The sequence below is a fragment of the Saccharopolyspora soli genome, from assembly GCF_022678645.1.
GTDB lineage: Bacteria > Actinomycetota > Actinomycetes > Mycobacteriales > Pseudonocardiaceae > Saccharopolyspora > Saccharopolyspora soli.
The window spans coordinates 1-57,671 of sequence record NZ_JALBWV010000033.1 but is presented as its reverse complement, the minus strand read 5'-3'; the positions used below and the strand labels follow the sequence as shown (position 1 = coordinate 57,671).

Genomic DNA, 57,671 nt, shown 5'->3' with positions numbered 1-57,671 from the left:
CTGCCTGCGGGGCGGGCTGGGCGAGCACGCTCGGTGCGGCGAGCGGAGTGAGCAGCAGGGCCGTGGCAACACCGCAGGCACCGGCTAATCGAGCGAGATGATGCTTGTTCACGAAGTCCTCCCGGAACGCAAAAATCTCCAACGGCCGGGAGAACGCTATCGATCACCGCCGCCGAACACCACGAAGATGACCTGAACAGCCGATGGCGGAAGGAGGCGGTGTCAACGGGTGAGGCAGGCGTGCAGCCTGCGCAGCCCTTCGGCGATGTCCGGCACTGCGATTCCGCCGTAGCCGAGGACGAGTCCGGGACTGCCTTTCGCCCGCCGGTACGGGCTCAGCGGGAGAATCCCGACACCATTCGCACCGGCGCGTTCGCAGATCGACTCGTCGTCGGCGTCCGGAGGCAGCATCGCCGCCAGGTGCAGGCCCGCCGTGACCGCCACCGGTTCCAGCAGGTCGGCGAAATCCTGTTGGAGCATCGAGGAGATCCGCGCGTACCGGGCGGCGTAGTCGTTGCGGGCCCGGCGGATGTGCCTGGCCAGCAGTCCTTCCTCGATGAACGCGGCGAGAGCGGCTTGCAGCGGCAGTGAAGTGTGCAGATCCACGACGTACTTGGCGGCCCGCAGCGCCGTGTGCAGACTGCGCGGCGCGATCAGGAAACCGACGCGCAGCGTGGGGAGCAGGACCTTGGACATCGAGCCGACGTAGATCACCCGGCCCGCTCGGTCGAGGCTCTGCAGTGGTTCGATCGGCCTGCCGGAGAACCGGAACTCGCTGTCGTAGTCGTCCTCCACCACGACAGCGCCGACGCGTTCGGCCCATTCGAGTAGCGCGGTGCGGCGCGGCAACGACATCGGCATGCCGAGCGGGAACTGGTGCGACGGCGTCACGTACACGATTCGGGCGTTGCCCGGTATCCGGTCCACCAAGATGCCTTCCGCGTCCACCGGCACGCCGACCACCTTGGCGCCCAACGCGCGGAACAGCTGACGTGGCGGCGGATAACCGGGATCCTCCACCGCGACGCAGGTTCCCGGCTCGATCAGCACCCGGCCGATCAGGTCGAACGCCTGTTGCGCCCCACTGGTGACCAGCACGTCGTCGGCGCTCGCCCGAACCGCGCGGGAAACCCCGACGTGCCGGGCCAGCGCGCGGCGCAGCCCGGCATGGCCAGCGGGGTCGGCGTACATCGGCGAGCCGACGCTGGACGTGCGGAACCAGTGCGCCAGCAGCCGCCGCCAGGCCGCGTAGGGGAACAGCCGGACATCGGGAATTCCCGGTCGGAAGTCGAAATCCGGGATGCTCGGGTCCATCTGGGGCACCCGGATCCGCTCCCAGGTCTTCGCTGGCCGGATCCGCTGGGCATCAGCCGCCTGCGCTGGTCGGTCGAAACCGCCCGGCAGAACGTAGGTGCCCGACCCGGTGCGACCGGCGACGAAACCCTCGGCGGTCAGCCGGTCGTAGGCGGCGCTGACGGTGTTGCGGGACACCGACAACCGTCGAGCCAGCTCGCGGGTGGGAGGCAGCGCTTCGCCGGTGCGGAGCCTGCCATCCAGCACGGCGGCCTTGATCTGCCGATAGATCTGCCCGGTCAGGTCGACCCGACCAACCAAGCTCACGTGGAACTCCACAAGCACCGAGCCTAACCCGAAATCGGCCCAGTGGATTTCGTCATTTTTGGATCTGCCGCTGGGCCGATGCCGATCCATACCCTCGGTATGTGGACATCGTGAACTTGCACCGACGCGCTGTGCAGAGCACCGACGACGTCGTCGCCGAGATCAAATCGGACCAGTTGAGCCTGCCCACACCGTGCGCGGACTGGACGCTGCACGGCCTGTTGCGGCACATGGTGAGCGAGAACCTGGGCTTCGCCCACTCCACCAAGGCTGATCCGGAAGTGTCCGATGTGGACTGGAATGCCGGGTGGCTGAGGGCCGAACCGGCGGAGGACTACCGGCGTTCCGCCGCCGAGCTCAGCGCCGCCTTCGCCGCCGAAGGCGTGCTGGAGAAGCAGGTCCGGATTCGGGAGTTCGGCGTGTTCCCCGGCGAGGTGGCGCTGATGTTCCACTTCGTGGACGTGGTGGTGCACAGCTGGGACGTGGCCAAGACGATCGGAGCCCACTACGAACCGGACGAAGACCTACCGGCGACGGCGTTGGAACTGGTGCGAGCGAACCCACCAGCCCGCGACGGCGGAGCCTTCGCCCCGGCGGTGGCAGTGCCGAAAAAGGCATCACCCCTGGAAGAACTGATCGCCTACCTCGGCCGAAACCCCACCTGGCCAGCAGCTTGAGCCGGACCGAGCCGTTACGTTCTCACGGCATAGTGGGGTAGTCGATGACCGTGATCGGCTCTTCGATTCCATCCGATGGCGCGTTTTGAAGTTCGGCGAGGATCGCGTCGGCCGATCCTGCGCTGAGATCAGCCAGTGCTATGTGCAGGGAACGACCTGCGGCACGCACCTGTGCGAGTGTTCGGGGAAGTGAGTGCAGCAGTTCGACGGCCACCGGGCGATTTTTCGTCCAAAGCTGTTCGAAATGTCCGAACACGACGCGCGATGCGTTGACCTCGGCGATCTGGCGAAGCAGGAAAGGAGCTGGCAATCCCAAGTTTCGCACCAACATCGTCGACTTGTTGATGTCGCGAACGGAAATGGCTAGTAGTGGCTTTCCGTGCTCATTCTGCCATTGTTGCAGTAGGGATGGCGGGAGATCGACGTGAAGTGCGACTTGTGCGGAGATGGTGCCGTCGCGGTAGTGTTCGACGTTAATTGCTGGTCGGCGCAGGGTCTGCAACGTGCGGTCGTCGATGTTTGATTTGCTCAGTCCATCCCAGTTGAGCAGATACTGTTCGAATGGAATTCCGCCATCGGCGGTATCGCCTCCGATCTCCGTGTAGTTCTCCTCGACCTCCGCCATGCCGTCTTCGTAGTCGAACTTGATGACAAGCGGATGTCCGGTGTGATCTGCGAGGAATTTCCACAGCGACTCGTTCAGCAGCGTCTGCGCCGGATTGCGCGGACTGTTCCTGGGGCCGAGGTGGTAGTAGTTGACGGTCTCGTCGTCTCGGAGAACGGGTTTTCCGAGCGTGAGATAAGTCTTGCATGGTGCGCAAACAAGATACCCGAGGTCGCTCATGGATTCCTCATTCGATCCTTCCGCTGGCCAGGTTTCCCTTTCCGATTATCCTACCGGAAGAGTCGCAAAATATCAGATTGACGCCTTGGTAATCAGTCGTGTCTCGGCGGCCACGCCACCGGTCCACCCATGAGTTCAGCTCCGCTGTGCTTGTTCCTTCGGGGACTTGGTAGAAGATTTCTCCGCCATCCTCGCCGAGTTGTTTGCACGCTTTTTTCGTGTTCGTGTTGAAGGAGTTCTCGGTTCCGTTCAGGGCTTTGTTCTCCCGATTTAGGACATCATTGCCGTTGTTGTCCTGGAAGCGGATGTCAGGTCCGGGTGCGTTCTTCTCGTCTACGAATGGCTTGGTGCCAGGGGGTCCGTCTCGGAGTGAGGCGATCGCAGCCTCGCGGGTCATGCCGCCACGTGAGTCTTCGATGACCTTCCTGATTAGGTCTTCCTGCTCGTGGGGTGGCAGGTTGTCGAAGGGATCGTCCGGGTCGGGGTGGCCGGTACCGGGGGTGTCCGGGGGGTCGTTGGGTGGGTCGTTTGGGTTTCTTGGGGTGTTCGGGTTGTTGGGGTTTCGGGGTTTGTTCGGGGGTTGGGGGAGGGGGTTGCCGTGGGTTATTTCGTTTAGGATCTTGCCTATTCGGCCTACCAGTTCGCCTAGTTTGTCCAGTAGGGGTAGGAGTTTCGTCAGGGCTCGGATCAGCTTGACGATCATCTCCGCCACTCGGACACCCCAGCGGGCTATGCGCAGTGACGCTTGTTCGATGATCAGCGGTAGGGCCGATCCCCTGGACGCGAGGGCTTCGATCGCCCAGGCCGCCAGGCGGCCCGCGCATTCGGCGATGAAGTCGCGGATCGTCGCGCGCACCATCGCGACCACGGTGCCCGCCGTTTCCGCCGCCGAGCTCAGACCGCTGGCCGCTTCGGATTGGGCTCGGATGAGCTGGGCCGTGGTGGCGAGCCTGGCGCGGTAGGCGTCCGCTGCCGCGCCGGTCCAGCCCGCGGTGCCGCGCTGCACGTCGGCTTCCAGCGTGTCCGCTGTCGTGCGCAGCGAATCCGCGATGTTGCGCCAGGTTTGCGCGTGCGCGCGCACCGCGTCGGCGTCGCCGCCCAGCCAGTTCAGCGCATCGGTGAGTGGTTGGAAGTGTTCGATCAGGAAGGACAGCGCCGCCGAGAACATGCTGCCCAGCGGATCCGTGATGGTCGACAGGGTTTCCAGACCGGCGCCCACCACGGCGAATCCGACGTCCGTCCAGTCGCCGGTTTCGATCGCCGCGACGACATCCGCTACCGCTTCCAGCAGGCCGACTCCGGTGTACCACTCGGACGAATCTTGGGGTTTGCTGACCAGTGGGTTGTCCACCGGGGGCCGAGGCGGATCCGCGTCGTTCACCGGGCTCACCAGCCGAGCTCGTCGATCAGGCGCTTCAGCGCATCGGCGATCTCGGCGTCCTGGACCTCCTGGTCCTCGACCGCATCGCGCAGTGCGGTCGCCAGCGCCGCGATCGCCTGCTCCGCCGATCCCACGGTCGCCGCCGTCAGCGCTCCGGTGATGGACAGCTTCAACGGCAGGAACGCGCAGGTCACCCCGTAATCGGTGCCACCGAGGTGGGCCCCGCGCGCTGCGTCGACCGCTTGTCCGAGCGCCTCGGCATGGCCGTCCAGCTGGTCCGCGTGGGCCCGTAGTTGGTCGGGTGGCAGCGTGAAGCCCTCGGACATGTCTCCCCCTCGCAAGGTGTCAGCGCAGGAACGTCTCGTCGCTGAAGTCGCCGTCGTCGTGGCCGGTGTGGGGCTGCGCGGGACCCGGCTGTGCGGAATCCGGCTGGGGGCGCGACGCGGCCGCTGGCGGAGAGGGCGGCGGTGGATCCGGCACGAGCCGCAGGCGGTTGGCGGCCGGGCCAGGCGGTTGGGGGAAGCGCTTGCGGTAGGCGTCGATCACGGCACCGGTCGAGGACTGCTCGCCGACGGTGCTCCGGGTGGCCTCGGCCACCTGGTCGGCGATCTTCGACTGCGCGCGGTGCAGCACGGCCATGAATTCGCGGCTGAGCTCGGCACCGGTCATCGACCGCGACTGTTCGCCGAACCGGACGTCGATCGGCACGCCCTCGGAGTTCACCGTCACCGCGACCGATCGACTGCTCTCCGTGACGCGGATCGCGTCGATCTGTTGCCGCATCGCGGTGAACTGCGCCGCTTTCTCCCGCAGACCCTCGGACCACTTCTGGACCGCGCGCTCGGCCTGCTCGGGATCCCCGCCGAAGTCCGGCGACATGCGTCCTCCCCCCGTCCGCGGAAAAGCGAGACAGGGGAGTTCTACTGCACCGGCGAGCCGTGTTCGGGCGGCTGAGCAGCGGTTGGGCCGAACGATCCAAGCTCCACTGCGTTGAACGGGTGACCGACCATGAGGATGCTCATCCGAGTGCTACCGGTAGCCTGTCGCGACGTGCCTTCCGCGGTCGCGACAGCCCCGCCTCGCCCATCCCACGTCGAGCCGGTGGACATCGATCAGCTCGCCGACGAAATCGGCGCGCGCATGCTTCGCGCGCCTGGTCACAGCGCCGCCGCGGCGCCGGTGACCGGGGCGACCCTGCGTGCCCAGCACGTCCGCCCCGGCGATCTCTTCGCCGCCCTGCCAGGCACCCGCGTGCACGGTGCCGATTTCGCCCAGCACGCGCTGGAGTCCGGCGCTGTCGCGGTGCTCACCGACCAGGCCGGGGTCGAACGCGTCGCGCTCCTCGACCATCCCGCGGTGCGCGACGGCAGCGTGTCGTTGCTGGTGCACGACGATCCGCGCGGGGTGCTCGGGGCCGCGTCGGCGTTGATCTACGGCGATCCGTCGCGGCAGTTGAAGGTGCTCGGGGTGACCGGCACCTCCGGCAAGACCACCACCACCTACCTGCTGGAGTCCGCGCTGCAGGCCGCCGGGTTCGGCACCGGGCTGGTCGGCACCGTGGAGACCCGCATCGCCGGTGACCGGCTGGACAGCGCCTTCACCACGCCGGAGGCCCCGGACCTGCAGGCACTGCTGGCCGTGATGGTCGAGCACCGGGTGACCTACGTGCCGATGGAGGTCTCCAGCCACGCGCTGGCCATGGGGCGGGTGTCCGGCACCCGGTTCGCCGTCGGCGCGTTCACCAACCTGTCCCAGGACCACCTGGACTTCCACCGCGATCTTGAGGACTACTTCCAGGCCAAGGCGCTGCTGTTCGACGGCCGGGCCGAGCACGAGGTCGTCTGCGTGGACGGAGAGTGGGGGCGGCGGTTGGTCAAACCGAACACCATCACGGTGTCCACCGAAGGCGACGCGACTTGGTCCGCCAGCGACGTCCAGGCGTTCCCCACCGGGGAGCAGACCTTCACCGCGCACGGCCCGGACGGCCTTGAACTGCGCGTCCGGCTGCGGCTGCCCGGCCCCTTCAACGTGGCCAACGCCCTGCTCGCGATCGGTGTCCTGCACGCGGCGGGCGTGCCCACCTGGGCGATCGAGCGCGGCCTCGCGGAAGTCGACGTGCCAGGTCGCATGGAGCGTGTCGCGCTCGGGCAGGACTTCACCGCTGTGGTGGACTACTCGCACAAGCCCGGCGCGGTGGCCGCGGTGCTCGACGCGGCTCGCGCGCAAGTCGACGGCAACGTAATCGTCGTGCTCGGCTGCGGAGGCGACCGGGACGTGGCGAAGCGACCGCTGATGGGCGAAGCGGCGGCCCGCCGCGCCGAGCTGCTGATCGTCACCGACGACAATCCGCGCCGCGAAGACCCGGCCGACATCCGGGCGGCCATGCTGGCCGGTGCGCGCGACGTACCCGCCGACCAGCGCGGGGAAGTGATCGAGATCGGCGACCGGCGCGCGGCCATCGCCGCGGCCGTGGAGCGCGCCAAGCCCGGCGACATCGTCGTCGTCGCGGGCAAGGGCCACGAGACAGGACAGGAGGTGGCGGGCGTGGTGCACCCCTTCTCGGACCGGGAAGAACTCGCCGCCGCGCTGCGTCTGATCCTGGGCCAGCGGCCCGAGGATCCACAGAAAACCGGTGTTCGTCGGGGGCAGGGCGACGAGGAGGCAAGTTGATCCGGCTCAGCCTCGCTGACATCGCGGATGCGGTGGACGGCAGGCTTCATCGTGCGGAAGGCTCGGAGATCGTCAGCGCGGGCGTCGAGTTCGACTCCCGCAAGATCGAACCCGGCGGGCTGTTCGTGGCCGTGCCGGGAGAACGGGTCGACGGGCACGAGTTCGCCGCGCAGGCCGTGGCGGATGGTGCGGCGGGTGTGCTCGCCGCGCGGGAGGTCGACGCCCCGGCGGTGATCGTGCCGCCGGTGCCGGTCGCGGATCGGTCCGGTGTGATGGCGCTGGCAGGTGACACCGACGGTTCCGGTGCCGCCGTGCTGGCCGGGCTGGCGAAGCTGGCCCGCCACGTGGTCGACCGGCTGCCGCGGCTCACCGTGGTCGGCGTCACCGGCTCGTCCGGGAAGACGTCCACGAAGGATCTGATCGCACAAGTGCTGGAGCCGATGGGCCCGACGGTCGCGCCGCCCGGTTCGTTCAACAACGAGCTGGGCCACCCCTGGACCGTGCTGCGCGCCGACGAGGACACCCGGCACCTGGTGCTGGAACTGTCCGCGCGCGGCGTCGGGCACATCGCGAACCTCTGCGAGGTGGCGCCACCGCACATCGGCGCGGTGCTCAACGTCGGCCACGCGCACGTCGGCGAGTTCGGCTCGCAGGAGGCGGTGGCGCGGGCCAAGGGCGAACTGGTCGAGGCGTTGCCCGCGGACGGGGTGGCGGTGCTCAACGCCGACGACCCGTTGGTCGCGGCGATGGCGGACCGCACCGAGGCCCGCGTGGTGCTCGTCGGGGAAAACCCGGACGCGCACGTGCGAGCGGAGGACATCGAGGTCGACGACCAGGCCCGGCCGACCTTCACGCTGGTCACCGAGCTGGGCAAGGCGCAGGTGAGGTTGCCGCTGTTCGGCGAGCACCACGTGGGCAACGCGCTCACCGCGGCCGCGGTGGCGCTGGAGCTCGGTGCCACGGTCGAGCAGGTCGCCGAGCGGCTCGGCGCGGCGCGCCGGGTGTCGGCGCGGCGCATGGAGGTCACCGAGGCCCCGAACGGCGTCACGGTCGTCAACGACGCCTACAACGCCAACCCGGAGTCGGTGCGTGCGGCGTTGAAGACGCTGGCCGCGATGACGCGCGGACGCCCAGGTCGGGCGTGGGCGGTACTTGGACCGATGGGCGAGCTCGGCGAAGCGGACGCCGAGGCGCATGACGAGATCGGGCGGCTCGCCGTCCGGCTGAACATCGACCGGCTGGTGGTGGTCGGCGAACAGGCCCGGGTGATGCACCAGGCGGCATCGCTGGAAGGGTCGTGGGGAGAGGAGTCGGTTCTGGTGCCGGACGTCGATGCGGCCGTCGCGCTGCTGCGCGCCGAGCTGCGTCCCGGTGACGTGGTGCTGGCCAAGGCATCCAATTTCGCCGGGTTGTGGCGGGTCGCCGATGCCCTGCTGGCCGAGGGAGATGCGGGGTGGCGGACGACGTGAAACCGATCTTGGTTGCCGCCGCGGTCGCGCTGGTGGTTTCGATCCTGTTCACCCCGTACCTGATCCGGGTGTTCTCCAGGCAGGGCTTCGGCCAGGAGATTCGGGAGGAGGTGCAGAGCCAGCACGCCGCCAAGCGCGGCACCCCGACGATGGGTGGCGTGGCGATCCTGGTAGCGATGTGGGTCGGCTACCTGGTCGCCCACCTCACGGTCGGCGATCAGATGACCGCGTCCGGGCTGCTGGTGCTGGGCCTGACGACGGCGCTGGGCATCGTCGGGTTCCTCGACGACTTCATCAAGATCCGCAAGCAGCGCAACCTCGGGTTGAACAAGACCGCGAAGCTGGTCGGCCAGTTGGTCGCCTCGGTGCTGTTCGCGATCCTGGCGATCCAGTTCCCCAACGCCAACGGTGTCACCCCGGCGTCGGTGGAGCTGTCGTTCCTGCGGGACATCGCGGTGATCTCCTTCGGCGCGGTCGGCTTCGTGATCTTCGCCTACGTGGCGATCAGCGGCTGGTCCAACGCGGTCAACTTCACCGACGGCATGGACGGCCTGGCGGGCGGCACCGCGGCGATGGTGCTGGCGACCTACGTGCTGATCTCGTTCTGGCAACTGCGCAACGACTGCTTCGCGATCAACGGTCCGACACCGGGCTGCTACACGGTGCGCGACCCGCTGGACATCGCGGTGGTCGCGGCGGCGGCGATGGCGGCCTGCGTCGGGTTCCTGTGGTGGAACGCCGCGCCCGCGAAGATCTTCATGGGCGACACGGGTTCGCTGGCGCTGGGCGGCCTGTTGGCCGGGCTTTCCATGGTCACCCGCACCGAACTGCTGATGATCGTCATCGGCGGGGTGTTCGTGGTCGAGGCGCTGTCGGTGGTGCTGCAGATCGCGGTGTTCCGGACCACCCGACGACGGCTGTTCCGGATGGCCCCGTTCCACCACCACTTCGAGCTGGCCGGGTGGGCGGAAACCACGGTGATCATCCGGTTCTGGGTGCTGGCCGGGATCAGCTGCATGTTCGGCGTGGGCCTGTTCTACGCGGACTGGCTAGCCCTAGCCGGAATCCTCCGCTGACAGAAGAAGGGGGCCTCGTGGTCGTTTTGCGGAACCCGCGGCGGTGCGAGTGTCGTAGGTGGGCTAAGCGGCTGCGGCGCTTCGAAGAACAAGAGTGAAGACGGGAACTGGGAAGGTGCGCGGGTTTCGCACATCGGGCCGGGAGCGGCTGCATGACCTGGCAGCGCTGTTCGGCACGCTGCGAATTCGCGCGAGCTGCTAAGGAGACGAGTCGGTGGCAGGGCGGTTCGAGGGGCTGAACGTGCTGGTGGCCGGGGCCGGGGTGTCCGGCCGCTCGGCCGCCGAGGCGCTGCTGGCGGTGGGCGCGGCGGTGACCGTCACGGACGCTTCCGCCGACCGGCTCGCCGCCCTGGCGTCGCTGCAGGCGCAGGGCGCGGCGCTGGTCGAGGGGCTGACCGAGCCGCCGACCGGCGCGGATCTGGTGGTCACCAGCCCCGGCTGGCGCCCGGACGCGCCGCTGCTGGCGGCGGCGGTCGCGGCGGGTGTTGAGGTGATCGGCGAGGTCGAGCTCGCCTGGCGGCTGGACCAGGACAGCGGTGACCCGGCGACCTGGCTGGCGGTCACCGGGACCAACGGCAAGACCACGACCGTGAGCATGCTGGAGTCGATCCTGCGCGCTGCCGGGGTCGACGTGGTGGCCTGCGGCAACGTCGGGCTGCCGGTGGTCGACGCGGTCCGCGCCGGACACCGGGTGCTCGCGGTGGAGCTGTCCAGCTTCCAGCTGCACTGGTCGGACTCCGTCGCGGCGTTCGCCGCCGTCGTCCTCAACGTCGCCGACGACCACCTGGACTGGCACGGCTCCCTCGCCGCCTACGGGGCCGCCAAGGCGAAGGTCTACTCCGGCAGCTCCGTTGCCGTCGCCAACGCCGACGACGCGTGGTCGACCCGGCTCGCCGCCGCTGCCGCGGCGGACGCCAGGCGGGTCTCCGTCACGCTCGACGCTCCGCGGGACGGCCAGCTCGGCGTCGAGGACGCCTCGCTTCTCGATCGCGCCTTCGGCGACCGGGTGGTGCTCGCGGCGCTCGCCGACGTGCACCCGGCGGGGCCGCACAACGTGGCGAACGCGCTGGCTGCGGCGGCGCTGGCGCGCGCCTACGGCGTCCAGCCGGGCGCGGTGGCCGAAGGGCTGCGGGCGTTCCAGCCCGGAGCGCACCGGTCGGTACTGGTGGCCGAGGCCGCCGGTGTGTCCTATGTGGACGATTCGAAGGCGACCAACCCGCACGCCGCGGACGCGGCGCTGCGCGCGCATCCGCGGGTGGTGTGGATCGCGGGCGGACTGCTCAAGGGCGCCGAGATCGAGGAGTTGGTGGCGGCCAACGCCGCTCGGCTGCAGGCCGTGGTGCTGATCGGTCGGGATCGGGATCAGTTCGCCACCGCACTGGCCCGACACGCCCCGGATGTGCCGGTCCGCGAGGTGGCGGCGGGGGACGATGCGGGCATGCTGCAAGCTGTTCGTTCGGCCAACGAGTTCGCCCGACCGGGTTCGGTGGTCCTGCTCGCCCCGGCCGCCGCGTCGATGGACATGTTCACCGACTACGCCCACCGGGGCCGGGCCTTCGCCGACGCGGTGCGAGCCGTGTTGGCCGATGCTCCGGCAGCGTCCACGCACGGCGGGTGATCCGCGGTGACCACTGCGACGAAGCCCGCTGCCGCTCGAAGCGCGAAGAAACGCGCCGGGCTGACCGTGCTTTCGCCGCTGACCGCGTGGCTGACCCGTCCGCTGGCGTCGTTCCACCTGCTGCTGGCGGTGTTCGGCCTGCTGACGGTTTTCGGCCTGGTGATGGTGCTTTCGGCCTCCAGCGTCGATTCGTTCAACAGGGACGGCTCGTCCTACAGCGTCTTCGGCAAGCAGGTGATGTACTGCCTGGTCGGGCTGGTGGTGTTCTACCTCGCGCTGCGGGTGCCGGTGCGGTTGTTGCGCCGGTACAGCCTGATCCTGCTGACGATCTGCCTGGTGTTGTTGGTGCTGGTGCTGACCCCGTTGGGCACCGAACTCAACAACGCGCGGAGCTGGTTCGTGGTGGCCGGGGTGTCGTTCCAGCCGGTGGAGTTCGCCAAGGTCGCGTTCGCGGTGTGGGGCGCGCACGTGCTGGTCACCAAGCGCGGTCTGATGGCGCAGTACCGGCATCTGCTGGTGCCGGTGGTCCCGGCGGCGTTGCTGATGTTCACGCTGGTGATGTTGCAGCCCGACCTGGGCTCGACGATCACGCTGTTCGTGGTGCTGCTGGCGCTGCTGTGGTTCGCCGGGGCGCCGCTGCGGCTGTTCCTGGTCATGTTGCTCGGCGCATTGACCGCTGGCGTGGCGCTGTCGGTGGTCGCCGAGTACCGGTTGGCGCGGCTGACCAACTTCCTGGACCCGCAGGCCGACCCGACCGGGCAGGGCTACCAGATGATGCAGGCGCAGTACGCGCTGGCCGACGGCGGGTTGTTCGGCCGCGGACTGGGGCGCGGCTGGTCGAAGTGGCAGTACCTGCCCAACGTGCACAACGACTTCATCTTCGCGGTGATCGGTGAGGAACTCGGGTTCGTCGGCTGCGCGGTCGTGCTGGTGCTCTTCGGCACCACCGCCTACGTGGGGCTGCGCATCGCGTTCCGCAACACCGACCCGTACATCCGGCTGGTGTCGGCGACGCTGACCACCTGGCTGGTGGGGCAGGCGGTCATCAACGTCGGCTACGTGGTGGGCCTGCTGCCCACCACCGGGCTGCCGTTGCCGCTGATCTCCTCCGGCGGATCGTCGGTGGTCACCAGCATGCTGGTGTTCGGGCTGCTGGCGAACTTCGCCCGGCACGAACCCGAGGCGATCGCCGCGCTACGGTCTTTGGGTCCGGGTCGGGTCGGCAAGCTGTTGCGGTTGCCCACCCCGGCGCCGTACCGGCCACCGGCCAAGCGGCGTCCGACACGACCCACGACCCCACGAAGCCGACCCGGCGCGAAGAGCTCCGGGGCGGCGGCAACTCGCCGGGGAAGCGGGGACCTCCGCGCGCGCGGCGCGCGCAGCGGCCCCGGATCCCGGGCGCAGACACGAGGAGGACACCGTTGAGCGGGGAGCAAACGGTCCGCATCGACCAGGGTGCCGTGGGCGACCCGCAGAGCGCCGCCGTGGGACGGCGGGCGCTGTCGGTGGTGGTCGCCGGTGGCGGCACCGCCGGGCACATCGAGCCCGCGCTGGCGCTGGCCGACGCGGTGCGTCGGCTGCGGCCGGACGCCCAGGTGACCGCGCTGGGCACCGAACGCGGCCTGGAGAACCGGCTGGTGCCAGCCCGCGGCTATCCGCTGGAGCTCATCCCGCCGGTGCCGATGCCGCGCAAGGCCAGCCCGGAACTGCTGAAGCTGCCGCTGAAGGTGCGCGAGTCGGTGAAGCAGACCCGCGACGTGCTGGACCGCGTCGGCGCGCACGTGGTGGTCGGCTTCGGCGGCTACGTCTCGCTGCCCGCGTACCTGGCCGCGCGCGGTCGGGTGCCGATCGTGGTGCACGAGGCCAACGCGCGGGCCGGGCTGGCGAACAAGGTGGGCGCGAAGTTCGCGGACCGGGTGCTCGCGGCGACCCCGGACAGCGGTCTGACCGGGGCGCAGACCATCGGGATCCCGCTGCGCGAGTCCATCACCAGGCTGGACAGGTGGGCGCTGCGGGCGCAGGCCCGCGCGCACTTCGGACTGCACCCGCACGCGCCGGTGATCCTGGTGTTCGGCGGCTCGCAGGGCGCGCGCACGCTGAACGTCGCGTTCTCCGGTGCGGCGGAAGCGTTGGGGCGCGCCGGAATCGGTGTGCTGCACGCGCACGGACCGAAGAACACCATTGCGGTGCAACAGGTTCCCGGCGCACCGGCCTACACCGCGGTGCCCTACCTGGAGCGGATGGACCTGGCGTACGCGGCGGCGGACCTGGTGGTGTGCCGCTCCGGCGCGATGACCGTCGCGGAGGTCTCGGCCGTCGGACTGCCCGCGGTGTTCGTGCCGCTACCGCACGGCAACGGCGAGCAGGCGCTCAACGCGCAGCCGGTGGTGAGCGCCGGTGGTGCGCGGCTGGTGGCGGACGAGCAGCTGACCACGCAGCGGGTGATCGACGAGGTGCTGCCGCTGGCGCGCGACGCCCAGCGGCTGCAGGAGATGAGCCGGGCCACGCTGGGTACCGGGCACCGCGAGGCCGACCACGTGCTGGCGCAGATCGTGCTGGAGGTGGCCGGACAGTGACCGAACCGTCCACTTCGGACCTCGCTCGGGTGCACCTGATCGGCATCGGTGGCGCCGGGATGAGCGGTATCGCCCGGATCCTGCTGGCCCGCGGGCAGCAGGTGTCCGGTTCGGACGCCCGCGACTCGCGCACCGTGCTCGCGCTGCGGGCGCAGGGCGCGCACATCGGCATCGGCCACCAGGCGGAGCACCTCGACCAGTTCGACGCCGACCCGACGGCGGTCGTGGTGTCCACGGCGATCAAGCCGGACAACGCGGAGCTGGTGGAGGCGCAGCGGCGCGGCATCGCCGTGCTGCGCCGGGCCGAAGCGCTGGCCGCGCTGATGGCGGGGCACCGGGTGGCCTGCGTGGCGGGCACCCATGGCAAGACCTCCACCACGTCGATGCTGACCGTGGCGCTGCAGCATTGCCGGTTCGACCCGTCCTTCGCCATCGGCGGCGACCTCAACGAGTCCGGTGCGAACGCGCACCACGGCGACGGCAGCATCTTCGTCGCGGAGGCGGACGAGAGCGACGGCTCGTTCCTGGTGTTCGCGCCGTCGGTGGCGGTGGTGACCAACGTCGAACCCGACCACCTGGACCACCACGGCACCGCCGAGGCGTACACCAAGGTCTTCGAGGAGTTCGTGCAGCGGATCGAGCCGGGCGGGGTGCTGATCGCCTGCGCCGACGATCCGGGGGCCGCCGAGCTGGCCGACCGGGCGGCCGCGGCCGGGATCCGGGTGCGGCGCTACGGGACTTCGGTGACCGGCGACGGTGACGCGCGGCTGGTCGGTTACCGGCCCCAGCACGGCACCGGAGTGGCGGCCGTGGAACTCGACGGTGACCGCGTCGACGTGCAGGTTTCGGTGCCGGGCGAGCACATGGCGGGCAACGCGGTCGCCGCGTTGCTGGCCGGGCTGGAACTCGGCGCGCCGCTTGCGGATCTGCTCGACGGGCTCGCGGCCTTCGGCGGGGTCCGGCGGCGGTTCGAGTTCAAGGGCCGCGCCGACGGCGTCCGGGTCTACGACGACTACGCGCACCACCCGACCGAAGTGGACGCGCAGCTGCGCGCGGCTCGGCCGGTGGTCGGCGACGGCCGCTTGGTAGTGGTGTTCCAGCCGCACCTGTTCTCCCGCACAGCGGCGTTCTCCGACGAGTTCGCGACCGCGCTGGGACTGGCCGACGAGGTCGTGGTGCTCGACGTCTACGGCGCGCGCGAGGATCCGCAGCCGGGTGTCACCGGCAAGCTGATCGCCGACCAGGTGCCGCTGTCGGCCGAAAAGGTGCACTACGAGCAGTCTTTCGCGGCGGCCGCGCCGCTGGTCGCGAGCCGGGCCCGGCCCGGTGACCTGGTGCTGACCATGGGGGCCGGGGACGTGACGATGCTCGGCCCGGAGATCCTCGCCGAGCTCGACCGGCACGCCGGGCAGGACCGCGCCGCCGGGGAGGAATTGGGGTGACCCCAACGCGTCGTCGCGCGACGGAGCGCCCCGGGCCGCGCAGCACTCGGGGCCGCCCGGTGCGGGGCGGCCGGACGATCCTCCCGAAGTGGCGGCGCTGGGCGCTACCGGCGGTGCTGGCGGCGATGACGCTCGGCGTGGTCGTGCTGTACTTCACGCCGCTGCTGGGCGTCCGGTCGGTCGAGGTCGTCGGCAACGCGACGCTCGCCCAGGACCAGGTGGTGCGGGCGGCTGGCATCGAGCCGGGCACTCCGATGCTGCAGGTGGACGTCGACGACGTCCAGACCCGGCTGCGGGCGATGCCGAAGATCGCGGCGGCCCAGGTGTCGCTGGCCTGGCCGTCCGCGGTGCGGGTGCGGATCATCGAACGCATGCCGGTGGCGTTCCTGGTGGCGCGCAACGGGATCCAGCTCGTGGACGCGGACGGGGTGCCGTTCGAGGCGGTCGCGCAACGCCCGGCCAGCCTGCCGGAACTGCGGGTGCGGGAGGCTTCGCAGAACGACCCGGCGACCCGAGCGGCGTTGACGGTCCTGATGGCCCTGCCCCAGGCGCTGCGAGCCGAGGTCAGCGCGATGATCGCGGAGCAGCCCAACGACGTCCGCCTGCTGCTCAGGGGCAACCGAGAGGTCCACTGGGGATCGCTGGAGGAAACTCCCTGGAAGGCAGCGATCCTGCCAGCGCTGCTGACCCGACCGGGCAAGACCTACGACGTCACCACCCCGGCCTTGCCGACGGTGGCGTGATTCGCCGATTTCGCGGGAAATCGCCCGCGTGGCCGCGTCGCGGACCAGCCGCGCACCCCAGGTGCCCGTGCTCAAGATCATTTGTGTGGCGCTACCGTGTGATTCGTGTTCAGGGTTAGTGGCGACGCGCCGGACTCCGTCTTCTCCGGCAATGCCAGCGCATCGCAGCCGACCAGGCGGCTGCGCGTGGTGCGTCCGTCGTCCGCCCGTTCCGCGCCGCCGGTGGACATGGCCGAGGCCGAGGAATTCCTGCGGCTGTTCCACGCCGAGAACCGCGAATCCGGATCGCTGCAACAGCGGCTGGACCGGATGCGCTACGAGGTGGACACGATCGGCACCTATCGGCACTCCCAGCAGGAACTGACCTTCGGCGCGCAAGTGGCGTGGCGCAACAGCGCTCGCTGCATCGGGCGGCTCTACTGGCGGAGCCTGAAGGTTCGCGACCTGCGCGACGTGCACACCGCGTCCGGCGTTGCCGCGCACTGCGTCCAGCACCTGCGGATGGCCACCAACAACGGCAAGATCCGCCCGGTGATCAGCGTGTTCCCGCCCGAGACGCCGCAGCGCCCGGCACCGCGGATCTGGAACGAGCAACTCGTCCGCTACGCGGGGTACCAGCGACCGGACGGCACGGTGCTCGGCGATCCGCGCTACGTGCGCTTCACCGAAGCCGTGCTCAGCTTCGGCTGGCAGCCACCGCTCCGGCGCACCGCGTTCGACGCGCTTCCGCTGGTGGTGGAGACCGTCGACGAAGGACCGCACATGTTCGCCCTGCCGCCGGAAGTGATCGAAGAGGTCCCGGTGACCCACCCGGAGCTGCCCTGGTTCGCCGAGCTGGGCCTGCGCTGGCACGCGGTTCCGGTGATCAGCCACATGCGGTTGAACATCGGCGGCGTGCCGTACCCGGCGGCGCCGTTCAACGGCTGGTACATGGGCACCGAGATCGGCGCCCGCAACTTCGGCGACAGCGATCGCTACAACCTCGTCCCGCTGGTCGCCGAGCGGCTGGGCCTGGACACTTCGCGCGAGGACACCCTGTGGCGTGACCGCGCGCTGGTCGAGCTGAACCGCGCGGTGCTGCACTCCTACCAGCAGGCCGGGGTGACCATCACCGACCACCACACCGAATCCAAGCGCTTCCTGACGCACCTCGCCAAGGAGGAGGCGGCGGGCCGCAAGTGCCCGGTGGACTGGTCCTGGATCGTGCCCCCGATGTCAGGCTCGCAAACCCCGGTCTTCCACCGCTACTACGACGAAGACCACCAACGCCCGAACTTCTACATCGATGAAGACGCCACCCACCGAGCACTAAACGGCGGCCCACCCCGCTTCGCCTGACGCCCCGAAGGCGAACGCTCGCGGCGCCGACGGACGCTGCTCGGCTGCCGGTCACGCCCCGTAGACAGTGTGGGACGTGGTCACCAACCGGCCGCCGACCAACGGCATTGTCTACTGTGGACTCATCGGGAATTCCGGTAAAGGTGGGAACAGGTGTTGGTGGCCACCAATGGCGCATTGACGTGGTCGTCGCTCGGTCAATAGCGTCAGCGATCGTTTTCCGGGATTGCTCTCACGGGGGTGATCGAGGTGGCGAACGGATCTACTGGCACGTCATCCTGCCGCTGAGCCGTCCGATGCTCGCCGCGTTGGCGGTGCTGCTCTTCCTGGCCAACCGGAATTCCTTCCTGTGGCCGCTGGCGGTGGCCCAGGACGAGTCGCTGCGCGTCGTCCAGGTCGGCATAGCTTCGCTGCAAGGCCAGTACGCCTCGAAGCAGCACTACGTGGTGGCCGCCGCGATGCTCGCGGCCGTGCCGACGGTCCTGGTGTTCTTGCTCGGCCAGCGGTGGCTGGTCGCCTCCCTGAAGACCACCGGCCTGCGCTGAACACCAGGTCCCTGCGCCGGGGAGGGACTGAGGTGTCGTCGGGCGTGTCGAGTGCCGCGGTGGTGTGCCGATTTCTCGCGAAATCGCCAGCAGTCGAGCACCGGACGACCGTTCCAGGACTGCCTGGCGAAACGGGCATTGCGTGGTATGGCATCCGCGGCCGTCGTGAAGTGCGAAACGCCCGCCCGTTCCATGCGGTGGCAACGGCGACCAGGGACGGTGTCGGGGGTGCGCCGTAGGCTCGCCGCATGCGGGCATCGAGGTTGGTTTCGCTGCTGTGCCTGTTGCAGGTGCGCGGCTCGATGACCGGGCCGGAACTCGCCCGCGAGCTGGAGGTTTCCGAGCGGACCGTGGCGCGGGACGTGCTCGCGCTGGCCGAGGCCGGGGTGCCGGTGTACGCCGAGCGGGGCCGGACCGGCGGGTACCGGCTGCTCGGCGGCTACCGGGCCAAGCTCACCGGCCTGCACCAGGCCGAAGCCGAGGCCCTGTTCCTCTCCGGCGTGCCGGGCCCGGCGATCGACATGGGGCTGGGCGAAGCCGTCGCCTCGGCACAGCTCAAGGCGTCGGCGGCGTTGGCACCGCCGTTCCGCGATGCGCCGCAGCGGGTCGGTCAGCGGTTCCACCTGGACGCCCCGCGCTGGTTCCGCGAGGTCGAAACCCCGGCCGTGCTACCGGAACTGAGCCGCGCGGTGTGGCGCGACCTCCGGGTGACCGCGTCGTACCAGCGCGGCGAACGGGAGGTGCAGCGCCGGATCGAGCCGCACGGCCTCGTGCTCAAGGCCGGGGTCTGGTACCTGGCGGCCCGCTGCGAACAGCGGTTCCTGACGTACCGGGTGGACCGCTTCCGCAGCGTCGAAGTGGCGGAGGAGACCTTCAACCGGGACGAGACCTTCGACCTCGCCGCGTTCTGGGAGCGCAAGTCGGAGGAGTTCGCCCGCTCGCTGCTGACCGAGACCATCGAAATCCGGATCAGTCCGATCGGCCTGCGCAAGCTCCACGCGACCACCGACGGAGCCGGTGCCCGCGCCGCCGAAGCCGCCGTGGGCGAACCCGACACCGAAGGCTGGATGACCACGACGCTACCCGTCGAATCGCTCCAGATCGCCTACGACCAACTGCTCCAACTCGGCCCGGAAGTGGAAATCCTCGCCCCACCCGAACTCCGCCACCAGTTCGCCAGCGCCGCCACCCGCCTCGCCACCCTTTACGGTGATCTTGGTCGAGGTGAAGGGCACCTGTGACCGAGTAAGCCGGTCACAGGTGCCCTTCACTCATCACCCGTCAGCGGTAGTCGTCGGGGTTTCCGGGTTTGCCGGGCCACTCGACTTCGAGGGCGTAGCGCCAGCAGTCCGGTTGGGAGCCGTCGGTGTCGGTGAAGCCGTAGACCTTCGCGAGGTATCCGCTCGACAGCGACTCGGTGTTCCAGCGGGCCACCTCCGGGTCGGTCGCCAGGGCGACCACCGCGCGGCCGACGAAGGCGGGCGACTCGGCGATGGCGAAGCCCGGCGGGGCGGTGGTGGACTCCCGCCAGTTCTCCTCGGTGACGCCGAAGTGCTCCAGCATCATCTCCGAGCGCAGCCAGCCCGGCGTCAGCGAAACCGCAGTGCCGCCGAACTCCTTCAACTCCTCCCCCTGGGCCCGGGCCAGCCGGTGCATGGCTGTCTTGGCGATGTCGAAGAACGCTCCGCAATCGCTGCGGTAGTACTGCTCGTTCACCTCCGCCGTGCCGTCGGTGAGCTCCACGACGAGCCCGCCCGGCTGCTTGCTCAGCAGTGCCAGCGCGAAGTGGCTGGTGATCATGTGCGCTTCGATTCCGGTGCGCAACCGCTGGAGGCCCTTGGTCAGGTCCTGCTGCCAGATCGGTTTGTGCCAGTCCATCAGGTGCTCGCCGCCGAGGTCGTTGACCAGGACGTCCAGTCGGCCCTGCTCCGCCTCGATCCGCTGCACCAGCCCGCGGACCTGCGCCGGGTCGGTGTGGTCGACCCGGACCGCGATGCCCCGGCCGCCCGCCCGCGTCACCAGTTCGGCGGTGTCCTCAATGGTCTCCGGCCGGTCGTAGTCCGAGCGCTGCTCCCGCGTGCTGCGCCCAGTGCCGTAGACGGTCGCACCAGCTGCCCCCAGCTCCACGGCGATGCCGCGCCCCGCGCCTCGGGTCGCCCCGGCCACCAGCGCGACCTTGCCGTGCAGTTGTCCAGTCATGTCAGGAATTCCTCCTGTTCCAGATTCGGTCGAGCAGCGACCATGGCAGCGAATCCGGACACCTCCGGTCGGGATTTGCCAGGCGAGTCCGAAACTGCCTGCCTCGACCGGGTGAGCAGGGCTCGGGGTACGGTGTTGGTGGTGATCACGTCCGAGACGTGAGCACCGCACCAGGGGAGGAACAACACTGGGCTCGCCGCGGCGGGCGGACCGCTGGTCAACAACGAAAACGGTCGAGGCGGAAGCGACGAAGGTGCGCGGCACAACACACCTGCCACGGATCCCGGCGTGGCTGCTGGACGCGGGGGTAGTTGGATGCCTACCGTCCGGACCACGCACGGGATCGGCTGCACCTCGAATCCCGTGCTGGCAGCGACCGGGCGGACCCGCGTCGGCGACCGCTGGACCAGCGGCCGACGTAGCGAGCGCAGAGCCACGATCAGGAAGGCGGATCCGATGACGCCCCCGCACAACTATCTCGCGGTGATCAAGGTCGTCGGCATCGGCGGCGGCGGCGTCAACGCCGTGAACCGCATGATCGAGGTCGGGCTCAAAGGTGTCGAGTTCATCGCGGTGAACACCGACGCGCAGGCCCTGCTGATGTCCGATGCCGACGTGAAGCTGGACATCGGCCGCGAGCTGACCCGTGGTCTCGGAGCTGGCGCCGCGCCGGAAGTCGGTCACAAGGCCGCCGAGGACCACAAGGAAGAGATCGAAGAGGTCCTCAAGGGCGCCGACATGGTGTTCGTGACCGCTGGTGAAGGCGGCGGCACCGGCACCGGCGGCGCGCCGGTCGTGGCGTCGATCGCGCGCAAGCTCGGCGCGCTGACCATCGGCGTGGTCACCCGGCCGTTCTCCTTCGAGGGCAAGCGCCGCGCGGCGCAGGCCGAACAGGGCATCAAGGAGCTCCGCGAGTGCTGCGACACCCTGATCGTCATCCCGAACGACCGGCTGCTGCAGCTCGGCGACATCGGGGTGAGCCTGATGGACGCCTTCCGGTCCGCTGACGAGGTGCTGCTCTCCGGTGTCCAGGGCATCACCGACCTGATCACCACGCCCGGTCTGATCAACCTCGACTTCGCCGACGTGAAGAGCGTCATGTCCGGCGCTGGCAGTGCGCTGATGGGCATCGGCTCGGCGCGCGGCGAGGGCCGGGCGGTGCAGGCCGCGCAGAAGGCGATCAACTCGCCGCTGCTGGAAGCGTCCATGGAGGGCGCGCACGGCGTGCTGCTGGCCATCGCCGGTGGCTCCGACCTCGGTCTGTTCGAGATCAACGAGTCGGCGTCGCTGGTGCAGGAGTCCGCGCACCCCGAGGCCAACATCATCTTCGGCACGGTCATCGACGACTCGCTGGGCGATGAGGTGCGGGTGACCGTGATCGCCGCCGGGTTCGACGCTGGCACGCCGACCCACAAGAAGCTCGACCCGACCAGGGTCGGCTCCCGGACCGAGGACGCCGAACCCGCTGGGAGCGCCGAGAAGCCCGCACCCGTGGCGGAGCCCGAAGCTCGCCCGGCGCCGCCGCAACCGACGCCGCAGGCGGAGCAGCCGGTCGCGCCGCCGGTCGTGCAGCCACCGACGCCTCCGGCGCAGCCGGAGCCCGCACCGGAAGCGTCGCAGCGCCCCGGACTCGGCCAGCGCACCGGGCTGTTCGGCAGCGACGGTCCGGCCACCGGTCAGCAGAACGTGTCGGTGCCCACCCGCGCCAGCGGCGGATACCCGACGCACGGCGGCACTTCCAGCCGCCCCGGCGCACTGCCGAACCGCGCCGTCCCGGTGAACGACGACACCGACGACGACGTCGACATACCACCGTTCATGCGGCGCTGACCAACGGTCCGGCCGCACCGCACGGCGCATGAGCGAGAATCGACACCGGAAACCACCTGGTTCCGGTGTCGTTTTTCGTGCGAGCCCGTTCGGGCCCGCTGGTGGGAGGCTGAGCAGCAGTGCGGATTCGGCGCGTGATCACCACGCGGGAGGGCGGCAGTTCCCGGCCGCCGTTCGATTCCTTCAACCTCGGCGGCAGGGTCGGAGATGACCCGGCTGCGCTGGCCGCGAACCAGCGCAAGTTGGCCGACGGAATCGGTCTGCCCGAACAGCGGTTGGTCTGGATGGAGCAGATCCACGGCCGCACCGCCACCATCGTCGACGGGCCGCAGTCGGCTCCGGTCGAGGCGACCGACGCGCTGGTGACCGCCGAGCCCGCACTGGCGTTGATCGCGCTGACCGCGGACTGCGTGCCGGTGCTGCTCGGCGATCCGGAATCCGGCGTGGTTTCGGCCGTGCACGCCGGTCGAGTGGGCGCCCGCGTCGGGGTGCTCGTCGCGGCGCTGAAGGCGATGCGGGAGGCCGGGGCCCAGTTGGACCGCATCGAAGCGCTGCTCGGCCCGGCCGCCTGCGGCGATTGCTACGAGGTGCCCGCCGAGATGCAGGCGGACGTCGAGAAGCACTTGCCCGGCAGCGCGTGCAAGACCCGCAAGGGCACCACCGGGCTCGATCTGCGCGCCGGACTCTGGGAGCAGTTGGCCGCCGCCGGGATCGCGCGGATCGGCGTCGATCCGCGGTGCACGATGGAATCTCCGGAGCTCTACAGCCACCGCCGGGACGGCGGGCGCACCGGCCGGTTCGCAGCGGTCATCTGGGCCGAGCCGGAGGATGTGTCGTGAGCGACAGTTCCTGCTCCGCTGACAACGCCGACCGGGCTCGGGCGTCCTGCATTACAGATCGGGTGCGGGTGCCCCGCAAGAACAGGAGGGCTGCATGAGTAGCGCTGTGCCAACCCCAGTCCTCCTCAACCGCACCCCAGGGGACCGTGACGCAACCCAGCCACAAGAAACCGCAAAACGCGAGATTCGTGTTGGACGCACCACAATTGTGAATCGCGGAGAGGCGGAACTGGCATGAGCGAGCCGTCGCGGCGCGCGGAGTTGGCCGAGTCGCTGCGAGAGGTTCGGGATCGGGTCGACCGGGCCTGCCGCGCGGCCGGTCGGCGACCGGAGGAGGTCGAGCTGCTCGCGGTGACCAAGACCTTCCCCGCTTCGGACGTGGCCCTGCTGTCCGATCTCGGGATGGCCAGGTTCGCCGAGAACCGGGAACAGGAGGCGCGTGACAAGGTCGCCGAGTTCGCCGCGCTGCGCCCGGCCGCCGCGGTCCGCTGGCACATGGTCGGTCAACTGCAGCGCAACAAGGCGCGGGCGGTGGTCCGCTGGGCCGACGTCGTCGAGTCGGTGGACAGCGAGCGGCTCGTCGAGGCTCTGCGCCGCGCCACCGCCAACGCGCTGGACGCCGGTGAACGGCAGCAGCCGTTGGACGTGTTGTTGCAGGTCAGCCTGGATGAAGCGACCGGCCGTGGGGGATGTCGTCCAGCGGATGTGCCCGCACTGGCCGACAAGATCACGCTAACGGGTGATCTTAGGCTGCGCGGTGTGATGGCTGTCGCCCCGTTGGGTGGCGAACCGGGTGTGGCATTTGACACACTTTCCGCGATCTCTGAGCGGCTGCGCAGAGATCACCGTGAAGCTGTCGAAGTGTCTGCGGGGATGTCCGGTGACCTGGAAAGTGCCGTTGCGCACGGCTCGACCAGGGTGCGTGTCGGAACCGCGCTGCTAGGAAGGCGGCGGTTAACCTCGCCGTAGCCGTGAACAGGGGGGTCGAAGGTCGGCCGCCTCGTGCTCGGTGTTAAGGAGTCGCAGAGGAAGGGCATGCCGATGAGCGCTTTGCACAAGTTGAAGGCCTACTTCGGCATGGTCCCGGCCGACGAGGTCGACGATTACGAAGACGAAGTCGGCTACCGCGACCGGTATGCCGACTCCGACCGCGACCTCTACGACAGCCCGTCCGACCGGGTCGGGGGACGGCGCCGGGTCGGCACCCGCGGGGGATATCAGGCGGAAGCCGACGCCGAGCCGGAGGGCTTCGTCGAGGAGTACCGCGAACCGGCGCCGCGGTCGCGTCGGCAGTGGACGCCGGATCCGCCGGTGGCGCGCAGCAACCTGTCCGCCGATCCGCCGCGGGAATCGGTCTCCCGGCTACGGGCGGTCACCGACACCGGCACCCAGTTCAACTTGAGCAAGATCACAACGCTGCACCCGCGCAGCTACAGCGAGGCCCGCACGATCGGCGAGCAGTACCGGGACGGCACGCCGGTGATCATGAACCTGACCGAGATGGAGGAGGCCGACGCCAAGCGGCTGGTCGACTTCGCCGCTGGTCTGGCGTTCGCGTTGCGGGGTTCGATCGAGAAGGTCACCAACCGCGTGTTCTTGCTCTCACCGCCGAACGTGGACGTCGCGGCCGAGGACAAGCGGCGGCTCGCCGAGGGTGCCTTTTTCAACTACGGGTGAGTGGTGGCACAGTTGAAGCGTGAACCCGGTGCAGATCGTCCTGTTTTACGTTCTGTTCTTCTTCTGGCTGCTGCTCACGGCCCGTATCGTGATCGAACTCGTTCGGGTGTTCGCTCGCGATTGGCGGCCCGTCGGGGGGGTTGCAATCGCGTTGGAGAGCATCTACACAGTGACCGACCCACCCGTAAAGTTGGTGCGTCGGGTGATCCCGACGGTCCGGATCGGCGGCGTCGGACTGGACCTATCGATTATGGTGCTGCTGCTGGTCGTGTTCATACTGATGCGACTGGTGCAGCCCGGGTGACGGGGAACCCGGGCTACCCGCAGCCGAGGAGTGCGTGAGGTGATCTTGTGGGCTTGACCCCCGCAGACGTGCATAACGTCGCGTTCAGCAAACCTCCGATCGGTAAGCGGGGCTACAACGAGGACGAGGTGGACGCATTCCTCGACCTGGTTGAAGCCGAGCTTGCCCGGCTGGTGGAGGAGAACAACGACCTGCGCAGCCAGGTGGAGCAGTTGGAGGCCCAGCTGCAGTCCGCGCAGGTCGATCTGGACGACGCCCGCAGTCAGGCGTCGGTTCCCCCACCTCCGGCCGCCCCACCGGAGGAACCGCGCCGGCTCACCCCGGTCCCGGCGCCGACCGCCGTAGAGCAGACTTCCCCGGGCGGCGATCATCACGTGCAGGCCGCCAAGGTGCTGGGCCTCGCGCAGGAGATGGCCGACCGGCTGACCGGCGAAGCCAAGGCCGAGGCCGACGGCATGCTGTCCGAAGCGCGGACGAAGTCCGAGCAGCTGCTGTCCGAAGCCCGTTCGAAGTCCGACAGCTTGGTCAACGAGTCGCGGACCCGCGCCGAGACGTTGCTCAACGATGCCCGCACGCGGGCCGAGACGTTGGAACGGCAGGCCCGGGAGAAGGCCGCCACCCTGGAACGCGATGCGCAGCGCAAGCACGCTGAGGTGATGGGCAACATCACCCAGGAGAAGAACGCGCTGGAGAAGAAGATCGAGACGCTTCGCACGTTCGAGCGCGAGTACCGCACTCGACTGCAGACCTACCTTGAGTCGCAACTGCGCGAACTGCAGGACCGCGGCTCAGCAGCTCCCGCCGACAGCAGTGGCGGGCGGTCTTCCAGCCAGCAGACCAGCTACAGCTTCGGGGCGCGTGCGGCCGAAGCTGGCTGATCACGTTCGCTCGCATCGGCGGCAACGGGCCCGAACCGCCCGTTGCCGCCGACTTGCATCCGGGCTGTTCGGCGAGGGGGTGTGAGCGCGCGTGCTGTTGGTCGTGCTGGTGCTGGTCTTGGTGGCCGGTGGCGTGCTGGCCGGTGCGGTCGTCTCCGACCAGCCCGACCTGGCGTGGTTGTCGGTCCTGGTCAGCGTCCTCGGTGTGGCGTTGCTGACGGTTGATCGGTTGCGGCGTCGGTCGGTTTCGGCGCGTGCGAAGCCGAAATCCGATCCGGCGGAGCCGGGAGAGGAGCGCAGCAACGCGGCGGCAGTGGCGGACCCGGCCGCCGAGGTGCTGGTGATCGACGAGCGGCCGCGTTACCACGTGCGCACCTGCGAGCTGATCGGTGATCGGAAGACGATCGCGCTGACGTTGCGCGAGGCGCGGGAACTCGGCTTCACACCCTGCGCCCACTGCGCCCCGAACGCGACGCTGGCCTCGGAACGCCGCAGACCTCGCAAGCTGGCGGACCGCACTCTCGATTGAGATGTGGGGGGATCCCGCAACGAGACGGTGTCCGCCGTCGCGCGGAACGGGGATGGTCGACTCCGAAACCGCGGACCCGTGAAAATTGGTGGCGGACTGCCGGTACTCTGGTGTAGCCAGGCGATGATCCGGCCATCACCGGGGAGCTTCCGGAAGAACGGGCAGCGGTCGCTGCCTCAGTAGAACCGGACGGGTCCGGCCCGTCATAGCCGGTAACGAGCGGTCGTCGGCGGTCGTCGACGGCAAGCGGGGTGGTACCGCGGAACTCGTGCGAGCACGCGCACGAGGTGTCGTCCCCGCGTGGACACCGAACCCTCGGTGCCCGTGCGGAAACGGACACACACCGCGAGGAGCGCATCCGCGATGGCTTATCCCAAGGTTCAGTTCGGCGCCGCCGGTGAGCGCGGCGTGGCAGCTCAGCCCGCGTTCCCGGACATCGAGCGCGAGGTGTTGGATTTCTGGGCCGACGACAAGACCTTCCAGGCGTCGGTGCAGGCCCGCGAGCCCGGTGTCAACGGTTCCAACGAGTTCGTCTTCTACGACGGGCCGCCGTTCGCCAACGGCCTGCCGCACTACGGGCACCTGCTGACCGGCTACGTCAAGGACGCGGTGCCGCGCTACCAGACGATGCGCGGTCACCGGGTGGAGCGCCGGTTCGGCTGGGACTGCCACGGGCTGCCCGCCGAGGTGGAGGCGGAGAAGCAGCTCGGCATCACTTCCAAGTCCGAGATCGAGCAGATGGGCGTCGCCGCGTTCAACGAGGCGTGCCGGACCTCGGTGCTGCGCTACACCGCCGACTGGGAGGACTACGTCACCCGGCAGGCCCGGTGGGTGGACTTCGACAACGACTACAAGACGCTCGACCTGGACTACATGGAAAGCGTCATGTGGGCCTTCAAGACCCTGTGGGACAAGGGCCTGGTATACGAGGGCTTCCGGGTGCTCTGGTACTGCTGGCGTTGCGAGACACCGCTTTCCAACACCGAAACCCGGATGGACGACGTCTACCGGCAGCGGCAGGACCCGGCGGTGACCGTCGGGCTGCGGCTGAAGGCGACCGGCAAGGTCTTCGACGGCGCCCTGGCCCTGGTGTGGACGACCACGCCGTGGACGCTGCCGTCCAACCTGGCCGCCGCGGTGCACCCCGACGTGGAATACGTGCTGGTAGCGCCCGCGAACAGCGCCGAGCGCTACGTGCTGGCCGAGGCGCGGCTCGGTGCGTACGCGCGGGAACTCGGCGAGGACATCGCGGACCACGTGCTCGCCCGGTTCCGCGGCACCGAGTTGCTCGGCACCGCGTACACGCCGCCGTTCGACTTCTTCTTGGGCCGGGAGAACGCGCACCAGGTGCTGTCGGCCGACTACGTCACGACCGACGACGGCACCGGCATGGTGCACATCGCCCCCGCCTTCGGTGAAGAGGACAAGGTCGTCACCGATGCCGCGGACATCGAGCCGGTGGTGCCGGTCGACGCGCACGGCAGGTTCACCACCGAGGTGCCGCCGTACGCGGGCTTGCACGTCTTCGAGGCGAACAAGCAGATCATCCGCGACCTCAAGGAAAAAGGTCTGCTGCTGCGGCACGAGACCTACGACCACCCGTACCCGCACTGCTGGCGCTGCGACAACGCGCTGATCCAGCGGGCGGTGTCGTCCTGGTTCGTGGCGGTCACCCAGTTCAAGAACCGGATGGTCGAGCTGAACCAGCAGATCAACTGGGTGCCCGAGCACATCCGGGACGGGCAGTTCGGCAAGTGGTTGCAGAACGCCCGCGACTGGAACATCTCCCGGAACCGCTACTGGGGTTCGCCGATCCCGGTGTGGGTCTCCGACGACCCGGCCTACCCGCGCACCGACGTCTACGGCTCGCTGGACGAGTTGGAACGCGACTTCGGGGTGCGGCCGACCAACCTGCACCGCCCGGAGATCGACGAGCTGACCCGGCCGAACCCGGACGACCCGACGGGTCGGTCGACGATGCGGCGGGTGCCGGAGGTGCTGGACTGCTGGTTCGAGTCCGGTTCGATGCCGTTCGCCCAGGTGCACTACCCGTTCGAGAACGCGGAGTGGTTCGAGCACCACTACCCGGGCGATTTCATCGTCGAGTACAACGGCCAGACGCGCGGCTGGTTCTACAACATGCACGTGCTCGCGACGGCCCTGTTCGACCGCCCGGCGTTCTCCAACGTGGTGGCGCACGGCATCGTGCTGGGCCACGACGGGCTGAAGATGTCGAAGTCCAAGCGCAACTACCCGGACGTCAACGAGGTCTTCGACCGCGACGGTTCGGATGCGATGCGCTGGTTCCTGATGTCCAGCCCGATCCTGCGCGGCGGGGACCTGGTGGTCACCGAACGCGGCATCCGCGACGCGGTGCGGCAGGCGGTGCTGCCGCTGTGGAACTCCTGGTACTTCCTCGCGCTGTACGCCAACGCCGCGGGTGTCACAGGTGAGTCCAGTGTGGACAGCAAGCACGTGCTGGACCGCTACGTGCTGGCCAAGACCAACGAGTTGGTCGGCGACGTGCAGTCCGCGATGGACACCTTCGACCTGGCTGGTGCCTGCGCGAACGTGCGGAATTTCCTCGAAGTGCTGACGAACTGGTACGTGCGCCGGTCGCGCGACCGGTTCTGGGCCGGTGACCAGGACGCGATCAACACGCTGCACACCGTGCTGGAGGTGACCTGCCGGGTGGTGGCGCCGCTGCTGCCGCTGACTGCCGAGGCGGTCTGGCGGGGGCTGACCGGCGGTCGGTCGGTGCACCTGGCGGACTGGCCGCTGGTCGACGAGCTGCCCGCGGACGCCGCGCTGGTGACCGCGATGGACCAGGTGCGCCAGGTGTGCTCGTCGGCGTTGGCGCTGCGCAAGGCCAACAAGCTGCGGGTGCGGTTGCCGCTGGCCAAGCTGGTGGTCGCCGCCCCGGAAGCCGAGGTGCTGCGACCGTTCGCGGATCTGATCGGCGACGAGGTCAACGTCAAGGAGCTCGAACTGAGCACCGACGTCGCCGCGCACGGGCACTTCGAGATCGCGGTCAACGCGCGGGCCGCCGGTCCGCGGCTGGGCCGGGACGTGCAGAAGGTGATCAAGGCGGTGAAGTCCGGGGAGTGGCAGCGCACCGGGAACACCGTGGTCGCGGCGGGCATCGAGCTGCAGGACGGCGAGTTCACCGAGCGGCTGGTGTCCACCGACACCGGAGCCGCCTCGGCGTTGCCGGGCGGCGAGGGGCTGGTCGTGCTGGACACCGAGGTGACCCCGGAGTTGGCCGCCGAGGGCCTGGCCCGCGACGTGGTCCGAGTCGTCCAGCAGGCCCGCCGCGAGGCGGACTTCGAGGTGTCGGACCGGATCATCGCCACGGTGTCGGCGCCCGCCGAGGTGCTGGACGCGGTTGCCGCGCACCGCGAATTCATCGCGGGCGAAACCCTGGCGAACGCGATCGAACCGGGCGACGTGGCGGACGGCTTCACCGGCACCGTCGGCGACGGCACCGAGATCAAAGTCTCCGTCACCAAGCTCTGACGAAGTTCCGTTCGAGGTGAGGGGTACCCGTGACCAAGTTACTTGGTCACGGGTACCCCTCACGCTTCACCGGATCCGGTGTGGCGGCGGGTCGTTCTCACTTCTTGGGAGCTTGTTGCCCGGTGCGCGGTGGTTTTCTAGGGTGCTGGGTCGAAGGTCATGAGTACCAGCGTCAAGCCCCGGCTTGCTGGTCGGCAACCCTCCTACCGCGGTGGGGTGCCCCGGGTGAGGACCTGGCCGGTCGCGCAGGGCGGCTCGGCAAGCGCGGACCCTTCCTGCCGGGTCCGGTGAGGCCCGAGGAGGGGCATCGTGTCGTCTGCCGTCATCGACATCCCGACGCAGTCCAATGTGGAGTACCGGATTCCCGCCGTGGTGGGGGGCGCGCTGCGGGTCCCGCTGGTCACCGGGGAGAGCGTCGGTTACGCCAATCTCGATCACGCGGCCAGCGCGCCGTGCCTGGAGGCCGTGCGGACGGCGGTGGACGAACTGCTTCCCTGGTACGCCAGTGTGCACCGCGGCGCCGGTTTCGCGTCCCAGGTGTGCACGCGGGTTTACGAGAACGCTCGCGACGAGCTGCGGGACTTCGTCGGTGCCCGGCGCACCGACTCGGTGCTCTTCACCCGCAACACCACCGACTCCCTCAACCTGCTGGCCCGAGTGCTGCCACGCGGCACGTCCGTGGTCGTCTTCGACACCGAGCACCACGCCGCGCTGCTCCCGTGGACCGGTCCGCGGGTGCGCCGCATCGCCGCGCCGGAGACAGCAGCGGACGCGGTCGCCGTGTTGGACGCCGCTCTGGCCGAGTGCCCGGAGGGGCCGCGACTCGCGGTGCTCACCGGCGCTTCCAATGTCACCGGCGAGCTGTGGCCGGTCGCCGAACTCGCGCGGGTGGCTCGCCGTCGCGGCGCGCGCACCGTGCTGGACGCCGCGCAACTCGCCCCGCACCGGCCGGTGCGGATCACGGAGCTCGATGTCGACTACGTGGCGCTGTCCGGGCACAAGCTGTACGCACCGTTCGGCGCTGGCGCGTTGATCGGCCGCGCGGACTGGCTCAACGCCGCCGAGCCGTACCTCGCCGGTGGCGGCGCTACCCGGTCGGTGCAGGAACGGTCCGTGAGCTGGACCACCGGCCCGGAGCGGCACGAGGCCGGATCGCCGAACACTGTCGGGGTGCACGCGCTGGCAGCGGCCTGCGAGACGCTTTCGGCGAACTGGGCGAACATCATCGAGCACGAGGAGACGCTGCTGGGCCGGTTGCGGGCGGGGCTGCGCGCCGTGCCGGGGGTTCGGGAGCTTAGCCTGTTCGGCGCTGATCACGACCGGGTCGGCGTGGTGAGCTTCACGGTGGACAGCCAGGATCCCGCTCTGCTCGCCGCGGCGCTGTCCGCGGAGCACGGCATCGGCGTTCGCGACGGGTTGTTCTGCGCACATCTGGCCACGCGTCGGCTGCTTTCGCGGGCTGGCTCGGACGCCGACCGCGCGGTGCGGGTCAGCGTCGGCCTGGGCACCACGAACGAGCACGTCGACCGCTTCGTCGACGCCCTGCGGCGGCTGGTGACCGGTGGACCCACTTGGCGCTACGAGCAGGTCGACGGTCGCTGGGTCCCGTCCGACGATCCCCGTCCGACACCGGGGTTCCTCGGCTGAGCCAGCTTCCGCGATCCGGAATCCGGGGCGCGCGAAATCGCCACCTTGTGCGGTGCGCGGGACGCAGGCGGGGAGGCTCCGCTACTCGCACCGCGAGTGAGTTCAGGTACTGCCGCGATGCATCCGCTGCGGTTCAGGGACAATGGCCGTCGTGAGCACCGAGCCGTCCTCCCAAGGGCAGTCCTCCGCAGAGCGCGCGGACAGCGAAACCGTCGCAGCGCAGGTCAACGAGACGCAGACCGACGCGGCAGATCCCGGCAAATCGCCGCGCGTCGGGTCCCGGCGGCTGCTCGGGTTGCTGTTCGGGGTGGCTGTGGTGGCCTTGGGCATCGACATCGTCACCAAGATCGCCGTGGTGGCCAACCTGGAAGGCGGCCCGCCGGTCCGACTGCTCGGCGGCCTGCTCTACCTCGACGTGCTGCGCAATCCCGGTGCCGCGTTCTCGCTGGCCACCGGCATGACGTGGCTGTTGGCGCTGCTCGCGATCGCGGTCGTCGTGGTGATCATCTGGCTGGCGCCGAAGCTGCGTTCGCTGGGCTGGGCGGTGGGCCTCGGCCTGGTGCTCGGCGGTGCCTGCGGCAACCTGGCCGACCGCATCTTCCGCGCCCCCGGCCCGCTGCAAGGGCACGTGGTGGACTTCCTGTCGGTCTTCGCGCCGGGCGGCGCGGTGTGGCCGGTGTTCAACGTCGCCGACAGCTGCATCGTCTGCGGCGGCATCCTGGTCGTGCTGATGTCGTTGCTGGGCCGGGACTACGACGGCACGGTGCACCGCCGGAAGAAGGCTGCGGAGAAGTGAGCGATCTCCGAACCCTGCCGGTGCCCGAAGGGCTGGACGGCATGCGGGTGGACGCGGGCCTTTCGAAGCTGCTGGGGCTGTCCCGCAACGCGGTCGCGTCACTGGCGGAGTCCGGCGATGTGCTGCTGGACGGCAACCCGGCGGGCAAGTCGGACCGGCTGGTCGCGGGGGCGTGGCTGGAAGTGGTGCTGCCACCGGCGGAGCAGCCGTTGCAGGTCGTCGCGGTGCCGGTGGAAGGGCTGAAGATCCTGCACGAGGACGACGACATCGTCGTGGTGGACAAGCCGGTCGGCGTCGCGGTGCACCCCAGCCCCGGTTGGGAAGGGCCGACGGTGGTCGGCGGGCTCGCTGCGGCGGGTGTGCGCATCGCGACCTCCGGCGCCGCCGAACGGCAGGGCGTCGTGCACCGGCTCGACGCGGGCACCACCGGCGTCATGGTCGTCGCCAAGAGCGAGCACGCGTACTCGGTGCTCAAGCGCGCGTTCAAGGAACGCACCGTGGACAAGCGCTACCACGCTGTGGTGCAGGGACATCCGGACCCGAGCCGCGGCACCATCGACGCGCCGATCGACCGGCATCCGCGCCACGACTACAAGTTCGCGGTCGTCACCGGCGGCAAGCCGAGCATCACCCACTACGAGACGGTGGAGGCGTTCCGGGCGGCGTCGCTGGTGGACGTGAAGCTGGAAACCGGTCGCACGCACCAGATCCGGGTGCACTTCGCGGCGATCAAGCACCCGTGCGTCGGCGACCTCACCTACGGCGCGGACCCGGTGCTGGCCCGACGTCTCGCTATTACCAGACAGTGGTTGCACGCACGTGGCCTCTCGTTCGAGCACCCCTCCGGTGGCTGGGTGACGTTCGAAAGCGAATACCCGGCCGATCTCCAGCACGCGCTGGACGCGCTCCGCGATCAAGACGGCTGATTTGGGTACCGTGGCGGGCAAGCCTGCGACGACAAAGGGGGCTTGATGGCACAGTCACGATCGTTCGAGGGATCAGACGCACCGACGCCGCCCAGCGGCATGCCGGTGATCGACCCCGGCTCGGACGCGGACACCCCGCCCGCCGGTTTCACCAGCCTCGGTGACGTGATCAGCGCCGAGGACGTCGGCACCGCGTCACCGTCGGTGCTCGGCGGCCCGGAACCGGAGCGCTCGAACGACGATGCGGGGGAATGGCCGACGCTGCAGTACCGCAGCCGGGACAAGCCCGAGCGGCCCAAACGCGCCAATCCGCTGGACTTCTTCCGCCGCGACAAGCAGTGAGCACCGGCCGCCGCCCGCAGTGCACCTCAGAGGGCTTTTAGCTCTTCGACCACCTCGCGGACCGAGGACTTGGCGTCGCCGAACAGCATCGTCGTCTTCGGGTCGGTGTAGAGCGGGTTGTCCACGCCCGCGAAGCCCGCGCGCATCGAGCGTTTCAGCACGATGACCGCCTTGGCCTGGTCGACGTTGAGGATCGGCATGCCGTAGATCGGGGAGTTCGGGTCGCTGCGGGCCGCCGGGTTGGTGACGTCGTTGGCGCCGATCACCAGCGCGACGTCGGTGCGGGCGAACTCGTCGTTGATCTCGTCCATCTCCTTGAGCTGTTCGTAGGGCACGTCCGCCTCGGCGAGCAGCACGTTCATGTGACCGGGCATCCGGCCTGCCACCGGGTGGATCGCGTAGTCGACGGCGACACCCCGGTCGGTCAACAACTTCGCCATGTCCTGCACGGCGTGCTGGGCCTGCGCGACCGCCATGCCGTAGCCGGGCACCACGATCACCTGCCCGGCGTACGCCAGTTGGATCGCCACATCGGCTGCGCTCACGGCACGCACCGAACCACCGGTGACCGCCGGAGCGGTCGTCGCGCCACCCCCGAACCCGCCCGCGACGATCGACGGGATCGACCGGTTCATCGCCTTGGCCATCTGGTCGGTGAGGATCGAACCGGACGCGCCCACCAGCATGCCTGCCACGATCATCGCGGTGTTGCTCAACGCCAGCCCGGCCGCCGCCGCGGACAGCCCGGTGGAGGCGTTGAGCAGCGACACCACCACCGGCATGTCGGCCCCGCCGATCGGCAGCACCACCGCGATCCCGGCGACCCCGGCCAGCACCAGCAGCGCGACGAGCAGCCACTCGGCGTTGCCGCCCAGCCCGATCGCCACGGCGCAGCCGACCGCCCCGGCCAGCAGCAGGACGTTCAGCGGCAGTTGCAGGCGGCCGACCGTGATCGGGCGGCCCGGCACGATCTCCTGCAGCTTGCCGAAGGCCACCAGGGAACCCCAGAACGAGACCGATCCGATGATCGCGGCGAACAGCGTCGAGACCGAAACGAAGGCGGGTTCGCCCTGGAATCCGGCGGTTTCGCGGAACTCCACCCAGGCGGTGAGCGCCACCGCACCGCCGCCGACACCGTTGAACAGCGCCACCATCTGCGGCATCGCGGTCATCTTCACCCGCCGCGCGGCGGGCACCCCGATGACCGAGCCGAGCACCAGGCCCAGCGCGATCAGCCACCAGTTGCCCAGCCCGGGGGTGAGCAGCGTGGCGACGACCGCGACCACCATGCCAGCCGCCGCGATCGCGTTGCCGCGCACCGCGGTGCGCGGCCCGGTCAGTCCCATCAGGCCGTAGATGAACAGCGCGAACGCCAGGATGTAGAGCACCGACCGCAGCGTGATCACTTCTCGGCACCCTTCCGCGCCGCGTCCGGCTTGCGCTTGAACATGCCCAACATCCGGTCGGTGACCAGGAATCCGCCGACCACGTTGATGGTGCCGAACACGATCGCCACCAGCGCCAGCAGCTGGGAGCCGAGACTGTCCACACCGGACCCCAGCACCAGCACGCCACCGAGCAGCACGATGCCGTGGATGGCGTTGGTGCCGGACATCAGCGGGGTGTGCAGGGTGTTCGGCACCTTCGAGATCACCGCGAAGCCGACGAACCCCGCCAACACCAGGATCGCCAGATCAGCCAGGAACATCGCTCCTCCTCCCCGTGTCTGGGTGAGGGGCACCCGTGACCGAGTAACTGGGTCACGGGTGCCCCTCACCCGGTTGTCGAAGCTCGTGTCGGATCCGGTCGGGTGATGCAGGTGGCGGCCAGCACCTCGTCTTCGAAGTCGGGGGCGAGGCGGCCGTCGACGAGCATCGATTCGAGCAGCGCCTGGACGTTTCGGGCGTAGAGCTCGCTGGCGTGTTCCGGCATGGTCGCCGGGAGGTTCAGCGGGGTGGCGATGGTGATCTCGTGGTCCACCACGGTGCGGCCCGGCTCGCTGAGCTCGCAGTTGCCGCCCGCCGCGCCGGCCAGGTCGACGATCACGCTGCCCGGTCGCATCCGGCGCACCGCCTCGGCCGGAACCAGCTTCGGTGCCGGGCTGCCCGGCACCAGGGCTGTGGTGATCACCACGTCGAAACCGCTGATCGCCGAGTTCAGCCGGTGGGTCTGCTCGGCGCGTTCCGCCTCGGTCAGCTCGCGGGCGTAGCCGCCTTCGCCGACCGCCGCCACACCCAGGTCCAGCCACTTCGCGCCCACCGAACGCACCTGGTCGGCGACCTCCGGTCGCACGTCGTAACCCGTGGTGCGGGCGCCGAGCCGCTTCGCGGTCGCCAACGCCTGCAGTCCGGCGACCCCGACGCCGAGCACCAGCACCGATGCGGGCTTCACAGTGCCCGCCGCCGTGGTCAGCATCGGGAAGAACCGGGTGCATTCGTTCGCCGCCAGCAGCACGGCCCGGTATCCGGCCACGTTGGCCTGCGACGACAACGCGTCCATCGACTGGGCTCGGGAGATGCGCGGTACCAACTCCAGCGCGAAACCCAGCACCCCGGCCACGCGCAGCTGCTCGGCGATGTCCGGTTCCGTCAACGGCGCCAGGAATCCGATCAGCACCGATCCGGTCGACAACCGGTCGATCTCGGCGGCACTCGGCGGGTCGACCTTCACCACGACATCGGCCGACCACGGGTCACCGATGCTCGCGCCCGCCTTGGCGAACGCGTCGTCTGGGATCAGCGCGGCCTGTCCGGCACCGGCCTCGACGACGACCTGGAGCCCCTGCGCGCACAACCGCTCCACCACGCCGGGCACCAGCGCGACCCGGCGCTCACCCGGTGCCGTCTCGCGCGGCACACCGACGCTGGTGCGACCGCCCTCGGGAGAGGTCATGCATCCAGGTGTCCACATCAGAGCGCTAACCGCAAGGGCACACGCCCGTTCGGACGCGACGGATCACCGGGAAAGACGTCAGAGGTCGGTTATGTCCCAAGTCAGGGTGCGTTGGTCGTCGCCGGGGCGCGGCGTCCAGCGGACCGCGGTGAGCTCCGTGGACTCCGGGAGCACGTACACCGTGTGGCCGCCCGCGGTCTCGCCGGAGGGCACGCCGATGCGGTGCGGCGGGCGGGAGGACAGCGACACCGGGGCCTTCGACACCGTGGCGCCGTCCTTCGTGACCAGCTCCAGGTACAGGTCGGGCAGCGAGGCGAACGGGATCGTCCCGCGGTTGGTCAACTCGGTGTGCACGACGACCGCTCGCTCGCCGTCCTGCAACTCGTAACCGGCTGCGGTGAACAGGAAATCCGCCGGATCCACGACCTCGACGAGCATGATGGTGATCCGCTCGCCCTCCAGACCCTCGACGTCGAGCTTGCTGCCGACCTTGCCGGTGCGCACCGGCTGCGGCGCTGGCTGGCCCGGCCGCTGCTGGTCGCCGCGCGCCCACGAGGCGGATCCGGGCGGTCCCCAGACGTTCATCGGGTCCTGCTGGGTCGGCTGCTGCGGGAAGGACGATGGCGGCGGGCCAGGTGGGACGAACCGCTGGCCGCTCGGCCCGCCGTAGGCGGGCGCCGGGTAGCCACCGGTGGGCACCGGATAGCCGCCGGACGGTTGCGGGTAGGGGCCGGAGTGCTGCACCTGGTGGCCACCGCTGCCGGGGCCGGAGACCTGGTACGGCCCGCTGGCCATGTTCTGCGCGGCCCACTGCTGCGCGGCGGCGACCGCGTTGCGGATGCCCTGGGCATCGCACTCGACACCGACGATCAGCGGTAGACCGGTGGTGGACAGGGCAGCAAGACGCGCGGCGACGTCACGCACATCCATGCCGAGCCGACCGGCGATCTCGGGAACCGCCGCACGGCCCATCTCGGCGACGACGCTCAGCAGACGTACGTCCACGGGATCAGGGCCAGCCACGTCGTGCCACGCTACCCGCTCCACCAGACCACAGCGTCAACGGCACGGTGATTTGCTCCCGCAGTCCAGGCGGCGTCTGAGGTTCCGCTACCCGCACCGCTGCGCAAGATGAGCCTGGAACTCCCCGGAGACGCAACGCCGGGGGAATCTCCGGTCGCGTCGGGGTCGGGAGTTAGGCTGGCAGCTCTCCCCAGAGCCGCCGCGAAGGAGGACTTCCCCGTGCCTGTCGACCCCTTCGTCCACCTGCACGTGCACACCGAGTACTCGATGCTCGACGGTGCGGCGAAGGTCGCAGCGCTGTTCGCGGAAGCGCAAAGATTGGGCATGCCCGCGGTGGGCATGACCGACCACGGGAACATGTTCGGCGCGGACGAGTTCTACCAGCAGGCGAGGAAAACCGGCATCAAGCCGATCATCGGCATCGAGGCGTACTTGGCGCCGGGCAGCCGGTTCCACAAGAAGCCGGTGTTCTGGGGTGAGGCCAAGCAGCGCGGCACCGACGAGTTCGGTGAGGGCGGCGACGTCTCGGGTGCGGGTGCGTACACGCACATGACGATGGTGGCGGCCAACGCCACCGGGCTGCGCAACCTGTTCACGCTGTCCAGCCGCGCCAGTTTCGAGGGCTACTACCGCAAGCCGCGCATGGACCGCGAGCTGATCAGCGAGTACGCCGAAGGCATCATCGCCACCACCGGCTGCCCGTCCGGCGAGGTCCAGACCCGGCTGCGGCTGCGGCAGTACGACGAGGCTTTGCAGGCCGCGGCGGACTACCGGGACATCTTCGGCAAGGAGAACTTCTTCCTGGAGCTGATGGACCACGGCCTGCCGATCGAGCGCTCGGTGCGGGAGGGCCTGCTCAAGATCGCCAAGGAGTTGGACCTCAAGCCGCTGGCGACCAACGACAGCCACTACGTCACCGCCGACCAGGCCGAGTCGCACGGCGCGCTGCTGTGCGTGCAGTCCGGCAAGACCCTCAGCGACGAGAGCCGGTTCAAGTTCGACGGCAACGGCTACTACCTGAAGTCCGCCGAGGAGATGCGCGAGTACTGGGACAAGGAGGTTCCCGGGGCGGCGGACAGCACGCTGCTGATCGCCGAGCGCGTCGAGTCCTACGAGGACGTCTGGAAGTTCCAGGACCGGATGCCGCGGGTGACCGACGGCAGCGGCAAGACCGAGCGCGACCTGCTGGCCGCCGAGATCGAGCAGTACCTGCCCACCCGCTACCCGGACGGCCCGACCGAGGAGTGCCGGGAGCGCATCCGGATCGAGTTGGACGTGCTCGACACCAAGGGCTACTGCGCGTACTTCCTGGTGGTCGGCGACCTGACCCGGTGGGCCAAGTCGCAGGGCATCCACGTCGGTCCGGGTCGTGGCTCGGCGGCGGGATCGCTGTTGGCCTACATCCTGCACATCACCAACCTGGACCCGCTGGAGCACGGGCTGATCTTCGAGCGGTTCCTGAACCCGGAGCGCGACTCCCCGCCGGACATCGACCTCGACTTCGACGACCGGCGTCGCGACGAGGTGCTGCAGTACGCGATCAACAAGTACGGCCGGGACAAGGTGGCCCAGGTCATCACCTTCGGCAAGATCAAGACGAAGGCGGCGATCAAGGACGCCGCGCGGGTGCACCACGGCCAGCCCGGTTTCGCCATCGCGGACAAGATCTCCAAGGCGCTGCCGCCGCCGATCGCGGCCAAGGACATCCCGCTGTCCGGCATCGTGGACCCGCAGCACGAGCGTTACACCGAAGCCGCCGAGGTCCGCAGCCTGATCGAGACCGACCAGACGGTGTCGCAGATCTTCGACACCGCCCGCGGCCTGGAAGGGCTGATCCGCAACGCCGGTGTGCACGCCTGCGCGGTGATCCTCTCCTCCCAGCCGCTGCTGGGCACGGTTCCGCTGTGGGCCAGGGACGACGGTTCGATCATCACCGGCTGGGACTACCCGTCCTGCGAGGCCATCGGCCTGCTGAAGATGGACTTCCTGGGGCTGTCCAACCTGACCATCCTCGGTGATGCGCTGAAGATGGTGCAGGAGAACCACGGCGTCGAGATCGACCTGTCGACGCTGGGGCTGGACGACAAGACCACCTACGAGATGCTCGCCCGCGGGGAAAGCCTGGGCGTGTTCCAGTTCGAAGGTGGCGGCATGCGCGAGCTGCTCAAACGCCTGCAACCGACCGCGTTCGGCGACCTGGTGGCGGCCAACGCGCTGTACCGGCCGGGGCCGATGGATGTCAACGCGCACCTCGACTACGCCGACCGCAAGAACGCGCGCAAGGAGATCGAGCCGATCCACCCCGATCTTGAGGAGGATCTGCGCGACATCCTCGACGAGACCTACGGCCTGATCGTCTACCAAGAGCAGATCATGGCGATCGCGCAGAAGGTGGCCGGTTACAGCCTCGGTCGAGCGGACATCCTGCGCCGCGCGATGGGCAAGAAGAAGAAGGAAGTCCTGGACCAGGAATTCGAGGGCTTCCACGCCGGTATGCAGGCCAACGGCTACCGCGACGAGGCCATCACCAAGCTCTGGGAGACGGTGCTGCCCTTCGCCGGTTACGCGTTCAACAAGTCGCACGCGGCCGGTTACGCGCTGGTGGCGTACTGGACGGCGTACCTGAAGGCCAACTACCCGGCCGAGTACATGGCCTCGCTGCTGACCTCCAACGGCGACAACAAGGACAAGATGGCGGTCTACCTCGCCGAATGCCGCCGGATGGGCGTCAAGGTGCTCTCCCCGGACGTCAACGACTCCAAGGACACCTTCGCCGCCGTCGGCTCCGACATCCGCTTCGGGATGAGCGCGATCCGCAACGTCGGCTCCAACGTGGTGGCCTCGATCGTGAAGAGCCGCAGCGAGAAGGGCCGCTACGTCTCGTTCACCGACTTCCTGGACAAGTCGGAGATCCTGGCCTGCAACAAGCGGGTCATCGAATCGCTGATCAAGGCCGGTGCCTTCGACTCGCTGGGGCACACCCGGATGTCGTTGGCCCAGCACCACGAAGCCGCGGTGGACGCGGTGATCGGGCTCAAGCGGCAGCAGGCGATGGGCCAGTTCGACCTCTTCGGCGCGGATCCCTCGGACGACAGCGCGGACGCCTCGCCGCTGGCGCACTTGGCGTTCACCCCGGAGGAGTGGCCGCGCAAGCAGTTGCTGTCCTACGAGCGGGAAATGCTGGGCCTGTACGTCTCGGCGCACCCGCTGGACGGCGCGGAGCGGCTGCTCGCCCCCTACCAGGACACCGGGATCGCCGAGCTGGTCGGCGGCGAGCGGGAGTTCGGCGGCGGCAAGGAGCAGCTCAAGATCGCCGGGATGATCTCGGGAATCCAGCGCCGCATCAACAAGAACGGCCACCCGTGGGCGATCGTCACGCTGGAGGACCTGGACGCCAGCGTGGAGGTGCTGTTCTTCCCGAAGTCCTACGAGATGTACGCCGACTGCCTGGTGGAGGACACCGCGCTCGCGGTCAAGGGCCGCATCAACGAGCGCGAGGGCACGATCAGCGTGTTCGCCTCGGACGCGGTTCCGGTGGACATCTCCGCGGCCGAGACCGATCCGGGCACCAGCCCGGCGTTCGTGATCAAGGTGCCGGTGGGGCGGGTCGACCAGTCCCTGGTCGCGGAGCTGAAGCGGACGCTGCGAGCGCATTCCGGCACCACCCCGGTGCACCTCAAGCTGCAGACCCCGCGCGGCACCACCCGCCTGGCCCTGTCCAGCGACTTCTTCGTCTCCACGGAGAACGGTCTGCAGGGCGAGCTCAAGGGACTGCTGGGCGCGGGCTGCTTCGAAACCGTCTGACCCACGCGTGGCACGTCGCGCCGATGGATGAAATTTCCAAATTCAGGGAAAATCGGGGGCCTTTCCGTCTGGTTTTGGGTTCCCGATTTCAGGGCAATTCGGGAACCCGGCTCCGACGTCGCGCGATGCTGCTGAAGGTTCTCTCAGATCGGTGTGACAGCGGGGCGTAAACGGTGTTCGCTGGGGTTCGGGGGCAACGCTGCCGAACGCGAAGGAATCCGATGTCCACCACCGAGTCGCTCGCCGAGCTTCCCGTTTTCGATGCCGAGTTCGTTCGGGACCTGCACGCCCGGTTCGAACACATCCGGGCCACCACGCCGGTCCAGCGGATGGTCACCCAACAAGGCTTGCCGATCTGGGTGATCGTGCGGTACGAGGAGGCGCGTGCCGCGCTGGCCGATCCCCGGTTCAGCAAGGAGACCACCCGCACCCGCGAGGTGATCAACGCGAAGCTGCCACCGGACTCAGACCGCCGGGAACTCGTCAGTGAGCTCGCCGAGCACTTGCTGAACATGGACCCGCCGGACCACACCAGGCTGCGCAAGCTGGTGGTCAAGGCATTCACCGCGCGCCGGGTGGAGAGCATGCGGCCACGGGTCGCGCGGCTCACCGATGAACTGCTCGACGGGATGGCTGGGAAATCCGAGGTCGATCTGCTGGACGCGCTCGCGTTCCCGCTGCCGATTCGAGTGATCTCCGAACTGCTCGGGGTGGACGAGACCCGCCGCGACGAGTTCCGGACCTGGACCAACAGGCTGCTGGACGCCTCGGACGCCGACTCGGGCGCGGCGCAGGCCGCCGCTGGCGCGATGGCCCAGTACCTGGTCGAGCTCATCGAGACCAAGCGCCGGGAACCGGCCGATGACCTGCTCACCGCGCTGATCGAGGCCACCGAGGACGAGGACCGGCTCAGCGAGGCGGAACTGATCTCGATGGTCTTCCTCCTGCTGGTCGCTGGGCACGAGACGACGGTCAACCTCATCGGCAACGGCGTGCTGGCTTTGTTGCGCAACCCAGATCAGTGGGCGGCGCTGCGCGCGAACCCGGAGCTGGTGACCGGCGCGGTCGAGGAGATGCTGCGCTTCGACGGTCCGGTGATCCACGGGACGTTCCGGCACACCGTCGAGCCGGTCGAGGTCGGTGGCGTGCTGATCCCGGCGGGCGAGATGGTCTGGGTCGGCCTGACCGCGGCGAACAACGACCCGGAGCGCTTCCCGGAGCCGGACCGCTTCGACATCAGCCGCGACGCGCACGGGCACCTGGCCTTCGGCCACGGCATCCACTTCTGCCTCGGTGCGCAACTGGCCCGGTTGGAGGCCCAGATCGCGCTGCGCCACCTCGTCGAGCGCTTCCCGAACCTCAGCGGCTCTGGCGCGCTGGACGACGTGCAATGGCGTTTCAGCACGCTGATCCACGGACTGCGCGAACTGCCAGTCCGCCCGGCCGGGAACTGATTTCCGCCAGGAGTTTCGGCGCGGTCTTGCGGGATCCGTTGACCGCGCCGCTTCTCCCGTGCGGCTCAGCGCCGGGCGATGATGGTGTAGGGGCCGACCTCGCGTTTGGTGAAGGCTGAGGAGTCGAACACCGCCGGGTCGAAGTAGACGTCGTAGTCCCGGACGTTCGGCTGTTGCGGGAAGGCGTCGCCCTTCAACTGCAGCACGAGCTTCCCGGCCTGGTTCGCCGGGACGTCCACAGTGGAATAACGGTTGGCCGGGTTGTTCAGGATGAAGACGTTGGGCGTCTTGAACCGGCTGGCGTGCATCATGCGCAGCAACTCGTCGCTGGTCTTCGCCGTGCTCCACCGCTGGATCTCGGCGGCGCGCTCGGCGTAGTCCGCCAGCGGGTTGGCGTAGTGCGGCGTCTCCTGCTGGAAACCCCAGTAGGGCTTGAAGGACATCAGCTTGTAGTCGGTGGTCAGCAGCAGGTTCTGCGTCGGCTCGCGCCCGGTCAGCTCGGCGATCGCGCGGATCTCGTCGTCGGTCCACGAACCGAGCTGGGCCGGGTCCCGCTGCCCCATCGCGTTGTCGCCGGTGGGGTAGTAGTCCTGGTAGGCGCGGTCGGCCGAATCCGCCAAGGCCAGCCCGATCGCGCCCTGGTTGATGGTGATCGCGCCGAGCAGCCCCAGCGCGCAGCCGACCATGCTGATCCGCAACGCGTACCGGGCGTCGAGCTTGCGCCGCAGGTAGCCGATCAGTTCCAGCAGCCCGAAAACACCGCCGACGGCCAGCGTCACGTCGAGGATCACGTTGAGCCGGAACGCCAGCAGCGTCGTCTTGGCGACCAGCGCGAGCGTCGACAGCACGAACCAGCCGTAGACCGCGAGCACGATGGTGAGCATCGCGGCAGCCACTTCACTGCGCCGACACCGCAGCAGCAACCACACCAGACCGGCCAGGCACAGCACCCCGAACGCGGTGCCCTGCAGCATCGGCACCGGCAGGAACGCGCCGTCGGCGGGCAGGTAGTGCTGCGCGGCGCTGCGCGGGTTGGCCAGCAGGAAGTGCGTCGACAGCAGGTACGGCAACCACACCAGCAGGGCGATGACCAAGCTGACGATGCCGATCGGCAGCAACCGCAGGAACAACTGCCGCACCGTCGGCCACAACGGCTGCCCCTGGTGCACCCGGAAGGCACCGATGAGGACCGCCATCAGCACGACCATCAGCACGGCGAACGCGAAGTGCAGGGTGTAGGTGATCGCCGCGAAACCCACGTAGCCGCCGATGCACACCAATGTCCACCGTGGAGCGTTCTCCTGCCTGCGCAGCGCGTGCCAGGCCAGCACCGCGACCGGCGCGAGCCACGCCGCTGAGGGCCACGCGTAGGGCTCCTCGATGCCGTGCAGCATCCCGGCCAGCGCCGTCACCAGCGCGGCGAGCAGTGCGAGGCGACGCCGCACCACGACGCTCCACAGCGTGAACGCGACGACGGTGGTCACCGCCACCCAGGCCAGCGCATACGGTTTGTACGCCGCCCAGCCCTCCCAGCCGATGAGGTTCGCGAACCGGCCGCCCAGCCAGAACCAGCCGCCGGGGTAGTAGGGCGAGGTGTCCGCGTAGTTCATGTCCGCCAGGCCCGGAGTGGCCGCCATCCGCGTCATGTACTGCATGCGGAACCCGTTGTCCACTGAGGACCCACCGTAGTAGAACCTGGTGGACTGCAACGGAATGGCCAGCGCGAGCGTGCTGAACGCGCTCAGCGCGACCCAGGTGCCCAGCAGTCGTGCCCAGCGCGGCGAACGCCGATGCCCGAAGGCCAGCAGCAGGAACAGCATTGTCAGCACCAGTGCGCTGCTCACGGTGGCGAGCGCTTCCGGTGCGTAGCTGGGCTCGCTGATGCCCAGCCGCACGACGGCGAACTGCAGCAGCAGGCTCACCACCGCTGCTACGAGCGCGCTCAGCAGCAGTTCGACCACGGTGCCGCGCAGCGGCAGCCGGACGGCCGAGTCCCGCCTCGGTTCGTCGATCGGGCTCGGGCCGGTCAGCAGCGGACTCGGCAGGATTCCCACCACTTCACGCGTCCTTCGGCGTAGCTGGCATGGGGGCTCGCGCAGAATAGTTGATGTGCGCCGCGCACCCCGCCATCGGGTGATGCGGCGACGGCGCGGTGGAGCGCTAGGGTGGCGCAGCAGAACGGTCGTGGTAGCTGCCAGGAGGAGGTGGCGGGTGGCGGACAGCCCGGTGGAGCCCAGCGGCACGCGCGCTGCCCCGCAGCGGATCGAGCCCGCGAGCGGGGTCGAGGACTTGGTCCCGCGGCTCGTCGCGCCAACGCCCGGCGTGGTCGTCAAGGCCGACCTGTTGCCTGCGTTGAGCGCGTTGTCGCTGGTCTCGCTGCTGGGCCTGCCGATCGGCTGGGTGTGGTCGCGGCTGGCGCCGCCGCAGGAGAGCGTGCTCGGCGAGCACGGCACGCTGACGCCGTTGCTGGTGGAGAGCTACTACCACGAGTTCGACGCCATCGCGATCTTCGCGCTGCTCGCCTTCGCTGCCGGACTGCTGACCGCGGCAGTGCTGTGGCTGATGCGCGGTCGGCGCGGCCCGGTGCTGCTCATCGCTGGTGCGCTCGGGTCGCTGGTCGCGTCTTGGCTGGGCATCCAGATGGGTGCCTCGTTCGCCGCCGGGCTGTACGCGATGCCGTCGAATCCGCAGCTCGGCGACCTGATCACGGTCGCCCCGGAGATCAGCACCCACTGGGTCCTGCTGCCCCAGCCGATGGCCGTCGCGCTCGGCTACGGCCTGGCAGCCTCCTGGAACGGCCTGGACGACCTGGGCCGCCGCCTGCACTGACCGGATCCCGCTCGCCCGGTCAGGGGAAGGTTCGCAAATTTCGCCAGAAATCGCCCGGTTTCAGGCCGGGGCGCCGCGGAAGCTCTGGGTGATCTGCTCCAGCGTGTCGATGGAAACCGCGTCCGGCACGTTCTGGTCCGCGGCGGTGACGAACACCACCGAGCTCTGCCCGTCGCTGTTCGTGGCGAGGACGCTGACCAGCACCGACGCGGAGTCGCAGGGGCCGGGTGCGGTCAACGTGACCTGAGCGGTGACCCGAACGGCGGGCGTGGTGCCGCCGGCGAGCTGCAGTTGCTCCGGCGGCCCCGGCACGATCACCGGTGCGTGGCCGTCCCGCGTGTAGGCCAGCGCGGCGAACTTCTGCAGGGTCTCGTTGGCGACCGTGGTGTCGTCCGGACCGTTGCGCGCGGTCGCGCCCGCCGTCGCGCGGTAGCTGTTCGCGTCGCCGGGGCAGAAGCCCAACTGGTAGTCGGCCACACCGGTCATCGTCACCGGATCGTCGGGTGGGCCGAAGCCGTGGATGTTGTCCGGGTTGGGGTCCAGCTTCCAGTTCGGCGGCACGTCGTACACCGCACCCCGCCTGGGCACCGACACCACCTGCCAGCCGGGCACCACCGGCGTCAGGTTCGGATTGGCCACCGCCGACGACGGCGACGCCGCGCTGGTGGTGGGCCGGGTCGGCGTGCTGCTGCGGGTGGGCGCCGCGGTCGGCGCGGCCTGGTCTCCGCCACCACTGGTGCTGAGCACGACGACGGTGGTGACGATGGCGATCACTGCGACTGCGGCGAGCGCGATCGCGGCGATCAGCGGGCCACGGCGTTTGCCCGGCGGCGTCGGTGGTGCCGGATAGCCGCTGGCCATGTTCGGGTAGGCGTACGGCTGAGCCGGGGGTGGCGGCTGCTGCGGCGGCTGGGCCTGGGAGAACGCCCCGAAACCCTGGTACTGCATACCGGGCTGCTGCCCGGACGGTCCGGGACCACCGGCCACGGGCTGCCCGGTGTGCGGATCGTACTGCTGCCGGTACTCGTTGGAGCCCCAATTGCCCGGTGAAGACATGCGGCGATCTTAAGAGAGGCGCGGATTGGTTTGCGTGGCGGTGCGGGTAGCGGAACCTCAACAGCGCTGTGCGGGGACACCCCGCACCCCGGGCTATCTCGTCTCCGGGATTCCCGACATCAGGTATGTCCGATACACCACGTCGGGGCTGTCCTCGCGGGGAGAACCCCAGAGGGGTGGGCCACCGTGAACCTGCGGCGGTGCAAGCTGCGAGCGCGGTTGAAAGCGGCTACCGCAGCTAGCCTGACGTCCGCCTGCGGTCACGCTCTCTAAAGCCTGCCCGCGAACCGCCGAGCAGCACTCAACACAGCAGGAACCACCGTGGATTGGCGGGTCAGTTGACGCTGGTGTGTTGGGCGAACTCCGTCAGCGGCGCTGGGACCGCGCGGAGTTCTCGGAGGAATTCCGCCTCTCGCAGCAGCAACCGGCGGACTTCGCGCAACCGCGCCAGGGGGTCCGTCTCCGCCAGGAGGTCCTGCCGGTCTTCGACCGTCAGCACGCAATCGTCGGCCAGCAGGTAGGAAAGCGTCGCCGCGTCGGCGTCTTCGCCGGGGGTTTCGCGCGGCCCGCCGCGCAGTCCGGTGGCGTGATACCGCTGGTAGGCCGCGCGGGCGGCGGTGGTGAGGTGTTCGCGGCGTGCTGGCGAGTCGTTTTCCGGGGCGGTGTCCGGCAGCCACTCGACGTTGGCCATCACGTACGGCGCGGCGCTCCGGTCGATCTGCAGCAGGCGGAACCGCCGCTCACCGTTGGCGCTGACGTCGTAGCGGCCACCCGGCAGCTGTCGCACCTGGTCCAGCAGCGCCGAGCAGCCTACGTCGTACATCGAGTCCACGTTGTCCTCGCCGACCTCCCAGCCCTGCTTGATCGCCACCACGCCGAACCGGCGGTCCGGGAGCTCCTCGCGGAGCAGGTCGGTGACCAGCTGCCGATAGCGCGGTTCGAAGATGTGCAACGGCAGGTGGCCGCCCGGGAGCAGCACGGAACCCAGCGGGAACAGCGGCAGCGTGTCCATCACGTGCCCCAACCTACTTCTCCGCTGCTCGGAAAGCAGCGTTGCGGATGTTGTGGGAGTTGCTCCTCGTCGGCTCAGCCCGGCGGCCGGAACACCGCGAACGGGTCCGTGACCTGGAGGTCTCGCGAGGTGAACTGGAACAGTGCGGGCGGACGGCCACCGGCTGGCCCGGCGGGCAGCGTGCGGCCGGTGGGTTCCAGCACGCCGCGCCGGGACAGCACGCGTTGCAGGTTGGTCGCCGCGACCTGGTAGCCGAGCGCGGCGGAGTAGATCCCGCGCAGCTCCGAGACGGTGAACTCGGCGGGCGCCAGCGCGAAGCCGATGTTGGTGTAGGACAGTTTGGCGCGCAGCCGGTCCCGCGCGGCCAGCACGATCTGCTCGTGGTCGAAGGCGGTCGCGGGCAGAGCGCCCACCGGGTGCCACCGGGTGTCGGCGGGCACTTCGGGGTCGATATCGGACGGGACGAGTCCGAGGAAGGCGGTGGCCACCACCCGCCGGCCGGGCACCCGGTCCGGGGCGCTGAACACCGAGAGCTGCTCGACGTGGGAGAGCTTGTGCACGTCGACCTTCTCGGCCAGCTGCCGCCGGATGGAACTCTCCACGTCCTCGGTGGCGGCCAGCCGTCCGCCGGGCAGCGACCAGCGGTGCACGTGGGGTTCCCTGGCGCGCTGCCAGAGCAGGACTTGTAGCTGGTCATCGCGGACTTGGAGCACCCCGGCCAGCACCTCGTGACCAACGTCGCTCTTGTCCGCACAACTCGCGGTGTTACGATGTGACACGTTTTCGATTATAAGGCGAAAACCTCGGAGTGGTTGATCCGGGGTGCTAGCGGAGCTTCCGGGCGAGCCTTTCCGGATGCCCCGGCGAGGAGGGCGAGATGGCCACGACTGCGACTTGGGAGCGCACCGAGACCGGTTACACGGGCGTGCGACCGACCGCTGACTGGGCGCGCGAGGTGCGCAGACTGGCCGACGAGCGGGATGCGGTGCTGCTCGCGCACAACTACCAGCTGCCGGAGATCCAGGACGTCGCCGACCACACCGGCGACTCGCTCGCGCTCAGCCGGATCGCGGCGGACAGCGGCGCGAGCACGATTGTCTTCTGCGGCGTGCACTTCATGGCCGAGACCGCGAAGATCCTCGGCCCGGACAAGACGGTGCTCATCCCGGACGCGCGCGCCGGTTGCTCGTTGGCCGACTCGATCACCGCCGACGACCTGCGGGCTTGGAAGACCGAGCACCCGGACGCCGTCGTGGTGTCGTACGTGAACACCACGGCCGAGGTGAAGGCGGAGACCGACATCTGCTGCACCTCGTCGAACGCGGTGGCGGTGGTGCGCTCCATCCCGGCGGACCGCGAGGTGCTGTTCTGCCCGGACCAGTTCCTCGGCGCGCACGTCCGGCGCGAGACCGGCCGGGAGAACCTGCACGTCTGGGCCGGTGAGTGCCACGTGCACGCCGGGATCAACGGACCGGAGCTCGCCGAGCGGGCGGCCGCGAACCCGGATGCCGATCTGTTCATCCACCCCGAGTGCGGCTGCGCGACCTCCGCGCTCTACCTGGCCGGGGAGGGCACCGTGGCCAAGGAGCGGGTGAAGATCCTGTCCACCGGCGACATGCTGCACGCCGCGCGGGCGACCGGGGCGCGTTCGGTGCTGGTGGCCACCGAGGTCGGGATGCTGCACCAGTTGCGCCGCGCCGCACCGGAGATCGACTTCCGGGCGGTCAACGACCGGGCGTCCTGCCGGTTCATGAAGATGATCACCCCGGCGGCCCTGCTGCGCTGCCTGCGCGAGGGGGCCGACGAGGTGCACGTGCCGCTGGACGTCGCCGAGCGCGCACGGGCCTCGGTCGAGCGGATGATCGCGATCGGCAAGCCGGGAGGCGGCGAATGAGCTGGGAAGCGGGTGCGGATCTGCTCGTCGTGGGCACCGGGGTCGCGGGCCTGACGGCGGCGCTGCGGGCCAGGGAGTTGGGCCTGCGGGTGCTGGTGGTCAGCAAGGACTCCGCTTCGGCGGGCAACACCGGCTGGGCGCAGGGTGGCATCGCCGTGGTCCGGCCCGACGAGCTCGATCCGGGCGACAGCCTGCGCGAACACATCGAGGACACGCTCACCGCTGGGGTGGGCCTGTGCTCCCGCTCGGCAGTGCGGGAGATCCTCTCGGAGGGCGCTGCGGCGATCAGCCGGTTACGTGCGGCCGGTGCGCACTTCGACGTTGGCGCGGACGGCGCGTTGGCGCGGACGCGGGAGGGCGGGCACAGCGCGTTCCGGGTGATCCACTCGGGCGGCGACGCCACTGGAGCGGAGGTCCAGCGCGCGCTGTCGGAAGCCGTGCGCGGCGGTGGGATACCAGTGCTCGAACAGCACTGCGTGGTCGAGTTGCTGCGTGGCGACAGCGGAGCTGTGGTGGGGGCGCTGGCGATGGATGCCGAGAGCAGGCCGGGCGTGCTGCACGCTCCAGCGGTTCTGCTGGCGACCGGTGGGCTCGGTCAGCTCTACGTTGCCACCACGAATCCCGATGTGTCCACTGCGGACGGTGTTGCGCTCGCGTTGCGGGCCGGGGCGTCGGTGGCGGACCTCGAGTTCGTGCAGTTCCACCCGACCGTGCTTTACGCGCCGGGCGGACCGCGTGGTCGTCGTCCGCTGATCACCGAGGCGGTGCGCGGCGAAGGCGCAGTGCTCGTCGACGTGCATGGTCGACGCGTCATGGACGGTGCGCACCCGCTGGGTGATCTGGCACCGCGCGACGTCGTGTCGGCGGCGATCAACCGGCGCGCCGCCGAAACCGGTGCGGAACATGTGTTCCTCGACGCGACGAGCATCGGCGCCGGGTTCGCCGAGCGGTTCCCGACGGTCTACGCGGCCTGTCGGGCGGCTGGGATCGATCCGGTCCGGGAGCCGATCCCGGTGGCCAGCGCCGCGCACTACTCCTGCGGCGGTGTCTTGTCCAGTGTGGACGGTCGTACCGGGGTCACCGGGCTCTACGTCGCTGGTGAGGTCGCTTGCACCGGCCTGCACGGCGCGAACCGGCTGGCTTCCAACAGCCTGCTGGAAGGGCTCGTGGTGGGCGGCCGCGCGGCCGCGGCCGTGGCGAAGGACCTCTGCTGCGGGCTGCTGAGCCGCAAGGGCGCAGGTGAGATCGTCCAGCCCGCGATGGCAGTGGTCGACCGGGATCTGTTGCAGCGCACCATGAGCCGGTACGTCGGCATCGGGCGCGACGACGAAGGTCTGGCGACCGCCACCAGGGTGCTCGACCACGCCGCCGTCGTCCGTCCGCTGCGGACTCGGCAGGCGGTGGAGGACTCGTCGTTGGCGCTGACCGCGCAAGCGTTGCTCGCGGCGGCTCGGCAGCGGGCCGAGTCGCGGGGCTGCCACCGCCGGACGGACTTCCCGGAGACCGATGACCTGCGGTGGCGGCGCAGCACCGTGCTCCGGCTGGACGCCTCGGGGTGGCTGATCCACACCGCGGCCGGGATCGAGAGGACGGCAGCATGACGATCGATCAAGACGTTGCCCTCGAAGTGGTGCGCAGGGCACTGGCCGAGGATCTGCGCTACGGGTCGGATGCGACCACCGAGGCGACCGTCTCGGCGGACGCGATCGCCGAGGCCGGGTTCAACACCCGCCGGGCCGGGGTGGTCGCAGGACTACCGCTGGTGCGACTGGTGCTCGACGACGTGCTGGGCGCAGAGTCGTACACGGTGCTGTCCGAGCGTTCGGACGGCGATGTCCTGGCACCCGGCGACTGCGTCCTGCGGGTGAAAGCGCCGGTCCGGGGCCTGCTCACGGCCGAACGCACGGCGCTGAACCTGCTGTGCCACCTCTCGGGTATCGCCACCGCGACCGCCGAGTGGGTAGCGGCGGTGGCGGGGACCGAGTGCCGGATCCGGGACAGCCGCAAGACGTTGCCCGGCATGCGGGTGCTGCAGAAGTACGCGGTGCGCTGCGGTGGCGGCGTCAACCACCGGATGGGCCTCGGCGACGCGGTGCTGATCAAGGACAACCACGTCGTGGCGGCGGGCTCGGTGGTCGCGGCGGTGCGGGCCTGCCGCGCGCACGCGCCGCAACTGCCGATGGAGGTCGAGGTGTCCACACTGGACGAACTCGATGCGGTGCTCGCGGAGGACGTGGGACTGGTCCTGCTGGACAACTTCACCCCGCAGCAGTGCGCCGAAGCGGTGCGACGCACCCGCGCGGTGTCGCCCAGCACGGAACTGGAGGCATCGGGTGGCCTGACCCTCGACGTGGCCCGCGACTACGCGGAAACGGGTGTCCAGTACCTGGCGGTCGGCGGCCTGACCCACTCCTCCCCAGCCCTCGACCTCGGCCTGGACATGTAGTCACTCGGTAGCGCTCGACAAGATCCCGATGAACCCGGTGCCACACGTCGTGCCCGAGACTCGTCTATTCAGAATCACAGCAGTGCGTCGAAGTTGCTGCGCCACCGCACTGCCTGCTGGTTGTCGAGGTGATGTCGCCGGGCTCCATCACCGCCGATCAGACCGACAAACCGGCCGCGTACGCGGCTGCGGGCATCGAACACTTCTGGCGCATCGAGAGCAGCGCACAGGACGAACGGCGACTGACCGCATTTCGCTACCGGCTCGACCCCACGACCCGGAGCTACGCTCCCGCTGGCGTGGACACCGACAAGCTGGCCGTGTCCGACCCCGTCGACCTGCGAATCTCATTCGCGAGGCGTCGAACGATCTTTTGGTGCGGACGGCTCAGTGCGGGACGCACGACGATGGCCCCGTCGACGATCTCGATGTCCGTGCACATCTCCGCGGGCAGCGCGTCGTACCCTGCGGCGTCGATTCCAGTGCCTGGTAGCAGCATCCAGTTGGGAATCATCGCGGTTTCTCCAGCAGGCGGTGGGTTCGGGTAGGGCTTGTGACTCGGAGTTGCACCGGAGATTACGCTTCGTGTCGGCTTTGTCTTTCGCGGCTTCGACTGATCGGGGGTTGGGATAGCTGTGGATACTTTGCAGTCCGAGCGGGTGCTTCCTTCGCCGTTGTTGGGCGGGATCTACCGGGCCCGGCGGCCCACCGGGCCCATCGTCGGGTTGGTCGTGGTGGTGGCCTGCCTGCTGGTGGGGCAGTCCGTGGTGGCGCTGGTGCTGTTCCCGCTGTTCGGGGTTTCGCCGGACGTCCTGGTGGGCGCCAGCATGGGGTTGGTCGATCAACTGGCGTTGATGCTCAGCTTCCTCGGCGCGACCGGGCTGCTGGCGTTGTGGATCTGGGGCAAGGAACGCCGTCCGTTCGGCAGCGTGGGGTTCTTCCCGGCCCCGCGCGTCGGCATCCACCTGTTGCTGGGCGCTGTCGTGGCGGTTGTGCTGCTGTCCGTGCCGGTGGTCGTGAACATCCTCAGTGGACAGTTGGATGCCAGTGCGTTCCGCACCGCGCAGGCGGGTGCCGCGGTCGTCGCGCTGGTCGGGTTCATCGCGCAGGCCAGCACCGAGGAGATCATCACCCGCGGCTACCTGATGCAGGTCACCTACCGGAAGTGGGGACTGACCGCCGCGATCGTCTTCCAGGCGGTGGTGTTCACCGTGCTGCACGGCGTCAACACGAACGTCAGCGCGATCGGCTTGCTCAACATCCTGCTGATCGCGCTGGTGCTGGCGTTCTGGGCGCTGGCCGAGGGCGGCCTGTGGGGGGTGTGCGCCTTCCACGTGGTGTGGAACTGGTGCCAGGGCAACGTGTACGGCATCGAAGTGTCCGGAATGGACATCCAGACCACGATGCTGGACATCAGCGGCGCACCGGGCAGCGCCGACTTGCTCACCGGGGGCCGCTTCGGCATCGAAGGCAGCCTGCTCACCACCGCGGTCCTCGCCCTGGCAGCAGCGCTGGCCGTGATCGCCTACCGCCGCAAGCTCACCGCGATGCGGGCGAGGTGAAGGGCACCATTTACCTAGTTAGTTGGTGAGAGGTGCCCTTCACCTCTGACCCGAACGGGGAACGGCGGGTTCAGATCTGGACGGCGACCTCGTAGGTGTCCACGCCCTCGATGGTCTGGCCGCTGGCCAGGGCGGCCTTGCGGCGCATCCGGTTCGCCGACTCGGCGCTGTCCTCCGCCGCCTGCTCGTCCGCCCACAACGTCACCGTCATGGCCCTGCCGCTGTCGCGGTCGACCAGGACGAAGGCACCGCGGAAACCGCCCAGCCGCTGGAGTTCCGGCCGCAGCCGGTCGACGCCCCGGACGAGTTGGTCGAGTGTTTCGGACGGGCCGGTGTAAGTAGCCACTCGCGCCTGCATGATGGCCCCCTCGGATCGCGCCCAGGATGCGCCCGCCCGGCACCCATCGCACGTCCGCCAGGAGTCGTGAGTGGTCATGGCCGTTCTAGCGACCATTACCGCTCACGACTTCAGAACCGTCGGTTGGCCAGCACCGGGACGGCTTGGCGGGCCTGCTCGACCGCAGCCGGGTCGAGGTCGACGACCAGGACGTCCGGCGCGTCGGCGAGTTGGGCGTGCACCTGGCCCAGCGGGGTCGCGACCAGGCTGTAGCCGATGCCGGTCGGCGCCTTGCCGCTGGGCTCCCGGCCGACGCTGCGCGGGTCGGCCTGGCCGCAGGCCACCACCCACGACGTGGAGTCCAGCGCGCGAGCGCGCACCAGCAGTTCCCACTGCTCGCGCTTGCCCTCCCCGGAACCCCAGGACGCCGAAGTGACGATCACCGACGCACCCTGGTCGGCCAACGTCGTGTACAGGCCGGGGAAGCGCACGTCGTAGCAGGTCGTCATGCCGACCTCGGTGCCGTCGAGGTCCACCACGACGGGCTGCGCGCCCGGCGCGACGGTCCGCGACTCGGCGAAGCCGAACGCGTCGAACAGGTGGATCTTGTCGTAGCTGGTGTCCAGGCCGCGGCCGGTGATCAGCAGAGTGTTGGTGACCCGACCGTCCTCGGTGGGGGTGAACATGCCCGCCACCACTGCGATACCGGCCTCGTCGGCCAGCCGCCGCACCTCGGTGGCCCACGGCCCGTCCAGCGGTTCGGCCAGCGGGCCGAGCTTGATCCCGAAGCAAGCCATCGTCGCTTCCGGGAAGACCGCCAGCTGGGCCCCGGCTTCGGCAGCCCGCCGCACGCCATCGGCGACCAGCTCCAGATTGGCCTTGGGGTCTGGGCCGGACACGATCTGGCACAGCGCAATCCGCATAACCACAACCATCCTTCGCTACCCGTTACGATGTTTGTATACACGTTATATGCAAGGGGGACAGGTGCCGTCCGGACGCGAACTCGCTTATGACCATCTCAAGGACACGGTCCTCAGCGACCCCGCCATGCAGGGGCAGTTCGTCAACGAGCAGGCGCTGGCCGACGAGATCGGCGTGTCCCGCACTCCCATCCGCGAGGCACTGCTGCTGCTCGCCGCCGAGGAACTGGTGCAACTGGTGCCCAAGCGCGGGGCTTACATCGCACCCGTCGGCGGCCGGGAGATCCGCGAGCTGTTCGAGATCCGCAGCATGATCGAGTGCTACGCGGCCCGCCGCGTCATCGAACTCGACGCCGTTCCGCTGGAACCGATGCGCGCCGAACTGGCGGGCCAGCGCCAACTCAGCGGCGACGACCAGGCCCGTGCGTTCATCGACCGCGACCACCGCTTCCACGCCGCGCTGGTGTGCGCGGTCGGAAACGACATGCTCAGCAAGACCTACGACGCGCTGCGGGCTCGCCAGATCCGCGCGGGCATCGTGGCCCTGTTCAGGGCCGGTGGGCGGCGGAAGGCGGTGCTCGCCGAGCACGAGGCGATCCTCGACGCGCTCGCCGCGGGCGACCCGGAGGCCGCCACGGCGGCGATCACGGCGCACCTGTCCGCGACGCAGCAGGTCCTGCTCGCGGGATGAGCCGTGGTTCGGTCGAACCACGGCGGTCTCGTTCTCAGCCAAGATCAGCAGCTCGCTGCGCGTTCGAGCGACCCAGGGACAGGCCGATCAGGGTGACAACGCAGGTTGCCGCGAGGTAGATCGCCGGTGCCACCCAGGTGTCGAAGTACGCGAACAGCGACGTGAACAGCAGCGGTGCCAGCGCGCCGCCGATGACGCCCGCCAGCGTGTAGGCCAGCGACGAGCCGGTGGAGCGCAGTGCGGTGCTGAACTGCTCGGACACGAAGGCCGCCTGCGGGCCGTACATCAGCGCGTGCCAGATCAGGCCGACGATCACGCCGACGATCAGCAGCGGCGCCGATCCCTCGCCGACCATCGGGAAGAACACGAACGGCCACACACCCGCGCCGATCGCACCCACCATGTAGACCTTGCGCCGACCGAACCGGTCGGACAGCGCTCCGGCCAGCGGCATCAGCCCGAGTTGCAGCGTCGAGCCGAGCATCACGCCGGTGACCGCCCAGCTCTGCGGCACCTTGAGCTGCTGGGTGGCGTAGGTGAGCACGAAGACGGTGAACAGCGCGTAGAGCACGTCCGGTCCGACGCGCGAGAGGATCCCCGACACCAGCGCGCGCGGCTCGCGGGTGAAGACCTCGCGCACCGGCGCACCGGCCTGCTCGCCCTTGTCCTGCAACTCCTTGAAGACCGGGGTCTCCTCCAGCTTCACCCGGATCCACAGGCCGAAGAGCACCAGCACAGCGGAGAGCAGGAACGCGACCCGCCACCCCCAGGACAGGAACTGCTCCTGGGTGAGCGCCGCGGACAGCGCCGCCAGCACGCCGTTGGCCAGCAGGTTTCCCGCGGGCGGGCCGACCTGGGCCGCCGAGGCCCAGAAGCCGCGATGCTTGTCGCTGCCGAACTCGCTGGACAGCAGGACCGCGCCGCCCCACTCGCCGCCGATGCCGACGCCCTGCGCGAACCGCAGGACCACCAGCAGCACCGCGCCGAGCGCGCCGACCTGGCTGTGGGTCGGCAGCAGCCCGATGAGGACGGTGGAGATGCCGGTGACCAGCAGCGTGATGACCAGGACCTGCTTGCGGCCCAGCATGTCGCCGAGGCGGCCGAACACGAAGCCGCCCAGCGGTCGGGACACGTAGCCGACGGCGTAGGTGGAGAACGCCAGCAGCGTGCCGGACAGCGGGTCGTGGCTGGGGAAGAACAGCTGGCCGAACACCAGTGCCGACGCCACCGAGTACGCGGCGAAGTCGTACCACTCCAGGGAAGTGCCGCTGAGGCTCGCGATGAATGCCTTCACCAGGTCCCGGCGAGCTGGGCGGTCGGTAGTCGGGGGCGCGTGAGTCATCGGGGGTCCTTGTCTCCGGCGGGTGGTCTTCCGGGCGGGAGCGACCAGTGGACGCCGCGCCCAGGTTACTGTGATACCAAATGTATACAACACGTATGCGTATACCGGAGGGCATTGTGTTTCCACTGCGTTTCAATGTCAACGACGACGTCGTCGAGGTCCGCGTGACGACGCTGCTCAACGGCGGCTATGCCGGTCGCAGCCAAGAGGACGTCGCCGCGCACGTCGCCGAGCTCGCCGAACTCGGCGTACCCGCGCCGACCAGGACGCCCTGCCTATATCCGGTGGCACCCTACCTGGCGATGCAGGTCGACGAGGTCCAGGCGCAGCACGGTCGCACCTCGGGTGAGGCGGAGTGGGCGCTGGTCGTCGCCGGGCCGGAGGAGCGGGACGTGCTGCTGACGGTGGCCTGCGACCACACCGACCGGGCCCTGGAGGTGCACGGCGTGGCGTGGAGCAAGCAGGCCGGGCCGGATGTGCTGGGCCGCAAGGCATGGCGGCTGGTCGACGTCGCCGACCGCATCGACGAGCTGACCCTGACCGCCTGGGCCGGTGGCAAGCAGATCCAGCAGGGCACCCTCGCCGAGCTGCTCACTCCGCAGTACTGGCTCGACGACCTGCGCGAACGGGGCTTGCTGCAGCCGGGCACCGCGCTGCTCTCCGGGACGATCCCGATGGACTCCGAGATCGACCAGTTCGCCGATTCCTGGCGGGTCGAACTCGGCGACCCGAAGACCGGCGACGTGATCGCCTGCGAGTACCAGGTCAGCCGCATGCCAGACCCCGTGGCATGACGGGTCGTGGGGGGGGGGAAAAACCCCCCCCCCCCGGGGGGGGGGGGCACCCCCCCCCCCCGGCAACAGAGCGCCCCCCCCCCCCGCCCCGCGGGCGGGCGCGCGCCCCCCCCCCCCGCGCACGCACCGG

Annotated in this window: 51 protein-coding genes, 1 pseudogene and 1 riboswitch (1 of these 53 running past the window's edge); of the genes and pseudogenes, 34 read left to right on the top strand and 18 right to left on the bottom strand. The window is 69.4% G+C overall.

Annotation, left to right across the window (positions count from 1 at the left end):
* Together MOQ72_RS24185 and pdxR are read right to left on the bottom strand one after the other, a co-directional pair.
* A protein-coding gene (locus tag MOQ72_RS24185; protein WP_242187843.1) for a CHAP domain-containing protein crosses the window boundary here: on the bottom strand, positions 1–112 show its beginning. The gene continues 377 nt to the left of window position 1, outside the view; only the first 112 of its 489 coding nucleotides appear in the window; its start codon is at positions 110–112; the stop codon falls past the left edge of the window.
* A gap of 110 nt (positions 113–222) precedes the next feature.
* Positions 223–1,632, bottom strand: coding sequence for a MocR-like pyridoxine biosynthesis transcription factor PdxR (gene pdxR / locus MOQ72_RS24180; protein ID WP_242187842.1), 1,410 nt, complete (start codon positions 1,630–1,632; stop codon positions 223–225).
* 89 nt (positions 1,633–1,721) lie between these two features.
* On the opposite strand from pdxR, the gene MOQ72_RS24175 reads away from it, so the two are divergent.
* A complete protein-coding gene (locus MOQ72_RS24175) occupies positions 1,722–2,297 on the top strand; it encodes a TIGR03086 family metal-binding protein (protein WP_242187841.1) in 576 nt (191 codons plus the stop codon).
* A gap of 22 nt (positions 2,298–2,319) precedes the next feature.
* Here MOQ72_RS24175 and MOQ72_RS24170 read toward each other — a convergent pair whose 3' ends face one another.
* From MOQ72_RS24170 to MOQ72_RS24155, 4 genes are read right to left on the bottom strand one after another with little or no spacing between them, the layout of a single operon-like run.
* Positions 2,320–3,141, bottom strand: a complete 822-nt coding sequence (locus tag MOQ72_RS24170; protein WP_242187840.1) for a hypothetical protein — start codon at positions 3,139–3,141, stop codon at positions 2,320–2,322.
* A 7-nt stretch (positions 3,142–3,148) separates the two neighbouring features.
* The gene (locus MOQ72_RS24165; protein WP_242187839.1) at positions 3,149–4,522 is read right to left on the bottom strand and encodes a WXG100 family type VII secretion target; all 1,374 of its coding nucleotides are present in this window, start codon (positions 4,520–4,522) and stop codon (positions 3,149–3,151) included.
* 5 nt (positions 4,523–4,527) lie between these two features.
* Positions 4,528–4,848, bottom strand: a complete 321-nt coding sequence (locus MOQ72_RS24160) for a type VII secretion target (protein WP_242187837.1) — start codon at positions 4,846–4,848, stop codon at positions 4,528–4,530.
* A 19-nt stretch (positions 4,849–4,867) separates the two neighbouring features.
* Positions 4,868–5,401: a hypothetical protein gene (locus tag MOQ72_RS24155; RefSeq protein ID WP_242187835.1), complete on the bottom strand. Its 534-nt coding sequence runs from the start codon at positions 5,399–5,401 to the stop codon at positions 4,868–4,870.
* 135 nt (positions 5,402–5,536) lie between these two features.
* On the opposite strand from MOQ72_RS24155, the gene MOQ72_RS24150 reads away from it, so the two are divergent.
* The 11 genes from MOQ72_RS24150 to MOQ72_RS24100 all read left to right on the top strand — a co-directional run bounded on the left by MOQ72_RS24150 (position 5,537) and on the right by MOQ72_RS24100 (position 19,240).
* Complete coding sequence (locus MOQ72_RS24150) at positions 5,537–7,192, top strand: UDP-N-acetylmuramoyl-L-alanyl-D-glutamate--2,6-diaminopimelate ligase (protein WP_242187922.1); 1,656 nt, start codon at positions 5,537–5,539, stop codon at positions 7,190–7,192.
* Entirely contained in the window at positions 7,189–8,661 is a 1,473-nt protein-coding gene (locus tag MOQ72_RS24145) for a UDP-N-acetylmuramoyl-tripeptide--D-alanyl-D-alanine ligase (RefSeq protein ID WP_242187834.1), read from the top strand. Before MOQ72_RS24150 ends, MOQ72_RS24145 begins: the two co-directional genes overlap by 4 nt.
* Entirely contained in the window at positions 8,658–9,737 is a 1,080-nt protein-coding gene (gene mraY, locus MOQ72_RS24140) for a phospho-N-acetylmuramoyl-pentapeptide-transferase (RefSeq protein WP_242187921.1), read from the top strand. Before MOQ72_RS24145 ends, mraY begins: the two co-directional genes overlap by 4 nt.
* Positions 9,738–9,951: 214 nt before the next feature.
* Positions 9,952–11,355, top strand: a complete 1,404-nt coding sequence (gene murD / locus MOQ72_RS24135) for a UDP-N-acetylmuramoyl-L-alanine--D-glutamate ligase (RefSeq protein WP_242187833.1) — start codon at positions 9,952–9,954, stop codon at positions 11,353–11,355.
* Positions 11,356–11,361: 6 nt separating this feature from the next.
* Complete coding sequence (gene ftsW, locus MOQ72_RS24130) at positions 11,362–12,780, top strand: putative lipid II flippase FtsW (RefSeq protein WP_242187831.1); 1,419 nt, start codon at positions 11,362–11,364, stop codon at positions 12,778–12,780.
* The gene (murG, locus tag MOQ72_RS24125; RefSeq protein WP_372495527.1) at positions 12,777–13,931 is read left to right on the top strand and encodes an undecaprenyldiphospho-muramoylpentapeptide beta-N-acetylglucosaminyltransferase; all 1,155 of its coding nucleotides are present in this window, start codon (positions 12,777–12,779) and stop codon (positions 13,929–13,931) included. The genes ftsW and murG overlap by 4 nt, the downstream gene beginning before the upstream one ends.
* Before the next feature lie 59 nt (positions 13,932–13,990).
* A complete protein-coding gene (gene murC / locus MOQ72_RS24120; protein WP_242187917.1) occupies positions 13,991–15,373 on the top strand; it encodes a UDP-N-acetylmuramate--L-alanine ligase in 1,383 nt (460 codons plus the stop codon).
* Positions 15,370–16,116: a cell division protein FtsQ/DivIB gene (locus tag MOQ72_RS24115; RefSeq protein ID WP_242187830.1), complete on the top strand. Its 747-nt coding sequence runs from the start codon at positions 15,370–15,372 to the stop codon at positions 16,114–16,116. The genes murC and MOQ72_RS24115 overlap by 4 nt, the downstream gene beginning before the upstream one ends.
* A 105-nt stretch (positions 16,117–16,221) precedes the next feature.
* Positions 16,222–17,454, top strand: a complete 1,233-nt coding sequence (locus MOQ72_RS24110) for a nitric oxide synthase oxygenase (RefSeq protein WP_242187828.1) — start codon at positions 16,222–16,224, stop codon at positions 17,452–17,454.
* Between the two features lie 116 nt (positions 17,455–17,570).
* The gene (locus MOQ72_RS45690; RefSeq protein WP_372495526.1) at positions 17,571–17,999 is read left to right on the top strand and encodes an ABC transporter permease subunit; all 429 of its coding nucleotides are present in this window, start codon (positions 17,571–17,573) and stop codon (positions 17,997–17,999) included.
* A gap of 248 nt (positions 18,000–18,247) precedes the next feature.
* Positions 18,248–19,240: a helix-turn-helix transcriptional regulator gene (locus MOQ72_RS24100; protein WP_242187826.1), complete on the top strand. Its 993-nt coding sequence runs from the start codon at positions 18,248–18,250 to the stop codon at positions 19,238–19,240.
* A gap of 40 nt (positions 19,241–19,280) precedes the next feature.
* On the opposite strand, the gene MOQ72_RS24095 is transcribed toward MOQ72_RS24100, so the two are convergent.
* A complete protein-coding gene (locus MOQ72_RS24095) occupies positions 19,281–20,198 on the bottom strand; it encodes an SDR family oxidoreductase (RefSeq protein WP_242187825.1) in 918 nt (305 codons plus the stop codon).
* Positions 20,199–20,654: 456 nt separating this feature from the next.
* Here MOQ72_RS24095 and ftsZ point away from each other — a divergent pair, with 456 nt between their 5' ends.
* The 12 genes from ftsZ to MOQ72_RS24035 all read left to right on the top strand — a co-directional run bounded on the left by ftsZ (position 20,655) and on the right by MOQ72_RS24035 (position 33,482).
* A complete protein-coding gene (ftsZ, locus tag MOQ72_RS24090) occupies positions 20,655–22,028 on the top strand; it encodes a cell division protein FtsZ (RefSeq protein ID WP_242187915.1) in 1,374 nt (457 codons plus the stop codon).
* A gap of 119 nt (positions 22,029–22,147) precedes the next feature.
* A complete protein-coding gene (gene pgeF, locus MOQ72_RS24085) occupies positions 22,148–22,867 on the top strand; it encodes a peptidoglycan editing factor PgeF (RefSeq protein WP_242187824.1) in 720 nt (239 codons plus the stop codon).
* A 234-nt stretch (positions 22,868–23,101) separates the two neighbouring features.
* Complete coding sequence (locus tag MOQ72_RS24080) at positions 23,102–23,836, top strand: YggS family pyridoxal phosphate-dependent enzyme (protein WP_242187820.1); 735 nt, start codon at positions 23,102–23,104, stop codon at positions 23,834–23,836.
* Between the two features lie 72 nt (positions 23,837–23,908).
* A complete protein-coding gene (locus MOQ72_RS24075) occupies positions 23,909–24,544 on the top strand; it encodes a cell division protein SepF (RefSeq protein ID WP_242187819.1) in 636 nt (211 codons plus the stop codon).
* A 19-nt stretch (positions 24,545–24,563) separates the two neighbouring features.
* The gene (locus MOQ72_RS24070; protein WP_093160639.1) at positions 24,564–24,848 is read left to right on the top strand and encodes a YggT family protein; all 285 of its coding nucleotides are present in this window, start codon (positions 24,564–24,566) and stop codon (positions 24,846–24,848) included.
* A gap of 47 nt (positions 24,849–24,895) precedes the next feature.
* A complete protein-coding gene (gene wag31 / locus MOQ72_RS24065; protein ID WP_242187818.1) occupies positions 24,896–25,726 on the top strand; it encodes a DivIVA-like cell division protein Wag31 in 831 nt (276 codons plus the stop codon).
* Positions 25,727–25,817: 91 nt separating this feature from the next.
* On the top strand, positions 25,818–26,255 hold the full coding sequence (locus MOQ72_RS24060) for a hypothetical protein (RefSeq protein WP_242187816.1): 438 nt from the start codon (positions 25,818–25,820) through the stop codon (positions 26,253–26,255).
* Positions 26,256–26,618: 363 nt separating this feature from the next.
* Positions 26,619–29,771: an isoleucine--tRNA ligase gene (gene ileS / locus MOQ72_RS24055; protein WP_242187814.1), complete on the top strand. Its 3,153-nt coding sequence runs from the start codon at positions 26,619–26,621 to the stop codon at positions 29,769–29,771.
* Between the two features lie 155 nt (positions 29,772–29,926).
* Positions 29,927–30,042: riboswitch (SAM riboswitch) on the top strand.
* A gap of 38 nt (positions 30,043–30,080) precedes the next feature.
* Positions 30,081–31,418: an aminotransferase class V-fold PLP-dependent enzyme gene (locus MOQ72_RS24050; protein ID WP_242187813.1), complete on the top strand. Its 1,338-nt coding sequence runs from the start codon at positions 30,081–30,083 to the stop codon at positions 31,416–31,418.
* 142 nt (positions 31,419–31,560) lie between these two features.
* Entirely contained in the window at positions 31,561–32,214 is a 654-nt protein-coding gene (gene lspA / locus MOQ72_RS24045) for a signal peptidase II (protein WP_242187810.1), read from the top strand.
* Between the two features lie 41 nt (positions 32,215–32,255).
* Positions 32,256–33,140 carry an RluA family pseudouridine synthase gene (locus MOQ72_RS24040; protein ID WP_242187913.1) on the top strand — a complete coding sequence of 295 codons (885 nt, stop codon included), beginning with the start codon at positions 32,256–32,258 and terminating at the stop codon, positions 33,138–33,140.
* 45 nt (positions 33,141–33,185) lie between these two features.
* Positions 33,186–33,482 (top strand): hypothetical protein, encoded by a 297-nt coding sequence (locus tag MOQ72_RS24035; RefSeq protein ID WP_242187808.1) that lies wholly within the window; start codon positions 33,186–33,188, stop codon positions 33,480–33,482.
* A 26-nt stretch (positions 33,483–33,508) separates the two neighbouring features.
* Here MOQ72_RS24035 and MOQ72_RS24030 read toward each other — a convergent pair whose 3' ends face one another.
* The 4 genes from MOQ72_RS24030 to MOQ72_RS24015 form a co-directional block, all read right to left on the bottom strand.
* Complete coding sequence (locus tag MOQ72_RS24030; protein WP_242187806.1) at positions 33,509–34,888, bottom strand: NAD(P)(+) transhydrogenase (Re/Si-specific) subunit beta; 1,380 nt, start codon at positions 34,886–34,888, stop codon at positions 33,509–33,511.
* The gene (locus tag MOQ72_RS24025; protein ID WP_242187805.1) at positions 34,885–35,190 is read right to left on the bottom strand and encodes an NAD(P) transhydrogenase subunit alpha part 2; all 306 of its coding nucleotides are present in this window, start codon (positions 35,188–35,190) and stop codon (positions 34,885–34,887) included. The genes MOQ72_RS24030 and MOQ72_RS24025 overlap by 4 nt, the downstream gene beginning before the upstream one ends.
* A gap of 65 nt (positions 35,191–35,255) precedes the next feature.
* Complete coding sequence (locus MOQ72_RS24020; RefSeq protein WP_242187803.1) at positions 35,256–36,374, bottom strand: Re/Si-specific NAD(P)(+) transhydrogenase subunit alpha; 1,119 nt, start codon at positions 36,372–36,374, stop codon at positions 35,256–35,258.
* Between the two features lie 78 nt (positions 36,375–36,452).
* Entirely contained in the window at positions 36,453–37,397 is a 945-nt protein-coding gene (locus tag MOQ72_RS24015; protein WP_242187801.1) for an Lrp/AsnC family transcriptional regulator, read from the bottom strand.
* A 219-nt stretch (positions 37,398–37,616) separates the two neighbouring features.
* On the opposite strand from MOQ72_RS24015, the gene dnaE reads away from it, so the two are divergent.
* Positions 37,617–41,201, top strand: coding sequence for a DNA polymerase III subunit alpha (gene dnaE / locus MOQ72_RS24010; RefSeq protein WP_242187800.1), 3,585 nt, complete (start codon positions 37,617–37,619; stop codon positions 41,199–41,201).
* Between the two features lie 221 nt (positions 41,202–41,422).
* Positions 41,423–42,655, top strand: a complete 1,233-nt coding sequence (locus MOQ72_RS24005; RefSeq protein ID WP_242187799.1) for a cytochrome P450 family protein — start codon at positions 41,423–41,425, stop codon at positions 42,653–42,655.
* A 65-nt stretch (positions 42,656–42,720) separates the two neighbouring features.
* Here the strand turns inward: MOQ72_RS24005 and MOQ72_RS24000 are convergent, their stop codons facing one another.
* Positions 42,721–44,712: an arabinofuranosyltransferase gene (locus MOQ72_RS24000; RefSeq protein ID WP_242187798.1), complete on the bottom strand. Its 1,992-nt coding sequence runs from the start codon at positions 44,710–44,712 to the stop codon at positions 42,721–42,723.
* 154 nt (positions 44,713–44,866) lie between these two features.
* Here MOQ72_RS24000 and MOQ72_RS23995 point away from each other — a divergent pair, with 154 nt between their 5' ends.
* Entirely contained in the window at positions 44,867–45,484 is a 618-nt protein-coding gene (locus MOQ72_RS23995) for a DUF2567 domain-containing protein (RefSeq protein WP_242187796.1), read from the top strand.
* Between the two features lie 60 nt (positions 45,485–45,544).
* Here the strand turns inward: MOQ72_RS23995 and MOQ72_RS23990 are convergent, their stop codons facing one another.
* From MOQ72_RS23990 to MOQ72_RS23980, 3 genes are all read right to left on the bottom strand, one after another.
* A complete protein-coding gene (locus tag MOQ72_RS23990; protein ID WP_242187794.1) occupies positions 45,545–46,540 on the bottom strand; it encodes a DUF8017 domain-containing protein in 996 nt (331 codons plus the stop codon).
* Positions 46,541–46,874: 334 nt separating this feature from the next.
* Positions 46,875–47,552 carry an LON peptidase substrate-binding domain-containing protein gene (locus MOQ72_RS23985; protein WP_242187910.1) on the bottom strand — a complete coding sequence of 226 codons (678 nt, stop codon included), beginning with the start codon at positions 47,550–47,552 and terminating at the stop codon, positions 46,875–46,877.
* Positions 47,553–47,626: 74 nt separating this feature from the next.
* Complete coding sequence (locus tag MOQ72_RS23980; protein ID WP_242187909.1) at positions 47,627–48,277, bottom strand: NUDIX hydrolase; 651 nt, start codon at positions 48,275–48,277, stop codon at positions 47,627–47,629.
* Positions 48,278–48,429: 152 nt separating this feature from the next.
* On the opposite strand from MOQ72_RS23980, the gene nadA reads away from it, so the two are divergent.
* The 5 genes and pseudogenes from nadA (at position 48,430) to MOQ72_RS23955 (ending at position 53,454) form a co-directional block, all read left to right on the top strand.
* Positions 48,430–49,446 carry a quinolinate synthase NadA gene (gene nadA / locus MOQ72_RS23975; protein WP_242187792.1) on the top strand — a complete coding sequence of 339 codons (1,017 nt, stop codon included), beginning with the start codon at positions 48,430–48,432 and terminating at the stop codon, positions 49,444–49,446.
* On the top strand, positions 49,443–51,047 hold the full coding sequence (locus MOQ72_RS23970; protein ID WP_242187790.1) for an L-aspartate oxidase: 1,605 nt from the start codon (positions 49,443–49,445) through the stop codon (positions 51,045–51,047). Before nadA ends, MOQ72_RS23970 begins: the two co-directional genes overlap by 4 nt.
* Positions 51,044–51,892: a carboxylating nicotinate-nucleotide diphosphorylase gene (nadC, locus tag MOQ72_RS23965; RefSeq protein WP_242187788.1), complete on the top strand. Its 849-nt coding sequence runs from the start codon at positions 51,044–51,046 to the stop codon at positions 51,890–51,892. The genes MOQ72_RS23970 and nadC overlap by 4 nt, the downstream gene beginning before the upstream one ends.
* A gap of 110 nt (positions 51,893–52,002) precedes the next feature.
* Positions 52,003–52,440, top strand: a pseudogene (locus MOQ72_RS23960) (Uma2 family endonuclease); the annotation flags it as partial.
* Between the two features lie 87 nt (positions 52,441–52,527).
* Positions 52,528–53,454, top strand: a complete 927-nt coding sequence (locus tag MOQ72_RS23955) for a CPBP family intramembrane glutamic endopeptidase (protein WP_242187782.1) — start codon at positions 52,528–52,530, stop codon at positions 53,452–53,454.
* Between the two features lie 70 nt (positions 53,455–53,524).
* Here the strand turns inward: MOQ72_RS23955 and MOQ72_RS23950 are convergent, their stop codons facing one another.
* Both MOQ72_RS23950 and MOQ72_RS23945 read right to left on the bottom strand, forming a co-directional pair.
* Entirely contained in the window at positions 53,525–53,812 is a 288-nt protein-coding gene (locus MOQ72_RS23950; RefSeq protein ID WP_242187780.1) for a hypothetical protein, read from the bottom strand.
* 110 nt (positions 53,813–53,922) lie between these two features.
* On the bottom strand, positions 53,923–54,714 hold the full coding sequence (locus tag MOQ72_RS23945; protein ID WP_242187778.1) for a carbon-nitrogen hydrolase family protein: 792 nt from the start codon (positions 54,712–54,714) through the stop codon (positions 53,923–53,925).
* Between the two features lie 64 nt (positions 54,715–54,778).
* Between MOQ72_RS23945 and MOQ72_RS23940 the strand changes: the two genes are divergently transcribed.
* Positions 54,779–55,405 carry a GntR family transcriptional regulator gene (locus tag MOQ72_RS23940; protein WP_242187777.1) on the top strand — a complete coding sequence of 209 codons (627 nt, stop codon included), beginning with the start codon at positions 54,779–54,781 and terminating at the stop codon, positions 55,403–55,405.
* A gap of 34 nt (positions 55,406–55,439) precedes the next feature.
* Here MOQ72_RS23940 and MOQ72_RS23935 read toward each other — a convergent pair whose 3' ends face one another.
* On the bottom strand, positions 55,440–56,747 hold the full coding sequence (locus tag MOQ72_RS23935) for an MFS transporter (RefSeq protein ID WP_242187776.1): 1,308 nt from the start codon (positions 56,745–56,747) through the stop codon (positions 55,440–55,442).
* A gap of 95 nt (positions 56,748–56,842) precedes the next feature.
* Here MOQ72_RS23935 and MOQ72_RS23930 point away from each other — a divergent pair, with 95 nt between their 5' ends.
* Positions 56,843–57,541 carry a DUF2848 domain-containing protein gene (locus tag MOQ72_RS23930; protein WP_242187775.1) on the top strand — a complete coding sequence of 233 codons (699 nt, stop codon included), beginning with the start codon at positions 56,843–56,845 and terminating at the stop codon, positions 57,539–57,541.
* Positions 57,542–57,671: the final 130 nt, after the last annotated feature.

Excerpts from the sequence above, each read along its gene's own strand:
- MOQ72_RS24170 (WP_242187840.1), bottom strand. The coding sequence starts at position 3,141 with ATGAGCGACCTCGGGTATCTTGTTTGCGCACCATGCAAGACTTATCTC.
- MOQ72_RS24160 (WP_242187837.1), bottom strand. The coding sequence starts at position 4,848 with ATGTCCGAGGGCTTCACGCTGCCACCCGACCAACTACGGGCCCACGCG.
- MOQ72_RS24155 (WP_242187835.1), bottom strand. The coding sequence starts at position 5,401 with ATGTCGCCGGACTTCGGCGGGGATCCCGAGCAGGCCGAGCGCGCGGTC.
- MOQ72_RS24150 (WP_242187922.1), top strand. The coding sequence starts at position 5,537 with ATGCTCATCCGAGTGCTACCGGTAGCCTGTCGCGACGTGCCTTCCGCG.
- murC (WP_242187917.1), top strand. The coding sequence starts at position 13,991 with ATGAGCGGTATCGCCCGGATCCTGCTGGCCCGCGGGCAGCAGGTGTCC.
- MOQ72_RS24100 (WP_242187826.1), top strand. The coding sequence starts at position 18,248 with ATGCGGGCATCGAGGTTGGTTTCGCTGCTGTGCCTGTTGCAGGTGCGC.
- MOQ72_RS24095 (WP_242187825.1), bottom strand. The coding sequence starts at position 20,198 with ATGACTGGACAACTGCACGGCAAGGTCGCGCTGGTGGCCGGGGCGACC.
- ftsZ (WP_242187915.1), top strand. The coding sequence starts at position 20,655 with ATGACGCCCCCGCACAACTATCTCGCGGTGATCAAGGTCGTCGGCATC.
- MOQ72_RS24080 (WP_242187820.1), top strand. The coding sequence starts at position 23,102 with ATGAGCGAGCCGTCGCGGCGCGCGGAGTTGGCCGAGTCGCTGCGAGAG.
- MOQ72_RS24075 (WP_242187819.1), top strand. The coding sequence starts at position 23,909 with ATGAGCGCTTTGCACAAGTTGAAGGCCTACTTCGGCATGGTCCCGGCC.
- ileS (WP_242187814.1), top strand. The coding sequence starts at position 26,619 with ATGGCTTATCCCAAGGTTCAGTTCGGCGCCGCCGGTGAGCGCGGCGTG.
- lspA (WP_242187810.1), top strand. The coding sequence starts at position 31,561 with ATGGCCGTCGTGAGCACCGAGCCGTCCTCCCAAGGGCAGTCCTCCGCA.
- MOQ72_RS24040 (WP_242187913.1), top strand. The coding sequence starts at position 32,256 with ATGCGGGTGGACGCGGGCCTTTCGAAGCTGCTGGGGCTGTCCCGCAAC.
- MOQ72_RS24035 (WP_242187808.1), top strand. The coding sequence starts at position 33,186 with ATGGCACAGTCACGATCGTTCGAGGGATCAGACGCACCGACGCCGCCC.
- MOQ72_RS24025 (WP_242187805.1), bottom strand. The coding sequence starts at position 35,190 with ATGTTCCTGGCTGATCTGGCGATCCTGGTGTTGGCGGGGTTCGTCGGC.
- MOQ72_RS24020 (WP_242187803.1), bottom strand. The coding sequence starts at position 36,374 with ATGACCTCTCCCGAGGGCGGTCGCACCAGCGTCGGTGTGCCGCGCGAG.
- MOQ72_RS24005 (WP_242187799.1), top strand. The coding sequence starts at position 41,423 with ATGTCCACCACCGAGTCGCTCGCCGAGCTTCCCGTTTTCGATGCCGAG.
- MOQ72_RS23990 (WP_242187794.1), bottom strand. The coding sequence starts at position 46,540 with ATGTCTTCACCGGGCAATTGGGGCTCCAACGAGTACCGGCAGCAGTAC.
- MOQ72_RS23985 (WP_242187910.1), bottom strand. The coding sequence starts at position 47,552 with ATGGACACGCTGCCGCTGTTCCCGCTGGGTTCCGTGCTGCTCCCGGGC.
- nadA (WP_242187792.1), top strand. The coding sequence starts at position 48,430 with ATGGCCACGACTGCGACTTGGGAGCGCACCGAGACCGGTTACACGGGC.
- MOQ72_RS23970 (WP_242187790.1), top strand. The coding sequence starts at position 49,443 with ATGAGCTGGGAAGCGGGTGCGGATCTGCTCGTCGTGGGCACCGGGGTC.
- nadC (WP_242187788.1), top strand. The coding sequence starts at position 51,044 with ATGACGATCGATCAAGACGTTGCCCTCGAAGTGGTGCGCAGGGCACTG.
- MOQ72_RS23950 (WP_242187780.1), bottom strand. The coding sequence starts at position 53,812 with ATGCAGGCGCGAGTGGCTACTTACACCGGCCCGTCCGAAACACTCGAC.
- MOQ72_RS23945 (WP_242187778.1), bottom strand. The coding sequence starts at position 54,714 with ATGCGGATTGCGCTGTGCCAGATCGTGTCCGGCCCAGACCCCAAGGCC.
- MOQ72_RS23935 (WP_242187776.1), bottom strand. The coding sequence starts at position 56,747 with ATGACTCACGCGCCCCCGACTACCGACCGCCCAGCTCGCCGGGACCTG.
- MOQ72_RS23930 (WP_242187775.1), top strand. The coding sequence starts at position 56,843 with ATGCGTATACCGGAGGGCATTGTGTTTCCACTGCGTTTCAATGTCAAC.